The organism is Desertihabitans brevis, assembly GCF_003327535.1.
Taxonomy (GTDB): domain Bacteria; phylum Actinomycetota; class Actinomycetes; order Propionibacteriales; family Propionibacteriaceae; genus Desertihabitans; species Desertihabitans brevis.
Map to the genome: position 1 here is coordinate 114,299 of NZ_QOUI01000002.1, position 57,671 is coordinate 171,969.

The following is a 57,671-nucleotide window of genomic DNA, read 5'->3' on the forward strand; positions in this document are numbered from 1 at the left end:
TGCTGCTGCCCGACCTGCTGGCCTGCTGGCTGGGTGCCGAGCCGCGTGCGGAGCTGACCAACGCCTCCACCACCGGGCTGCTGACCCTGGACGCCGACCCGGTCTGGAACACCGCCCTGGCCGAGCGGCTCGGGCTGGACCCGGCCGTCCTGCCGCCGCTGGTGGCGCCGGGCACCGTCACCGGCACGCTGTCGGCCGCGTTGGCCGAGCGCACCGGGCTTCCGGCCGGCACCGACCTCGTCGCCGTCGGCTCCCACGACACCGCCTCGGCCGTGGTCGGGGTGCCGATGGAGCAGCCGGACGCCGCCTACGTCTCCTGCGGCACCTGGGGCCTGGTCGGACTCGAGCTGGACCGTCCGGTGGTCAGCGACGGGGCCCGCGAGGCCGGGTTCACCAACGAGCTGGGCGTGGACGGGCGGATCCGGTTCCTGCACAACGTGATGGGGCTGTGGGTGCTCTCCCAGACCGTCCGGGAGTGGGAGGCCGACGGCACGACGGTCGACCTGCCCGAGCTGCTCCGGGCCGCCGCCGGCACCGACGTGGCCGCCCTGTTCGACGTCGACGACCCGGTCTTCCTCGCCCCCGGCCCGATGACCCCGCGGATCACCCGCTGGCTCGCCGAGCACGACCGTCCGGTGCCGTCGGGGACGGCCGCCTGGGTGGCGACGGTCGTGGCCAGCCTGGCCCAGGCGATGGCCGACGCCGTCGCCACCGCGGGTCGGCTCGCCGGCCGCCGGGTCGGGGTGGTGCACCTGGTCGGTGGCGGGGCGCTCAACGACCTGCTGGCCCGCGGCATCGCCGACCGCTCCGGGCTGCCGGTGCTGGCCGGCCCGGTGGAGGCCACCGCCCTGGGCAACGTGCTGGTGCAGGCCCGGGCCGCCGGGCTGGTGCCGGACACCCTGGAGGGGATGCGCGCGCTGGTCCGGCGCACGCATCCCCCACGTCGGGTCGAGCCGGGTCAGCGCCCCTCGTAGGCCGCCCGGCGGGTCTGGATGGCCCGCACCCGCTCGATGTCGAACTTCGGCCGGCGGTCGAAGTCGTAGACGCCGTTCTGCTCCTGGAAGGTGTCGGTCAGCTGCGTGTAGCAGTAGCCGAACATGTTGGCGTCGTCGAGCAGGGCGTCCACCAGCCCGGCGAAGCGGCTGTAGAACTCCTCGACGTCGGCGACGCGCTGGCCGTAGCCCCACGACTCGGTGCGGTTCTCCCCCGAGGCGGCCGCGGCCTCGGCGTTCCACCAGATGCCGCCGAACTCGCTGACGAAGTACGGCTGGCCGGCGTAGGCCTGGGAGATGGCGTCCCCGTCGTGCTCGTTGGTGTAGGCCTCGCCCCGGGCCAGCCCGCCCACCTGCTCGGCGAAGGCGGCCGGGTCCTGCTCGTAGTTGTGGCTGTCCCAGACGTCGGTCTCCAGCACCCGGTGGGAGTAGCCCGAGGCGTCCAGCACCGGACGGGACGGGTCAGCCAGCTTGGTCGCCAGGAACATCGCCCGGGTGACGTCGTCGAGCTGGGTGATCCGGTCGTGCAGCGGCTGCCAGGTCTCGTTCAGCGGACACCAGCCGATGATCGCCGGGTGGTTGTGGTCGCGCTCGAGCGCCTCCAGCCACTGGGTGACGAAGCTCGCGGTGGGCTGCTGGTGGTCCTCCCGGGGGCCGTGGCCGCCGGCGCCCCAGTCGGCGAACTCGCCCCAGACCAGGTAGCCCATCCGGTCGGCGTGGTGCAGGAAGCGCTCCTCGAACACCTTCTGGTGCAGCCGGGCGCCGTTGAAGCCGGCCTCCATCGAGAGCCGGATGTCGTCGACCAGGGCCTGGTCGCTGGGCGCGGTGAGCAGTCCGTCCGGCCACCAGCCCTGGTCGAGCACCAGCCGCTGGAAGACGTGCTCGCCGTTGATGAGGACCGCGTTCCCGTCCACGGCGACCGAGCGCAGGCCGGCGTAGCTGCGGACCCGGTCCAGCTCCTGGCCGTCGGCGCCGAGGAGGGTGAGCTCGAGGTCGTACAGGTGCGGGTCGGTGGTCGACCAGGGCCGACGGCGGTCCTCGGGCACCACCAGCTGCAGGGACGGCGCGAGGTCGAGGTCGGCGGCCACCTCGGCGCGGGCGACCTCGCCGTCGGCGTCGGACAGCACCGCCACCACCCGGGTGCCGGGGGTGTTGCGGGACAGCGGCAGCACCAGGTCGAAGCGGGAGGAGGCCAGCTGCGGGGTGATCCGCGGGCGGCGCAGGTGGGTGGCGCCGACCGGCTCCAGCCAGACCGTCTGCCAGATCCCGGTGACCCGGGTGTAGTGGCAGCTGCGGTTGTGGAAGGCGACCGACTGCTTGCCGCGGGCCTGCGGGCCGTCCTTGGGGTCGCGGGCGCGGACCACGAGGGTGATGCTGCGGCCGGCGACCTCGCCCAGCCGGGCGGTGATCGGGGTCTGGCCGCCGCGGTGGCGCACGACCTCGACGTCGTCGACCCACACGGTGGTGTCCTGGTCGACCGCGCCCAGGTGCAGCAGCACCTCCGAGCCGGCCCACTCCGCGGGCACGTCCACCACCCGGCGGTACCAGACGGCGGTGAGGAAGTCGGTGTTCCCGATCCCGGACAGCTCGGACTCCGGGGCGAACGGCACGGTGATCCGGTCGGTCAGCGGCCGGGTGCGCAGACCGCGCTCCAGACCGGAGTCGCCGGAGTCGACCTCGAACTCCCACTCGCCGTTCAGGCAGAGCCAGCGGTCGCGGACCATCTGCGGTCGGGGGTACTCGGGGCGGGGCAGCTCAGCACGGGTCTGGGCCTGGGTCATCGTCGATCCTCTCCGACATCGGCAGGACGCACCGGTGCGGCGCGGCCGCGGACCAAGTTACTGCGCTGAAATCGGCGCTGTAAAGCAGGCTAGGGTGGCCACCGTGAACGCGATCGCCAGCGGCGGGGAGCCGTCCCGGGCGACCCTCCAGGACGTCGCCGCGCGGGCCGGGGTGTCGGCCAAGACGGTGTCCAACGTGGTCAACGGGCACCCGCACGTGCGCCCGGAGACGCGGGAGCGGGTGCTGCAGGCGATGGGCGAGCTGCACTACCGGGTCAACCTGTCGGCCCGGCACCTCGCCCGCGGGCGCACGGGCATCGTGGCGCTGGCGGTGCCGTGGCTGTCCAACCCCTACTTCGCCGAGCTCGCCCACCACGTGATCCGCGCCGCCCGGCGGGAGGCCGAGCGCGGTGAGTCGGTCACCGTGCTCATCGACGAGACGCACTCCGACCTGGAGCGGGAGCGCCAGCTGGTGGCCGGGGTCGGTCCACAGCTGCTGGACGGCGTCATCATCAGCCCGCAGGGGCTGACCCGGGCCGACCTGGAGGCGCTGACCCCGATGGGTCCGCTGGTGCTGCTCGGCGAGCGGATCTTCGACGGCCCGGTCGACCACGTGGCCGCCGACAACGTGGCCGCCGCTCGGGAGCTCACCGCGCACCTGCTCGAACGGGGCCGGCGGCGGATCGCCCTCGTCGGCTTCGGCGACCAGCGGGCCGGCACCGCCCAGCTGCGCCGCGACGGCATCCGGCAGGCCGTGGAGGCCGCCGGGCTGACCCTCGACGCCACGCTGCAGCTGCCGGTGGAGGGTCTGGAGCGCGAGCACGGGATGCGGGCAGCCCGCCGGTTGATGGAGCGGCCCGACCCTCCCGACGCCGTCGTCTGCTTCAACGACGTGGTGGCGGTGGGGATGCTCAAGGCGCTCTCCCTCGACGGCGTCGGGGTCGGGCCCGGGGCCGCGGTGGCGGTGACCGGCTTCGACAACATCCCCGAGAGCGGCTACACCGTGCCGGCGCTGACCACCGTGGACTGGCGCACCGAGGAGCTGGCCGAGACCGCGCTGGAGGTGCTGCTGGACCGGATCCAGAGCCGGCGCACCCTGCGTCCGCGGGAGATCACCACCCCGCACCGGCTGGTGGTCCGCGACAGCAGCTGAGCGGCGCCGCACACCGACGGAGCGGTAGGTCAGGCCGCGGTGCCGCGGGCGGTGCGTCCGCGCCCGGCGCCGGCCTTCCCCCGCGTGGTGCTCTTCGCAGCGGCCCCCTTGCGCGCGGGCGCCTTCTGCGTGCTCGCGCGGCCCGTGGTGCCCTTGCCCTGCTGACCCGCCGACTTCGTGGCGGCTGTCTTCTTCGCAGGCGCCGGCTCGGCCGCCGGCTCCTCCACCAGCGCCTCGCGGACCGGCACCTCCCGGCCGGCGAGGATCTCCTTGAGGAACGACCCGGTGTGCGAGGCGGGGCAGGCCGCCACCTGCTCCGGCGTCCCCTCGACCACCACCTGGCCGCCGCGCGAGCCGCCCTCGGGGCCCATGTCGATCAGCCAGTCGGCGGTCTTGATGACGTCGAGGTTGTGCTCGATCACCACCACCGAGTTGCCACCGTCGACCAGCCGCCCCAGCACCCCGAGCAGGCGCCGGATGTCCTCGAAGTGCAGACCGGTGGTCGGCTCGTCGAGGACGTACAGCGTGCGCCCGGTGGACCGGCGCTGCAGCTCGCTGGCCAGCTTGACCCGCTGCGCCTCGCCGCCGGACAGCGTCGGCGCCGGCTGGCCCAGCCGGACGTAGCCCAGGCCGACGTCGACCAGGGTGCTCAGGTGGCGGGCGATCGACTGGATCGGGGCGAAGAACTCCAGCGCCTCCGAGATCGGCATGTCGAGTACCTCGGCGATGGTCTTGCCCTTGTAGTGCACCTCGAGCGTCTCACGGTTGTAGCGCGCCCCGTGGCACACCTCGCACGGCACGTAGACGTCGGGCAGGAAGTTCATCTCGATCTTGATGGTGCCGTCACCGGCGCAGTTCTCGCAGCGGCCGCCCTTGATGTTGAAGGAGAACCGGCCCTGCTGGTAGCCGCGGACCTTCGCCTCGGGGGTGTCGGCGAACAGCTTGCGGATGTTGTCGAACACGCCGGTGTAGGTGGCCGGGTTCGACCGCGGGGTGCGCCCGATCGGCGACTGGTCGACGTGGATCACCTTGTCGATGTGCTCGGCCCCGGTCAGCGCCCGGTGCCGGCCCGGGACCTCCTTGGCGTTGTAGATCCGCTTGGCCAGCGCGGTGTAGAGGATCGAGTTGACCAGGGTCGACTTGCCCGAGCCGGACACCCCGGTGACGGTGACCAGCTGGCCCAGCGGGAAGGAGACGGTGACGTCCTGCAGGTTGTTCTCCGTCGCCTGGTGCACGGTGATGGCGCGCCCGGTGCGGGGGCGGCGCTCGGCCGGCAGCGCGATCTCGCGGCGTCCGGACAGGTAGGCCCCGGTCAGCGACTCCTCGCTGGCGTAGAGCTCGTCCACGGTGCCCGAGACCACCACGTTGCCGCCGTGCTCCCCCGCGCCCGGGCCGATGTCGACCGCCCAGTCCGAGGCCCGGATGGTGTCCTCGTCGTGCTCGACCACGATCAGCGTGTTGCCGAGGTCGCGCAGCCGGATCAGCGTGTCGATCAGCCGCCGGTTGTCGCGCTGGTGCAGCCCGATGCTGGGCTCGTCGAGGACGTAGAGCACCCCGACCAGGCCGGAGCCGATCTGGGTGGCCAGCCGGATCCGCTGCGCCTCGCCGCCGGAGAGGCTGCCGGCGGGCCGGGACAGGCTGAGGTAGTCCAGCCCGACGTCGAGCAGGAAGCGCAGCCGCTCCTGGATCTCCTTGAGCACCCGCTCCGCGATCTGGCGCTCGCGGTCGGTGAGCTCGAGCGAGCCCAGGAAGGCCGAGGCCTCCTCGATGGACATGTCGCTGACCTCGGCGATGTTCTTGCCGCCGACGGTGACGGCCAGCGAGGCGGGCTTGAGCCGGGCGCCCTTGCAGCTGCTGCAGGGCACCTCGCGCATGTAGCCGGCGAACCGCTCCCGGGAGGAGTCGGTCTCGGCTTCGGCGTGCCGGCGCTTCACGTAGGGGATGACGCCCTCGTAGCTGGCGCTGTAGCGGCGCTCGCGGCCGTAGCGGTTGCGGTAGCTGACCAGCACCGGGTCGCCGACGCCGAGCAGCAGGATCTGCACGGCGCGCTTGGGCAGCTCGCGCCACGGGGTGCTGGTGTCGAAGCCCTCGGCGGCGGCCAGCGACTCGATCAGTCGCTGGAAGTAGTCGGCCACGTGGGCGCCCTGCCACGGGGCGATCGCGCCCTCGGCGATGCTCAGCTCGTCGTTGGGCACCACCAGCTCGGGGTCGACCTCCATCCGGGTGCCGATCCCGGAGCACTCCGGGCAGGCGCCCCAGGGCGCGTTGAAGGAGAACTGCCGCGGCTCCAGCTCGTCGATGGCGATGTCGTGCTCGTTCGGGCAGGCCATCTTCTCCGAGAAGCGGCGCTCGCGCTCCGGGTCGTCGGCGGACAGGTCGACGAAGTCGACCGAGACCACGCCCGAGGCCAGCCCGAGCGCCGTCTCCACCGAGTCGGTCAGCCGCTGCTTGGCGCTGGGCTTGACCGCCAGCCGGTCGACGATGACCTCGATCGTGTGCTTCTGCTGCTTGTTCAGCGTCGGCGGGTCGGTGAGCTGGTGCACCTGCCCGTCGACGCGGGCCCGGGAGAAGCCCTGGGTGGCGAGCTGGCGGAAGAGGTCGACGTACTCGCCCTTGCGGCCGCGGACCACCGGCGCCAGCACCTGGAAGCGGGTGCCCTCCGGCAGGGCCATCAGCCGGTCGACGATCTGCTGCGGGGACTGCCGGGCGATCGGCTCGCCGCAGACCGGGCAGTGCGGGCGCCCGGCACGGGCCCACAGCAGCCGCAGGTAGTCGTAGACCTCGGTGATGGTGCCCACCGTCGAGCGCGGGTTGCGCGAGGTGGACTTCTGGTCGATGGAGACCGCCGGGGAGAGCCCCTCGATGAAGTCGACGTCCGGCTTGTCCATCTGGCCGAGGAACTGCCGCGCGTAGGCCGACAGCGACTCGACGTAGCGGCGCTGGCCCTCGGCGAAGATGGTGTCGAAGGCCAGGCTGGACTTGCCGGACCCGGACAGGCCGGTGAACACGATCATGGCGTCGCGGGGCAGGTCGAGCGAGACGTTGCGGAGGTTGTGCTCGCGGGCACCCCGGACGACGAGGCGGTCACTGGCGACGAGACGGTCATTCACTCGAGCCACTCTATGTGCCCCCTCCGACAGTTCCTGCTGCCCTGGTCCGCACCCCTCCCTCACTAGGGTGCTGCCGTGAGCACCACGCGGACCAGCCCCGCCGACGTCCCCGAGCTCCGCCGGCTGCAGGTCGGGGCGACCCGCCGGCTGCTCGGTGAGACCGTGCGGCTGTCGGAGGAGGAGTGGCGCACCCCCACCGCCCTGCCCGGCTGGACCCGGGCGCACCTGGCCAGCCACCTGGCCCGGCACGCCGAGGCCCTGGCCGCGTTCGTCCGCGGCCACCTGGCCGGTCGGCCCGCGCCGCTCTACCCCTCCCGCGAGGCGCGCGACGGCGACATCGAGCGGGGCGCCGCCCGGTCGGGGCCGGAGCTGCAGAACGACCTCGACGCCTCCGCCGGTGCGCTGGAGGAGGCCTTCGACGAGGTGCCCGGCCCGGTCTGGCGGGCACGGGGCGAGCCACGGCCCGGGTTCGCCGTGGAGCTGGGGCTGCTGCCGGTGATGCGGCTCGCCGAGGTCGAGCTGCACCGGGTCGACCTCGGGCTCGGCGCCCGGGTGCGGGACCTGCCGCCGGAGGTCGCGCTGCCGCTGCTGGGCTACCTGGGTCTGCGTCAGGCCGGGCGCACGGACTACCCCGGGCTCCAGCTGGTGCCGCAGGAGGCACCCGACCGTGCACTGGTGCTCGGCGCCGGGGACGCGGCGCCGCAGCGGGTCACCGCCCCGGCGGCCGTGCTGGTCGGTCTGCTGACCCGGCGGGTGCCGGTCGACGAGGTGCCGGGAGCCGCCGGGCTCGAGCTGCCACCGCTCGGCTGAGCGCGACCCGCCCGTACGAGGACGGCCGCTGCGCCCCGTAGGCTGCCCGGCATGGCTGCGCGGAGCGAGTCGCTGGGGCACGGGGTCGAGCTGCACACCCTGGTCGTCGGCCCGATGGAGAACAACGCCTACCTGCTGACCACCGAGGACGACGCCGTCCTCGTGGACGCGGCCGCCGAGCCCGGGCGGCTGCTCGAGCTGGTGGCCGGACGTCGGGTCAGCACCATCATCACCACCCACCGTCACGCCGACCACATCGGCGCCCTGGCCGAGGTGGCGACCGCCACCGGCGCCCGGCTGGTCTGCGGTGCCGACGACCGGGACGCGGTCGCAGCGGCGACCGGGACCGACCCGTCCCCGCTGACCGAGGCCGACGAGGTGCCTCTCGGGCGGCACCGGCTGGGCGTCGTCGAGCTGGTGGGTCACACCCCCGGCTCGATCACCCTGGTGCTGGCGCTGCCCAGCCGCCCGGTGCACCTGCTCACCGGCGACAGCCTCTTCCCCGGCGGACCGGGGAAGACCTGGAGCCCGGAGGACTTCACCCGGCTGATGGACGACCTGGAGGCCAAGGTGTTCGCCCGCTTCGACGACGCCACCGTGGTGCACCCCGGACACGGCGAGCCCACCACGCTCGGCCGCGAGCGGCCCTCCCTCGGGGAGTGGCGCGCCCGCGGCTGGTGAGCCGGACCCGGCCGCCCGGCACGGGCCCGGCCGGGCTCAGCGCCGGGACGGGTCCTGCTCGTAGGACCCGCGGCCGGAGGTGTCGTCCCCGCGGTAGAGGTGGTCCGGCCCGGAGGCGTCCTCCGCGTCGCGGTGCGTGGCCGGCGGGTCGACCAGGTCGTGCCCGGTGAGGGCGGTGCCCTCGGCGTCGTCGGGCACCAGCTGCTCGTCGCGGGCCTTGTCCTCGTCGTAGCGGGACTTGATGAGGCTGAGCACCGTGGTCACCAGCAGGACGCCGATGATGACGACCAGCGACAGCCAGATCGGGATCTCGCCCTCGGCCGGCAGCGTCACCACCCAGTCGTGCATGGCCGTCATCGCCCCGCCCAGGACCGGCCAGTCGCCGTACTGCCCGGCCTCGTGCATGGCGTGCAGGACCAGCTTGACGCCGATGAAGGCGAGGATGACCGACAGGCCCAGCGACAGGTAGACCAGCCGCTTGAGCAGGCCGCCGATGAGGAAGTACAGCTGACGCAGACCCATCAGGGCGAACACGTTGGCCGTGAAGACCAGGAACGGCTCCTGGGTCAGCCCGTAGATCGCGGGGATGGAGTCGAGGGCGAACAGCAGGTCGGTGCTGCCGAGGGCCAGGATGACCAGGGCCATCGCGGTGAACACCCGCCGGCCGTCGACCCGGGCGGTCAACCTGGTGCCGTGGTACTCGTCGGTGAAGGGCAGGCGCCGACGGGCGAACCGCATCATCGCGTTCTCGGCGTCCTCGTCGTCGTCGTGGTTGCGGTAGTCGATGACGAGCTTGACCGCGGTGTAGACGAGGAACGCGCCGAAGAGGAAGAAGATCCAGGAGAACCGCTCGATGGCCACGGCGCCGACCGCGATGAAGATCGCGCGGAAGACCAGGGCCAGCACGATGCCCACCATCAGCGCGAACTGCTGCAGGTGCCGGGGCACCTTCAGCGCACCCATGATGATGATGAAGATGAAGAGGTTGTCGAGCGACAGGCTGTACTCGGTCAACCAGCCGGCGAAGAACTCACCGGCGTACTGCGGGCCGGAGAACCACCAGACGCCGAGACCGAAGAGGACGGCCAGCGCCACGTAGATGCTGACGAAGGTGCCGGCCTCCTTCATCGACGGCTCGTGCGGGCGACGACCGATGATGAGGATGTCGATGGCCAGCACGGCCACCAGGACGATCGCGGTGATCACCCAGGTGTAGAGGTGCACGTTCATGCAGCGATGACCTTCCGAGGGGAGGCGACGGCGGGGACCGGAGGTCTCTTCCACTGGTCGCGGCGACGAGCCAGCGGTGACGCCGGGCCCTCGCCGCAGCTCAGGTCCGTGATGACGACGCCACCAACGGGGAATACTCCCCTCCGCCGGCCCAATCTACCCCAGCCGAATCCCCGTCCGGCATCCAGACGTCGCCGCGTGACCGAGGCCACAGTCAGCGGCTGGCCTCGATCATCTGCCGCAGCTCCTTCTTCAGCTCGCTGATCTCGTCGCGGAGCCGGGCGGCCAGCTCGAACTGCAGGTCGGCCGCCGCCGAGTGCATCTGCGAGGTGAGGTCCTGGACCAGCTCGGCCAGCTCGGAGGCCGGCAGCGCGCTGACGTCGCGACCGTGCGCACCCACCTCGCCCAACGGCACGGGTGAGCGCTGCTGCTTGCGGCTGGCCCCGGCCCGCGACATCACCTCGGCGGTGTCGGCGTCCTCGCGGGCGAGCATGTCGGTGATGTCGGCGATCCGCTTGCGCAGCGGGGTCGGGTCGATCCCGTGCTCGCGGTTGTAGGCGATCTGCAGGTCGCGGCGGCGGTTGGTCTCGTCGATCGCGGCCTGCATCGAGGGGGTGATGGTGTCGGCGTACATGTGCACCTGCCCGGCGACGTTGCGCGCGGCGCGGCCGATGGTCTGGATCAGCGACCGGTCGCTGCGCAGGAACCCCTCCTTGTCGGCGTCCAGGATGCTCACCAGGGACACCTCGGGCAGGTCGAGGCCCTCGCGCAGCAGGTTGATGCCGACCAGCACGTCGTACTCGCCCATCCGCAGCTCGCGCAGCAGCTCGACCCGGCGCAGGGTGTCGACCTCGGAGTGCAGGTAGCGCGTGCGGACCCCGTTCTCGAGCAGGTAGTCGGTGAGGTCCTCGGCCATCTTCTTGGTGAGCGTGGTGACGAGCACCCGCTCGTCGCGCTCGGCGCGGGCCTTGATCTCGCCCATCAGGTCGTCGATCTGGCCCTTGGTCGGCTTGACCACCACCTCGGGGTCGACCAGCCCGGTCGGGCGGATCAGCTGCTCGACGAAGCCGTCGGAGCGGGCCAGCTCGTAGCTGCCCGGGGTCGCCGACAGGTAGACCGTCTGGCCGATCCGCTCGACGAACTCCTCGAACTTCAACGGGCGGTTGTCCATCGCGCTGGGCAGCCGGAAGCCGTGCTCGACCAGGGTGCGCTTGCGCGACATGTCGCCCTCGTACATGCCACCGATCTGGGGCACCGTCACGTGCGACTCGTCGATGACGAGGAGGAAGTCCTCGGGGAAGTAGTCGAGCAGGCAGTTCGGCGGGGAGCCGGGCTCGCGCCCGTCGATCGGCTGGGAGTAGTTCTCGATGCCGGAGCAGGTGCCGATCTGGCGCATCATCTCGATGTCGTAGCTGGTGCGCATCCGCAGCCGCTGGGCCTCCAACAGCTTCTGCTGCGACTCCAGCTCGGCCAGGCGCTGCTCCAGCTCGTGCTCGATCCGCTTGATCGCGGCCTCCAGCCGCTCCGGACCGGCGACGTAGTGGCTGGCCGGCATCAGGAAGACCTGCTCGTCCTCGCTGAGCACCTCCCCGGTCAGCGGGTGCATGGTGCTGAGCCGCTCGATCTCGTCGCCGAAGAACTCGACCCGGACCGCCATCTCCTCGTACTTGGGGAACACCTCCAGGGTGTCGCCGCGGACCCGGAAGGTGCCCCGGGTGCCCGCCAGGTCGTTGCGGGCGTACTGGATGTCGACCAGCCGGCGCAGCAGCAGGTCGCGGTCGACCTCCTCCCCCACCCGCAGCGTGATCATGCGGTTGAGGTACTCCTCGGCGCTGCCCAGGCCGTAGATCGCCGACACGGTGGCGACCACGATGACGTCGCGGCGGGTCAGCAGGGAGTTGGTGGCGGAGTGCCGAAGCCGCTCGACCTCCTCGTTGAGCGAGGAGTCCTTCTCGATGTAGGTGTCGGTCTGCGGGACGTAGGCCTCGGGCTGGTAGTAGTCGTAGTAGGAGACGAAGTACTCCACCGCGTTCTTCGGGAAGAAGTGGCGCAGCTCGTTGGCGAACTGCGCCGCCAGCGTCTTGTTGGGCTGCATGACCAGCACCGGACGCTGCAGCCGCTCGGCCAGCCAGGCCACCGTGGCGGTCTTGCCGGTGCCGGTCGCGCCGAGCAGCACGACATCCTGCTCCCCGGCCCTGATCCGCCGCTCGAGCTCGGCGATGGCCTTCGGCTGGTCACCGGACGGGTCGAACTCGCTCTCCACCCGGAACGGCGCCACCTGGCGCTGCAGCTCTTCGATCGGACGCATGCAGCGAGCCTACGACGCGCCTCCGACAGTTCCCTCCGCCGCGGATGCCGGGAACCTCGTCAGAGGTCCTCCACCATCGACAGCACCATGGCGGTGTAGTCCTGCCCGGTGGCGTCGGAGACCTCCTCGCCCGAGGCCAGCTGCCCCATCGCGATCACCCCGTCGTCGTTGACCGCCAGGATGGACAGCAGCACGAACTGCGACGTGCCACCACCGCTGGAGTCGGTCACCACGGCCACCCCGACCGCCGCTTCCTGGCCGGCGAGCTCGGTGGCCTCGGGCTGGGCCACCACCTCGACGTCGGAGTACACGTCGGCGAGGCCGTCGTAGTGGGCGGTCAGCACCTCGGTGGCGGAGTACCCCGAGAACCCGTCGAGGGAGTCGGCCAGCACCAGCTCGGAGTCGTTGCTCAGCTGGGCGTACGTGCCGGTGGCGTCGACGACCTCCCAGCCCTCGGCCACGGTGAGGCTGACACCGGTGTCGAACTCGAGCTGCTCGCCACCGCCGCCACCACCACCACCGCCGCCGCCCTGGTCGGTCGGCTCGTCGGTGGGCTCCTCGGTCGGCTGCTCGGTCGGCTCCTCGGTGGGCTCGGACGTCGGCTCGCCGCTGGGGGTCGGCGCGGGCGTCTCCACGCGGGTCGGCACGGGCTGCGGGGTGGGGTCGTCGCCGCCGGAGGTCAGCGCCCAGATGATCCCGCCGATGGCGCCCAGCAGCACGAGTGCCGCGACGGCGATGCCGATCAGCAGCGCCGGCGACTTGCGCGAGCCACCGCCGGGACCACCGGGCGCTCCGTAGCCGCCCTGTCCCGGGCCGCCGGGGCCGTACCCACCCTGTCCCGGGCCGCCGGGGCCGTAGCCGCCCTGTCCCGGACGACCGCCGTAGGGCTGCTGGCCGTACCCGGGCTGACCACCGTAGCCGGGCTGACCGACCGGGCCCTGGCCGCCGTAGCCGGGCTGGCCGACCGGGCCCTGACCGCCCGGCTGACCGCCGTAGCCCGGCTGGCCGCCATAGCCCGGCTGGCCCTGACCGCCGTAGCCCGGCTGGCCGCCATAGCCCGGCTGGCCCTGGCCGCCGTACCCGGGCTGTCCGCCGTGAGCTGGCTGACCCTGCGCGGGCGGCTGCTGACCGGGCTGCTGTCCCCAGGGACCCTGGCTCATCGCTCCTCCTCGCGGGCGGTCTCGGTGCTGACGGCGGTGGCGGTGCCCCCAGGTGCGGGGGTGCCGGCGGTCGGGTCCGCGGGCGGACCGTCGGACGGGGCCGGGGTGCCGCCGGGGCGGCCGTGCAGCCGGTGCTGCACCTTGATCGCGGCACCGCAGGCGTTGCAGAAGCCCGCGCCGGGCACCAGCGGCATCTCGCAGCGCCGGCAGAAGGCCAGCTCGCCGGTCTCGCCCACCACCTCGCGGGCCTCGGCCTCGAGGGCGGCCTCCATCAGGCCGTGGTGGAGCACGTTGCGCACCCGCAGGATCAGCACCGCGGCGATCAGCAGCCCCCACACCACGCTGAGGATGACGCCGAGGGTCGGGTCGGGGGTGAACCCGCAGAAGTAGATGCCGGCGCCGTAGAGCACGTTGGCGATGACCGCCTCGGCCACCCCGCGGGCGTAGCGCGGCGTGAACCCGTCGTAGCCCTTGCCCAGACCGGAGAACTCGGCCACCGCGATCCCGGTGGCGGTGCCCATGATGATCGGCTTGACGAAGCCCTCGAGGAAGATCAGCGACGCCCACAGCCCCGGCTCGTCGACCCCGCGACCGCCGCCGACCACGAGATCCCAGTGCTTGACCAGGGTGTCGAAGGCCGCGAACGCGACACCGGAGATGATCCCGAAGGTCAGCCCGTCCATCAGGTCGTCGAACTCACGACGGCGGGCCAGCAGCACCGGCCCGATCTGGCGCAGCAGCTCCCCGACCACCGGCACCAGCAGCGCGGCCAGCAGGAAGTCGGTGACCTCCGGGGCGCCGCTGGTCGACGTCTCCAGGCCCAGGTCGCCGACGGAGAAGGTGGCCCCGCGCAGCAGCGTCCAGATCAGCGTGAACACGAGCGCGAGCGCGCCGGTGAGGCCGAAGGCCAGGGCCACCACGGGCACCGGCTGGTCCTCCCACAGGTTCACGTCGTAGAGGTAGACGATGTAGACGACCGGGATGGCGAAGGCGGCGATCATCACCGCCAGCGGCAGGGCGCCGAAGATGGCGGTGCCCAGCGCCAGGGTCAGCGCGATCACCAGCGCCAGCCGGTAGGTCTGGGGGTGCTCGGTGACGCCGCGGGGCATGATCGTGGAGACCAGCGAGAACGAGGCCACCGGCTCGTCCGGCTTCACGGCGAAGGACTTGCGGCGGGTGACGTCGTTGCTGCGGACGTCGAGGCCGCAGTGGTGGCAGTAGAGAGCCACCTCGGGGAGATCGGTCTGGCAACGCGGGCAGGGCACGCGGCAACCTCCTAGGTCGGCAGCGGACACCTCGTCATCCGCTGGGCCCAGCGTGGCGCACCACGGGGCGACCGCGCCCGGTCACGACACGACCGCGAGATCTCATTTCGGTAACGGCCGCCGCTCCCGGGAGTCCCACCACTCCTCCACCTGCCGGCGCAGGGCATCCCGGTCGCCGTCGTTGCGCCAGACCACGTCGGCGGCCGCCAGCCGCTCCTCCCGGCTCGCCTGCGCGGCGATCCGGGCCCGGGCCGCCGTCTCGTCCGAGCCATCGCGCTCGCGCAGCCGGCGCAGCTGGGTGGTCGGGTCGACGTCGACCACGACCACCGTGTCGAACCGGTCCTGCTGGCCGGTCTCGACCAGCAGCGGGATGACCTGCACCACCACCGCCCCCTCCGGTGCGGCCCGCTCCCGCTCCGCGGCCAGCGCCCGCACCCGCGGGTGGATGATCGCCTCCAGGTCACGCCGGGCGCGCTCGTCGCCGAACACCAGCCGGCCGAGGGCGGGACGGTCCAGGGCGCCGTCGGCGGTGAGCACACCCGGGCCGAAGCGGTGCACCACCTCCGCCAGCCCGGGGGTGCCCGGCTCGACCACCTCGCGGGCCAGCAGGTCGGCGTCCACGATCACCGCGCCGAGGCTCGCCAGCACCTCGGCGGCGGCGCTCTTGCCCGAGGCGATGCCCCCGGTCAGCCCGATCCGCTCCCGTCCCGTCACGCCGCCATCGTGGCAGACCGGCCGGGGACGACCGCGGCCCCCGACCCACGAGGGGTCGGGGGCCGCGGTGCGATCCGTCGGCTACCGCCGGTCAGCTGCCGCCGCCGGTGAGCTTCTGACGCAGGGCCTGCAGGGCCTCGTCGGAGGCCAGCGAGCCACCCTGGTCGTCGGGCTGCTGGGCCGGGGCCGGCGCGGAGGAGTAGGAGGTCTGCGCGGCAGTGGCGGCCTGGGCGTCGGCGTTCTCGGCCTCCTCCACCTGGCGCTTGTGGGCCTCCCAGCGGGCGTGCGCCTCGGCGTACTGCTGCTCCCAGGCGATCCGCTGCTCGTCGTAGCCTTCCTTCCACTCCTGGGTCTCCGGGTCGAAGCCCTCGGGGTAGAGGTAGTTGCCCTGCTCGTCGTAGGACGCGGCCATGCCGTACAGCGTCGGGTCGAAGTCGTCGGCGTTCACGTCGACGTTCTCGTTGGCCTGCTTCAGCGACAGCGAGATACGGCGACGCTCGAGGTCGATGTCGATGATCTTCACCATCACCTCGTCGTTGACGCTGACCACCTGCTCGGGGATCTCGACGTGGCGCTCGGCCAGCTCCGAGACGTGCACCAGACCCTCGATGCCCTCCTCGACGCGGACGAACGCACCGAACGGCACCAGCTTGGTGACCTTGCCCGGCACGATCTGGCCGATCTGGTGCAGGCGGGCGAAGGCCTGCCACGGGTCCTCCTGGGTCGCCTTGAGCGACAGCGAGACGCGCTCGCGGTCCAGGTCGACGTCGAGCACCTCGACGGTGACCTCGTTGCCCACCTCGACGACCTCGCTCGGGTGGTCGATGTGCTTCCAGGACAGCTCGGAGACGTGCACCAGGCCGTCCACGCCGCCCAGGTCGACGAAGGCGCCGAAGTTGACGATGGAGGAGACCACACCCTTGCGGATCTGGCCCTTCTGCAGCTGGGTGAGGAAGTTCTGGCGGACCTCGGACTGGGTCTGCTCGAGCCAGGCGCGGCGGGACAGGACCACGTTGTTGCGGTTCTTGTCCAGCTCGATGATCTTGGCCTCGAGCTCCTGGCCCACGTAGGGCTGCAGGTCGCGCACGCGCCGCATCTCCACCAGCGAGGCGGGCAGGAAGCCGCGCAGGCCGATGTCGATGATCAGACCGCCCTTGACGACCTCGATCACGTGACCCGTGACGACGCCGTCCTCCTCCTTGATCTTCTCGATCGTGCCCCAGGCGCGCTCGTACTGAGCCCGCTTCTTGGACAGGATGAGACGACCCTCCTTGTCCTCCTTCTGCTGGACCAGGGCCTCGATCTCGTCACCGACGCTGACCACCTCGAAGGGGTCGACGTCGTGCTTGATGGAGAGCTCCTTGGAGGGGATCACCCCTTCGGTCTTGTAACCGATGTCGAGCAGGACCTCGTCACGGTCGACCTTGACGACGGTGCCGTTGACGATGTCGCCGTCGTTGAAGTACTTGATGGTGGCGTCGATGGCCGCCAGAAAAGCTTCGGGAGACCCGAGGTCGTCGATCGCGACCTGCGGGGTTGCCTCGAGGGAGGACGTCATGTAGTAGGGCTCCGATTGTGGACGTGCGTGTGGTGTCGGTGCTGCGCCCGGTTACCCCGGGGACCGACCAGCGAGAACGACCGACCCGATGAGCGGGGTGCGTCACCCCACTCGGTACGAGGGCACGCGAGACACAGCGCTGCGCAAGCCTACCCCGCGCCCGCCCCGACGGCAAAGGGCACGACCAGCCCACCGGACCGGGGCCGCCTCAGTGCGCGGCCTCGAACCAGGACCGGCCGAACCCGACAGAGACGTCGAGCGGGACCGACAGCTCCATCGCCTGCCCCATCTGGGTGCGGACCAGCTGCTCCAGGGCCTCGTGCTCCCCCGGCGCGGTCTCGAAGACGAGCTCGTCGTGCACCTGCAGCAGCATCCGGCTGCGCAGACCCTCGGCCTCCAGCGCGCGCTCCACGTTCAGCATGGCGACCTTGATGATGTCGGCGGCCGAGCCCTGGATCGGGGCGTTGAGCGCCATCCGCTCGGCCATCTCCCGGCGCTGCCGGTTCGAGCTCATCAGGTCGGGCAGGTAGCGCCGGCGCCCGAGCAAGGTGGAGGTGTACTCGGTGCGGCGGGCGTCGGCCACCAGGGAGCGCAGGTAGTCGCGGACGCCGCCGAAGCGCTCGAAGTACTCCTCCATCAGCCCCTTGGCCTCGGCGGTGTCGATGCCGAGCTGCTGGCTCAGGCCGTAGGCGCTCAGCCCGTAGGCCAGGCCGTAGTTCATCGCCTTGATCTTGGCCCGCCGGTCCGGCGTGACCTCCTCGGCCGAGACGCCGAAGACGCGGGAGGCGGTGACGGTGTGGAAGTCCTCCCCGCTGCGGAAGGCCTCGATCAGCCCCTCGTCGCCCGAGGCGTGGGCCATGATCCGCATCTCGATCTGGGAGTAGTCGGCCGTGAGCAGCGACTCATACCCCGGCCCCACCACGAAGGCGCGGCGGATCCGGCGTCCCTCGTCGGTGCGGATGGGGATGTTCTGCAGGTTGGGGTCGGTGCTGGACAGCCGTCCGGTGGCGGCGATGGTCTGGATGTAGGTGGTGTGGATGCGCCCGTCGTCGGCCACCGACTTCAGCAGCCCCTCCACCGTCTGACGCAACCGGATCGCGTCGCGGTGGGCCAGCAGGTGGGCCAGGAACGGGTGCTCGGTCTTGACGAAGAGCTGCTGCAGGGCGTCGGCGTCGGTGGTGTAGCCGGTGCGGGTGCGCCGGGTCTTGGGCATCCCCAGCTCGTCGAAGAGCACCACCTGCAGCTGCTTGGGCGAGCCGAGGTTGATCTCCTTGCCGAGCACGTCGTAGGCCGACTGCTGGGCGCTCTGCACCGCCGCGTCGAACTCCGACTCCAGACCCTCCAGGTAGTCGACGTCGACCGCGATGCCGGTGCGCTCCATCTCGGCCAGGGTGCGCAGCAGCGGCAGCTCGACCTCGCGCAGCAGCGGGGTGGAGTCGCGCGTGCCGAGCTCGGCGTCCAGCACCTCGGCCAGGTCGATCACCGCCCGCGCCCGCACCATCGAGGCGTTCACCGCGGCGCCGACGCCGGAGTCGTCGTCGCCGGCCTCCTCGGGGGAGGAGAAGTCGAGGGTGTCCTGGGCGGAGTCGTCCTCGACGTCGATCCGCAGCTCGCGCTTGAGGTGGCGGATGCACAGGTCGGCCAGGTCGTAGCTGCGCTGGTCGGGGCGCAGCAGGTAGGCCGCGACCTGCGTGTCGGACTCCAGCCCGCCCAGCTCCCAGCCGCGCGACCACAGCGCCAGCAGCGGCCCCTTGGCGTCGTGCAGGGTCTTCTTCTGCTCGGCGTCGGCCAGCCAGCCGGCCAGCGCCTGCTCGTCCTCGGGCCCGAGCTCGGCGACGTCGACCCAGGCGGCCGAGCCGTCCACCGAGGCGATCGCCAGCCCGCTGACGTCACCACGCCCGGCACCCCAGTGCCCGATGACGTCCAGACCGGTCCGCTTGCCGCGGGCGTGCGCGTCCAGCCAGCCCTGCAGGGCGCCGGGGGCGAGCACCTCCCCGGCCACCTCGAACCCGCCCTCGGGCTGGGTCTCCTCCTGCGGCAGGGTCTCCAGCAGCCGGTCGCGCAGCACCCGGAACTCCAGGCTGTCGAAGAGCGTGTGGGTCGCCTCGCGGTCCCAGGTGCGCCGCTGCAGCTGCTCCAGCGTCACCGGCAGCGGCAGGTCGCGGACCAGCGCGTTGACCTGCCGGTTGATCCGGACGCTGTCGACCCGCTCGCGCAGCGCCTCACCGGCCTTGCCCTTGATCTCGTGCGCCCGGTCGAGGACGTTCTCCAGGCCGTCGTACAGCTCGAGCCACTTGGCCGCGGTCTTCGGCCCCACCCCGGGCACGCCGGGCAGGTTGTCGCTGCTCTCCCCCACCAGGGCGGCGAGCTCGGGGTAGCGGGCGGGGGTGACGAAGTACTTCTCCTCCACCGCCGCCGGCGTCATCCGGGCCAGGTCGGAGACGCCGCGGCGGGGGTAGAGCAGCGTGACCCGGTCGGTGACGAGCTGGAAGGCGTCGCGGTCGCCGGAGCAGATGAGGACGTCCATGCCCGCCTCGCCGGCCTGGGTGGCCAGGGTCGCGATGATGTCGTCGGCCTCCCACCCCTCCATCTCGATGTGGACGATGTTGAGGGCGTCCAGCACCTCCTTGACCAGCCCGACCTGGCCGGAGAACTCGGCCGGGGAGCTGCTGCGGTTGGCCTTGTAGTCGGCGTACACCTCGGTGCGGAAGGTGGTGCGGGAGACGTCGAAGGCGACCGCGACGTGGGTGGGCTGCTCGTCGCGGAGCACGTTGATGAGCATCGAGGTGAACCCGAAGACGCCGTTCGTGTGCTGGCCCGTCCGGGTGGAGAAGTTCTCCACCGGGAGGGCGAAGAAGGCCCGGTAGGCCACCGAGTGCCCGTCGATCAGCAGCAGGCGCGGACGCTCCTGGGCGGGGACGACGGCATCGGTGCTTGGCTTCGACGTGACCACGTCGCGACTCTAGTGCGTGGGCCTGACAGAGTGCGGGCCATGACTGAGCTGCCCGACTGGGTCCGCCCGCTGCACAGCGCCCTCGACGACAAGCTCGGGCTCGAGCTGCTCGAGGTGGCGCCCGAGCGCGCGGTGGGACGGGTGCCGGTGGAGGGCAACACCCAGCCGCTGGGGCTGTGGCACGGCGGCGCGTCCGCGGTGCTGGCCGAGACCCTGGGCTCGATGGCCGCCCTCGCCCACGCCCGCACCCTGGACCGGGTGGCAGTCGGGGTCGACCTCAACGTCACCCACCACCGGGCGGTCCGCTCGGGCTGGGTGACCGGCACCGCGACCGCGCTCCGGCTGGGCTCGACCACCGCGATGTACGAGGTGGCGCTGGCCGACGACGCCGGCCAGCGGATCGGCAGCGCCCGGCTCACCTGCGCCGTCGTGGCCCCCCGCTGACGGGAGTCGGCTCAGTCCTCGCCGAGGTAGGTGCGGCGCACCCGGTCGTCGGAGAGCAGGTTGGCGCCGGTGTCGTCGAAGGCGATCGAGCCGACCTCGAGGACGTAGCCGTGGTCGGCCAGGGCGAGCGCGGCCGAGGCGTTCTGCTCCACCAGCAGGATGGTGACGCCCTCGGCCTTGAGCTCGGCGATGGTGCTCATGATCCGCTTCATCATCAACGGGCTGAGGCCCATCGACGGCTCGTCCAGCATCAGCATCCGCGGCCGGCTCATCAGCGCCCGGCCGATGGCCAGCATCTGCTGCTCACCGCCGGAGAAGGTGCCGGCCGGCTGGTGGCGCCGCTCGTGCAGGATCGGGAACAGCTCGTACACCCGGGCCAGGTCGGCCCCGGCGCCGCGGTCGCGGCGGGCGAAGGCGCCGAGCATGAGGTTGTCGACGACGGTCAGCCGCGGGAAGATCCGCCGTCCCTCCGGGGAGTGCGCCAACCCCCGCTGGACGATCTTGTGCGCCGGCAGCCGGTCGATCCGCTCACCGTCGAACCAGATCTCCCCCGCGTCGGGGGCGTGCAGCCCGGAGACGGTGCGCAGGGTGGTGGTCTTGCCGGCACCGTTGGTGCCCAGCAGCGAGACCACCTGGCCCTGCTCGACGGCGAAGCTGATCCGCTTGACCGCGCGGACCCGTCCGTAGGAGACCACCAGGTCCTTGACCTCAAGCACGGGGTGCTCCGTCCTCCGGCCCGGCGCCGGTCTGCTCGTCGGGACCGTCGGCGGACGTCCCGATGTAGGCCTCGATCACCCGCGGGTCGGACTGCACCTGCTCGGGCGTCCCCTCCACCAGCACGCTGCCCTGGACGAGGCAGAGCACCCGGTCGCAGAGGTTGAAGATGAAGCGCATGTCGTGCTCGATCACCACGACCGCCAGCCCGGTCTCGCGGATCCGCTGGATCAGCACCTCGGCCTGCCGGGTCTCCTGCGGGTTCATCCCGGCGGTGGGCTCGTCCAGCAGCAGCAGCTGCGGGTCGGTGGCCAGCGCGCGGGCCACCTCGAGCCGGCGCTGGTCGCCGTAGGGCAGGTTGCGGGCCAGCGAGTCGGCGACGTCGGGCATCCCGACGAACTCCAGCAGCTCCTGGGCCCGGGCCCGGGTCTCGGCCTCCTCGCGGCGGAACTTCGGCCCGCGCAGGATGGAGGTCAGCGGGCCGGCCGAGGTGCGGCAGTAGCGGCCCACCATGACGTTCTCCAGCGCGGTCATGTTCTGGAACAGCCGGATGTTCTGGAAGGTGCGCGCCATCCCGGCCCTGACCACGGCCCGGGGGCGCGGTCGCAGCGGACGTCCGGCGAACGAGACCACCCCGCTGGTCGGTTTGTAGAGCCCGGTGAGGCAGTTGAAGAAGGTCGTCTTGCCGGCCCCGTTGGGACCGATCAGCCCGACGATCTCCCCCGCCCGCACGGTGAGGTCCACCTCGTCGACGGCCACCAGCCCGCCGAAGCGCATGGTCACCCCGCGCGCCTCCAGCAGCACCTCCCCGGCCTCGGGGGTGTCGAACGTCGCCTGTTCCTCGAGCGTGGTCATCGGTCCTCCTCGCCGCTCGGCGTCGGCACCCGACGGGCGTCCCGTGCGGCGCCGCTGACCGCCTCACACACCTTCGCCGGGCCCCACCCACGCTGCACCAGGTGTGCCGGTGCACGAAGGTGTGTGAGGTGGCAGGGGGTTCGCATCGCCGTGGTCATCGTGCGCCCTCCGGTTCGGCCCGGCCGGCGCCGGGTGGGGCCTCGCCGGTGTGCGCGGCGAGCTCCTCGTCGTCCTCGTGGAACTCCAGCTGGCGGCGCCGGCTGGCGATCAGGCCCTCGGGTCGGAACCGCATCATCACCACCAGCAGCAGACCGAACGCCAGCAGGCGGTACTCGTCGAAGAAGCGCAGCTTCTCCGGCATCAGCCGCAGCAGGGTGGCCCCGACCAGGACGCCGAGGATGGTGCCCATGCCACCCAGCACCACCGCGGCCAGCAGGAACGCCGACTCGAGGAACACGTACTGGTCCGGGGTGACCGAGATGTCGTGGTGGGCCTTGACCGAGCCGGCCACGCCGGCCAGGAAGGCGCCGCCGGCGAAGGCGAAGAGCTTCAGCCCGAAGACGTTGACCCCCATCGCCTCGGCGGCCTTCTCGTCCTCGCGGATGGCCACCCAGCCCCGGCCGATCCGGCTGCGGTTGAGGTTGGCGAACACCACGATGACCAGCCCGACGAGCACCAGCAGCAGGAAGTAGTAGTTGGCGAACCGCGGGATCTCCACCCCGAGCATGACGTGCGGCTCCCCGAAGTCGAACCCGAAGAGGTTGAGGTCGGGGATGTTGGGGATCCCGTTGGAGCCGTTGGTGAGGTCGGGGCCGTCGTTGCCGTCGAGGTTGATCATCACCAGCCGGAAGATCTCGCCGAAGGCCAGCGTGACGATGGCCAGGTAGTCGCCCGACACCCGCAGCGTCGGCGAGCCGATGATGAGGCCGAAGATGGAGGCCACCACCCCGCTGATGAGCACGGTGACGATGAACGGCGGGTTCCACCCGACGGCACTGAACGCCGATCCCGACAGGATGGCGGCGACGAAGGCGCCGGCACCGAGGAAGGCGATGTAGCCGAGGTCGAGCAGACCGGCCAGACCGACCACGATGTTCAGCCCGAGCGCGGTGGCGGCGAAGATCAGCACCTGGGTGGCGATCGACATGTTGGCGTTCGAGCCGTCCTGGGTGAACGGGAAGGCGAAGGCCACCAGGAAGGCCGCCATCACCAGCACGGGCCGGAACCGGGCCGTCTGGCTGGAGAACCAGCCGCCGAGCCCGATCCTCAGCACCAGGGTCACCGCAGCACCGACGAAGACCAGCAGGGCGATGAACACCCCGGGGTCGTCCTCGTCGAGGGCGTGGGCGATGAGCAGCAGGCTGCCGAGCATCACGGCGGCGATGACGAGGATGACCAGCCAGGCCGGGCTGTGCACCCGGCCCAGGGTGGCCGTCCGCTCCGGGACCAGCAGCCGCGTCCCGGCGAAGGCCAGCAGGGCGCCGGCCAGGGCGATCCAGCCGCCGTACTCGACGTTGACCAGCCCGCCGAGCTCCAGCGCCACCGCGACCACCACGACGGCCTGGAAGACCAGTGCACCGGTGGCGACGGCCGAGGCCCCGGTGTGCCAGGCGAACCAGCGACGACGAGCCGCCGGCAGCCGCGGCACCAGGAAGCGGGCCGCCAGCAGGCAGACCAGCAGCGCCGCCCCCAGGGCCAGGCCGAGGAACTGGGTCGGGGAGGGGCCGCCGAGGTAGGTCATGTCGTCCATGGCCTCGTCGCCGTAGGCCCACGGCAGGTACGGCGCCCCGACCAGGACGACGGCGCCGACCAGGGCGACCAGCCAGCCGGTGCCGCCGTGGCGGCGTCGGCGCTCGTCGGTGACGATCTGCGGCAGCCTCATGCCCGGTCCACCACCCTCGCGCCGAGCAGACCCTGCGGACGGAAGACCAGGACGAGGATGAGCAGGGCGAACGCCCACACGTCCTTCCAGGCCGAGCCGCCGAAGGTGCCGGGGATGTAGGCGGTGGCCATCACCTCGACCAGCCCGAGGACCAGCCCGCCGACCACGGCGCCGTTGATGTTGCCGATACCGCCGAGGACGGCCGCGGTGAACGCCTTGAGCCCGGCCAGGAAGCCCATCCGGAACTCGATGTTGGTGTACTGCAGGCCGTGGGCGATGCCGGCCACCGCGGCCAGCGAGGCACCGACGGCGAAGGCGACCATGATGATCCGGTCGACGTCGATACCCATCAGCCGGGCGGTGTCGGGGTCCTGGGCGGTGGCCTGCATGGCCCGCCCCACCCGGGTCCGGTTGACGAAGAGGTAGAGCCCGATCCAGCAGAGCACCAGCGCCACCACGGTGAAGATCGCCGCGTACTGCAGGGTGACGCCGCCGATCACGAAGGACCCGCCGCTGACGCCCTCGATCGCGGGGAAGACCGGGGCCGCCTTGGCGTCGGGGAACTCGAAGGGGATGTCGTCGCCGAAGACGAGGCGCTGCAGCCCGTTCGGGATCGGCCCGTAGAAGAGCCGGACGAACTCCTGCAGGAAGACGGAGATGCCGATGGCGGTGATCAGCGGGGCCAGCCGCGGGGCCCGGCGCAGCGGGCGGTAGGCGAAGCGCTCCATCAGCAGCGCGGTGAGCACCGACACCCCGACGGCGCCGACCAGCATCACCGGCAGCATCCACCAGGCGGTGATCTCGGCGCGGCCGAGGATGATCCAGGTGCCGAGCGCGCCGAAGGCGCCGACCATGAAGATCTCGCCGTGGGCGAAGTTGATGAGCTGGATGATGCCGTAGACCACGGTGTAGCCGACGGCGATGAGGGCGAACAGGGACCCGAGGGTCAGCCCGTTGACGAGCTGTTGGAAGAAGTAGGCAGGATCCATCCGTCACTCCTGGCCGGACGACGGGGACGGACCGCGGCGTCCGTCCCCGTCGTGTGGTTGACGTGTGGAGTGGGTCAGTCCTCGAACTCGTCGGTCTGGTCGGCCACCCAGGCCCCGCCCTCGACCTTGTAGGCGGTGAGGATCCGGGTGGTGTTGTCGCCGAACTCGTCGAAGGCGACCGGACCGGTGGCGCCCTCGAAGGACACGCTGGCCATGGCCTCGACGGTGGCCTCGCGGGCGTCCTCGGCGGTCTCGGCCTCGGGCAGGGAGACCTTGAGCGCCTCGATCACGGCCTGGGCCGCGTCGTAGGAGTAGGCGCCGTAGGCCTCGTACGGGTCGGGGAAGCCCGCGGCCTCGTAGTCGGTGACGAACTGCTGGGCCGAGGGCAGGTCCTCGACCGGGGCGCCGACGGAGGTGGCGAGGTCGCCCTCGGACTGCTCACCGGCCAGCTCGATGTACTCCGGGCTGTACATGCCGTCACCGCCCATCAGCGGGATGTCGAGGCCGGCGGCCTTCATCTGCTGCGACAGCGGGCCGGACTGCGGGTACTCCCCGCCGTAGTAGAGCGCCTCGGGGTCGCCGCTGCCGACCGAGGTGATGACGGCGGAGAAGTTGTCGTCCTCGGGGTTGATGGTCTCGGCGGCGACGATCTCCCCGCCCAGCTCCTCGAACTCGGCGCTGAACGCCTCGACCAGGCCCTGGCCGTAGGCCTTCTTGTCGTGAACCGTCGCGATCCGGGTGATGCCGGCGGTCTCGTAGAGGTAGCGCGCCGCGAACGGGCCCTGGATCGAGTCGGTGGTGCAGGTGCGGAAGTAGGTCGGGTAGGTGCGCTCGGGCGCGGTGTCGAAGTTCGCACCACGGGTGAGCGAGGGGTTGGTGTTGGCCGGGGAGACCTGCAGGATGCCGGCGGCGTCGAAGACCGGCTGGACGGCCTGGCCGACCGAGGAGTTCAGCGGGCCGACCATCGCGACGACGTCGGCGTCGGAGGACAGCGAGGTGGCGGCGTTGCGGCCGACGTCCGGGGTGGCCTGATCGTCCTCTGGCTGCACCTCCAGCGTCCAGCCGGGGATCGCGCCGGACTCGTTGGCCTGCTGCACGGCCAGCTCGACCGAGTGCTGGATGCCCAGGCCCAGGGGGGCCAGGTCGCCCGACAGCGGCGCCACCACACCGATGACCGCGGTCTTGGTCTCACCGCCACCGCCGCCGGCGCCGCCCTCGGCGCCACCTCCGCCCTCCTCGGCGCGCGTGCCGCACGCGGTCAACGCCATCGCCGCCGCCAGCAGGGTGGCCCCTGCGACGAGAATGCGGTTCTTCGCCACGATTCCTCCTGGTGTGAACGACCGCGCGGAGCCACTCCCCCGCGAGTCGAGCCGAACACTACGCCCGGGCGAACCCGCCGGGAATCGCCCGACTCGTGCTCGTTGCCACTTCGTTATCCACCTGTCGGAGGAATGTTCCCGCCGTAACGCGCCCGTCACGCGAGCATCTGCGGCGGGCCGGGTCCGGCACGCGTCCGGGGGACGACGACGCGCCCCGGCCGGGATGGGCCGGGGCGCGTCGGGGACTCGTCAGCGGGTGGGGCGCTTGATGGTGGAGGCCTTGTTGTTCTTGGCGTGCTCGATGACGCCCTCGGCCACCTCGCGCATCGACTTGCGCAGGTCCATCGCGGTCTTCTGGATCCAGCGGAACGCCTCGGGCTCGCTCAGACCCAGACCGGTCTGCAGCAGCGCCTTGGCCTGGTCGACCGCCTTGCGGGAGGCGAGCCGGTCCGACAGGTCGGCCACCTCGGCCTCGATCGCGCGGATCTCGGCGAACCGGCCGATGGCGATCTCGATCGCCGGCACCACGTCGGAGGCCTCGAACGGCTTGACCACGTAGGCCATCGCCCCGGCCTCGCGGGCCCGCTCGACCAGCTCGCGCTGGCTGAACGCGGTCAGCATCACCACCGGCGCGATCCGCTCCTCGGCGATCGTCTGGGCGGCGGTGATGCCGTCCATCTTCGGCATCTGCACGTCCATCACCACCAGGTCCGGACGCAGCTCCTGGGCCATCTGCACCGCGGCCTCGCCGTCGGCGGCCTCGCCCACCACCTGGTAGCCCTCGTCGGTGAGCAGCTCGACGAGGTCGAGGCGGATCAGCGCCTCGTCCTCGGCCACCAGGACCCGGGGCTTGCTGCCGGTGGACGCGCTGCTCTCGGTCGCCTCTGCCTCTGTCACTCGCTCTGCCTCTGCCGCTCGGTGGGTCGTTCGGGTGGACGCTGGTCCGGGGGCCACCGTACCGCGTCGGGGAAGGGTCGGCGTGCCGCTGCGGCACGATCCACGGCGCCGTCGCGCGTCCGGACGCCCCGCATGCACTACGGTGGACGACGCCCCGCCCCGATAGCCCAATCGGCAGAGGCGATGGTCTCAAAAACCATTCAGTGTGGGTTCGAGTCCCACTCGGGGCACTCCCCGCCGGGCCCCTGCGCATGAGGAGTCTCACACCGCCGGGGACGGCGGAGGGCCCGGCGCCGGTGACGCCGGACCCTCCTGCGATCCGCTGGGCCGCCCGCGGGGGCGCGGCCCGGGGCTCACTTCAGCGGCCCGCCGATCCGGCGGACGCGGACCATGTTCGTGGTGCCAGAGGCCCCCATCGGGGTGCCGGCCACGATCACGACGCGCTCCCCCTCCACGGCGAGGCCGAGGCGCTCCAGCTCGGCCTCCACCATGAGGATCATCTCGTCGGTGTTGCCGACGGTGTCGACCTTGTAGGCGTCGACACCCCAGGACAGGGTCAGCGTCTGCAGGGTCTGCTGCTCGGGGGTGAAGGCGACCACGGGGATCGGCGAGCGCAGCCGCGACAGCCGGCGCGCGGAGTCCCCGCTCTGGGTGCAGGCCACCAGGTACTTGGCCCCGATCCGCTCCGCCACCTCGGCCGCGGCCTTGGCGATGACGCCCCCGGTGGTGTGCGGGTCCCAGTTGATGGCGCTGATCTTCTCCAGCCCGTGGCTCTCGGTGTTGTCGACGATCCGGGCCATCGTCTGCACGGTGACGATCGGGTACTGCCCGACGCTGGTCTCACCCGACAGCATCACCGCGTCGGCGCCGTCGAGCACCGCGTTCGCGACGTCGCTCGCCTCGGCCCGGGTGGGTCGCGGGGCGGAGATCATCGACTCCAGCATCTGGGTGGCCACGATCACCGGCTTGGCCCACCGGCGGGCGGCGTCGACGATCCGCTTCTGGACCAGCGGCACCTCCTCCAGCGGGAGCTCCACGCCGAGGTCGCCGCGGGCGACCATGAAGGCGTCGAAGGCGTCGATGATCTCGTTGAGGTTCTCCACCGCCTGCGGCTTCTCGATCTTGGCGATCACCGGGACGGTGCGTCCCTCCTCGGCCATGATCTGGCGGACGGCCTCGGCGTCGGCGGCGGTGCGCACGAACGACAGCGCCACCATGTCGAAACCGCTGCGCAGCGCCCAGCGCAGGTCCTCCACGTCCTTCTCGCTCATCGCCGGCACGCTGACCGCCACGCCGGGCAGGTTGATCCCCTTGTTGTTGGAGACCGGGCCGCCGACCACCACGCTGGTGACCACCTCGGTGTCGGTGACCTCCTCGGCGCGCAGCGTCAGCCGGCCGTCGTCGACCAGGATGGTGTCGCCCGGGCTGACGTCGCCGGGCAGACCCTTGTAGGTGGTCGAGCAGCGCTCGACATCGCCCTCGACGTCGTCGGTGGTGATGGTGAAGCGGGCGCCGTGGGCGAGGTTCTCCTTGCCCTCGGCGAACCGCCCGAGCCGGATCTTCGGGCCCTGCAGGTCGGCCAGCAGGCCGACGGTGCGCCCGACCTCGGCGGCGGCCGCCCGCAGGTTGGTGAGCCGCTCCTCGTGCTCGCTGTGGTCGCCGTGGCTCATGTTGAACCGGGCGACGTCCATGCCGGCCTCGACCAGCTCCTTCATCCGCTCGGGGGAGGCCACTGCCGGCCCGAGCGTGCACACGATCTTCGCTCTACGCACGTTCCCCGACCCTACTCATCCCCGCTCCTGCCAGCACATCGGAGGCGGTGCCCGGTCCACCCACCGGGACCCGACCAGACCAGTGGGCAGGGACGTCTCAGACCAGTGCGACGCTGGCCCGCTCAGCCCGCGGCGACGATGTCGAGGGCGGCCTGCAGGTCGTCGGGGTAGGACGAGGTGAAGGTCACCGGTTCGCCGGTCCCGGGGTGCACGAACCCCAGCCGGACGGCGTGCAGCCACTGCCGCTCCAGCCCCAGCCGGCGGGCGAGCACCGGGTCGCTGCCGTAGACCGGGTCGCCCACGCAGGGGTGGCGGATGGCCTGCAGGTGCACCCGGATCTGGTGGGTGCGCCCGGTCTCCAGGTGCACCTCGAGCAGGGTGGTGCCGACGAAGGCCTCCAGCGTGCGGTAGTGGGTGACCGAGTGCCGGCCGCCGTCCACGACCGCCATCTTCCAGTCGTTGCCGGGGTGCCGCCCGATCGGGGCGTCGATGGTGCCGTCGAACGGGTCGGGATGGCCCTGCACCAGGGTGTGGTAGACCTTCTCGACCGTCCGGTCGCGGAAGGCCCGCTTGAGCAGGGTGTAGGCGTGCTCGCTCTTGGCCACCACCATCAGCCCGGAGGTGCCGACGTCGAGCCGCTGCACGATCCCCTGCCGCTCCGGTGCGCCGGACGTCGAGATCCGGAACCCGGCCCCGGCCAGGTGCTCCACCACCGACGGGCCGTCCCAGCCCTGGGTGGGGTGGGCCGCCACCCCGACCGGCTTGTCGACCACCACGAGGTCGGCGTCGTCGTGGACGATCCGCACGCCCTCGACCACACTGGGGGTCACCTCGACCCCGTGCCGCTCCTCGGGCAGGTCGACCTCGAGCATCGCCCCGGCGCTCACCGGGTCGGACTTGGCCACCGGACGGCCGTCGAGCAGCACCCGGCCGGCACCGATCAGCTCGGCCAGCTGGCTACGGGAGAGCCCGAGCATCCGGGCGGCGGCGGCGTCGACCCGGTCCCCGTCCAGGCCGTCGGGGACGAGCAGCACCCGGTTCACCACCGCGACCACCGTCCCGACCGGGTCGCCGGCGCGCTCACGAGACCCGCTCGCCGCGCAGGCTGGCCTGGCCGAACAGCGACACCCAGGCGATGGTCACCGCGGCGAAGGTGACGCAGACGTCGGCGACGTTGAAGATCGCCGGGAAGTAGGGCAGCTCGAGGAAGTCGACCACGTGCCCGTGCAGCGGGGCCGGCGGACGGACCAGCCGGTCGGTGAGGTTGCCGCAGACGCCGGCGCCGAGCAGCCCGAAGCCGAGCGCCCAGCCACGGTGCCGGACCCGCCACAGCAGCACCAGCAGCACGACCAGCACCGTGGCCGAGAGCAGGGTGAAGACGATGGTGACGCCCTCCCCCATCCCGAAGGCGGCGCCGGAGTTGAAGATCAGCCGCAGGGTCAGCAGCCCGCCGAGCAGCCGCACCGGGTCGCCCTCGGCCAGATGGCTGAGCGCGAGGTGCTTGGTGAGCTGGTCCAGGCCGTAGCCGACCACCAGGACGCCGAGGATGATGGCGCGGGCCACCGCCGGCCGGACCCGTCCCCGGACGGGTTCGGGTGCAGCGAGGGTGCTGGTGTCCTCGGGGATCAGCGACGCTCCTCACGCTGCTTGCAGGTCACGCACAGGGTGGCGCGCGGGAACACCTGCAGCCGGCCCTTGCCGATCGGCTGGCCGCAGTTCTCGCAGGCGCCGTAGTGGCCGTCGCGGATGCTGCGCAGCGCCACCAGGCCCTGCTCCAGCATCTCCCGCGCGCTGTGGGCCAGGGTCATCTCCTGGTCGCGCTCGAAGTTGTTGGCGCCGACGTCGGCCGGGTCGCGTCCCGCGCCGTCGGTGCCGTCGCGCATGTCGGCGAGCTCGTGCTCGGCCAGCTCGACCGCCGCCTCCTGCTTGGCGATGTCGGCCAGCAGCTCCTCGATCAGCTCGTGGACCTCCTCGCTGGTCCACGGCTCCTCGCCGTCGCGGAAGGGCAGCGCGGCCGGGTCCACCGACGTCCGCCAGGACAGGTCCTTCGCCGCCCCTGCGGCGCCACGCTTGGCCGAGCTCATCGTGCCTCCTCCTGCCTCCCGGACGCCCGTGCGCCGGAGGACGCGGTGGACAGTACACGACCCGCGCACGTCCTGGCGGTCACGGACACGGCGCCGTCGGGCCGGCCGCTCCTCCGGGGGCGGGGACGGCACAGGGCCCCACCGGGAGGTGGGGCCCTGCCAGGTGTGCTCGGCGACCGGTCGGCGGGCTCAGCCGTTGTCGCGGATCAGCGCATCCAGCCGCGGGGTCGCGGTGCCCTGGGCGTGCCCGCGACGGCCGGCCGGGGTCGGGCCCTCGCCCTCGCCCTCGCTCTCGTCGTCGAGCAGCACCGGGCGCTGCTTGGGCTGCACGTCGAGGTTCTGCACCCGCTGCAGCTGCTCCTGGAGCAGGTTGGTGAAGGTGCCGCGGTACTCGGCCTCGAAGTCGCGCAGCTCGCGGACCGAGGCGCGCAGCGTGTCGCGCTCGGACTCCAGCTCGGTGAACAGCTGGGTGCGGCGCTCCTCCACCTGGCGGTTGAGGTCGTCGGCCTTGGCGGTGGCCTCGTTGCGGACGCGCTCGGCGTTGACCCGCGCCTCCGACTCCACCCGCTCGGCCTTGGTGCGGGCATCGGTGGTGATCTCGTGGGCCTCGCGCTTGGCGCCCTCGACGGTCTTCTTCGCCTCGTCGCGCGCGTCCTCGACGGTCTTCTTGGCCTCGGCCTGCGCCTCGGTGACCAGGCTCTCGGCCTGCTCGGTGGCGAGCTGGACCAGACGCACCACGGCCGGGCTGGCCTCGGCGCCAGTGGTCACGACGATCTTCTCGGTGCCGTTGCCGGCCACCGCGGTGACCTGCTCGGGCTTCTCCGCGGCGGGCTGCGGTGCGGCGGGCTGCGGCGCGGGCGCGGCCGGCTCGGGCTGCTTCTCCTTGGCCGGGGCCGGCTGGCGCAGGGTGTCCTCGCCGCTCTCGGCCGGGGAGGGAGCGCTCTGCGATGCCTTGAGCGTCTCGATCTGACGCTTGAGCATCTGGTTCTCCTCGACCAGCTGGGCGAAGGAGGCCTCCACGCGGTCGACGAAGAGGTCGACGTCCGTCACCTCATAGCCCGCACGCCGGGCCATGTGGAACTTGGTGTTACGGACTTCCTCCAGCGTCAGGGTCATCTCTCACCTCTCGTCGATCGGGCGCGACTCCCGCCGACGATACCCAAGCCACCCGAGCCACGCACCCTCAACTGTGGAGCCGGGGTCGAGGCTCTCCGGCCGGCGTCGGGGCACCGGGTGCCGGGCGGCGGTCGGGAACCGTGCGGGCTCAGCGCAGGAAGAGCGCGGCGTTGACCTGCACGAGGACGAGCACGAGCAGCCACAGCACCATGAAGGAGAGGTCGACCGCGACCTGGCCCACCCGCAGCGGCGGGATGAACCGACGCAGGAAGCGCAGCGGCGGGTCGGTGACGGTGTAGACGGCCTCGGCCACCACCAGCACCGGTCCCTTGGGCGACCACTGGGGGCTGAACATCGGCACCCAGCTGAGCACCAGACGGGCGAGCAGGATGATCCAGTAGAGCCCGAGCAGCACGCTGATGACGGTTCCGATCAGGTACAACACGACGCGTGCGGCCTCTCTCCCGGACGAGGCCCGGGGTCAGTCGTCAGCTCTGGTTGTAGAACCCGCCGACGATGCGCTCCTTGTCCTCCGCGGTCACGTTGACGTTCTGCGGGGAGATCAGGAACACCTTGCTGGTGACACGTTCGATGGTGCCACGCAGGCCAAAGATCAGACCAGCCGCGAAGTCGACCAGGCGCTTGGCGTCGACGTCCTCCATCTCGGTGAGGTTCATGATCACCGGCACCCCGTCGCGGAAGTGCTCACCGATGGTGCGCGCCTCGTTGTAGGTGCGGGGGTGGACCGTGATGATCCGGGTCATCTCAGCCTCGCGGGGAGCAGGGGTGGGTGCCGGCGCAGTCGCCGCCGGGGTGGCCGTGACGGCCGGGACGGTCTCGGCGCGGCTCGGCAGCCGGGTGGACAGGTCGGTGACCTTCGCCGACCCGGTCTCCGGGGTCTTCTCGGCCCGGGCGGCGGCCTCCCGTGCGCTGGGGACGTCGGCGGTGAGCTCGTCGTCGGCCCACTCCTCCTCGGCGTAGCGGTCGTTCGAGACCAGCCCCAGCCACTCGGCTGCTCCCCTGAGTCGCCCTGCCATCGTCGTGCCTCCGTCCCGCGCGTCGTCGTGCACCGTGTGCGCGTCCCACACTAGTGCCCGGGAGCACCCAGACGGCGCGGCGGACGCGCCGACACGCGGCAGTTCTGCCGGCGCTACGGCGCGGTCAGGCGAACCAGACCAGGGCGGCCTGCCGGCCGCTCTGCGCGCCGTCGCGGCGGTGGCTGTGCAGCTCCTCGTCGGTGCGGGTGCAGCGCCCGAGCGAGTGCACCGTCACCCCCTGCTGCTCCAGCTGGTCCCGGGCGGCGGCACCGAGGTCGAGGGAGGGGGTGCCCCAGCTGGTGGTGGCCCGGATCCGCGGGTGCTGGCGGGCGGCGGCGTCCTGCATCTCGGTCGGCACCTCGTAGCAGGCGCCGCAGACGTGCGGCCCGATGGTGGCGCTGATCCGTCCCGCGCCCGCGCGGCGCATCGCGTCCACGGTGTTGGTCAGCACGCCGGCCAGCAGGCCGACCCGTCCGGCGTGCGCGGCCCCGACCACGCCGGCGGCGGGGTCGGTCAGCACGACCGGGAGGCAGTCGGCGACCCGGATCGCGAGCGCCACCCCGGTGCCGATGGCGTCGGTGGCCACCATGGCGTCGGCGACCGGGAGCCGGCTCTGGCCGGGCAGCGAGCTGCCCAGGTGGCCGTGCTCGCCCCAGCCGGCGACCAGCTCCGGGGTCACCTGGACCACGTCGGGGGTGTGCACCTGACCCAGCGCGACGACGGTGTGCACGTCGAGCGCCGAGCGGACCCGGTCGAAGTTCTCCCGGACCCCGTCGGGGTCGAGGTTGCTGCGGCCGAGGTTGAGGCTGCCCATGGTGCCCTGCGTCACCCCGCCCGAGCGGTCGGTGAAGGCGACGCCGACGCCGTCGCGCACCTCGGTGGCGGCGAACACCTACTTGAGGAAGTCGGGGACGTCCAGGTCGTCCTCGCCGGCCGGAGGGTAGGACGGCCGGGGGGCCGGCCGGGCCGGCTGGCTGGGCTGGCCCGAGGACTGCTGGCCCGGCGCGGGCTGGGTGCGGTTCGGGGCGGGCTGGCCGGCGGGGGCCTGCCCGGTGCCGGCGGGAGCTGCGGGCTGGCCGGCCGGGGCGGCGGTACCGGGGCGGCCGGCCGGCGGCTGCGTGGTGGGCCGGACGTCGGCGCCGCGGCTCACCCCGGGCTGCCGGCGCGGCGGGCCGCCGTTCTCGAAGCCGGCGGCGATGACGGTCACCTTGACCTCGTCGCCCAGGGCGTCGTCGATCACGGTGCCGAAGATGATGTTGGCCTCCTCGTGCGCCGCGGCCTCGATGAGGTTGGCCGCCGCGGAGACCTCGAACAGGCCGAGGTCGGAGCCGCCGGCGATGGAGAGCAGCACCCCGTGCGCCCCGTCGATGCTGGCCTCCAGCAGCGGGGAGGAGACGGCCGCCTCGGCCGCCACCCGGGCCCGGTCCTCACCGCGAGCCTGCCCGATGCCCATCAGCGCCGAGCCCGCGTTCGACATCACCGACTTCACGTCGGCGAAGTCGAGGTTGATCAGGCCGGGGGTGGTGATGAGGTCGGTGATGCCCGAGACGCCCTGCATCAGCACCTGGTCGGCCTGCTTGAAGGCGTCGAGGATGGCGACCTGGTGGTCGGTCATCTGCAGCAGCTTGTCGTTGGGGATGACGATGAGGGTGTCGACCTCCTCGCGCAGCCGGGCGATCCCCTCCTCGGCCTGCTTGGAGCGCTTGCGGCCCTCGAAGCCGAAGGGGCGGGTCACCACGCCGATGGTCAGCGCCCCCAGCGCGCGGGAGATCCGGGCCACCACCGGCGCGGCCCCGGTGCCGGTGCCACCGCCCTCGCCGGCGGTGACGAAGACCATGTCGGCGCCCTTGAGGGTGTTCTCCAGCTCCTCGGCGTTGTCCTCGGCCGCCTGCCGTCCCTTGTCGGGATCGGCGCCGGCGCCCAGACCCCGGGTGAGGTCGCGCCCGATGTCGACCTTCACGTCGGCGTCGCTCATCAGCATCGCCTGCGCGTCGGTGTTGACCGCGATGAACTCCACGCCCCGCAACCCGGCCTCGATCATCCGGTTGACGGCGTTCACTCCGCCGCCGCCGACACCCACGACCTTGATGATCGCGAGGTAGTTCTGCGATGGGTTCGTCATCAGGCGTCCGCCTCTTTCTGCAGTGTCTGTCCCGGGAGGGGTCCGACCGGGCGCGGGCCGGGTGCGGCGTCCGGTCAGGCTATGAGAGCCCTCGGAGCCGCGTCCAACAATGCCGCACGACGCGCCGACAGTCTCAAGGTGAGGTTCAGGGTGAGGCGCTCGGGCCTCAGCGGACGGTCGGGTGGGAGGGCACGGAGACGTTGTAGACCTCCCCCTCCTGGCGCAGCAGCACGGTGGCGACCTCGGCCTTGAGCGGGGAGTCCTCCGCGCTGCCCCAGTCGAGCCGGCGGTCGTCGGTGAGCCGCAGGGTGAGGGTGTCGGCGGAGCTGGCGCTGACCGACCGCACCTGCTCGAGCAGCTCCGGCGGGCAGGCGCGGACGACGGTGGCCAGGTCGACCAGCAGCCGCTCCCGCTGCTCCGGTGCGACCTCCTCCCCCAGCACGGCCGGCACGACGCCGTCGGGCACCTCCGCCACGGTGGTGAAGGCGACGCCGGCCCGGTCGACCAGCGCCCAGCGGCCGTCCCGCGCGGTGGCCAGCACCGGGGTGCGCTCGGTCACCGCCAGCACGACGGTGTCGGGCACCCGACGGTGCACCTCGACCGACTCCACCGGGGCGAGCGCGGCCACCCGGGCGGCGATCGCCTCGGTGTCCAGCCGCACCAGCGGACGCCCCGACGGCACCGCGGCCGCCTCCCGGACGCCCTCGGGGGTGAGCACGGCGGTCCCCTCCACCCGCACCGAGCGCACCGCCAGCACCGAGGACCAGCCGACGAGGTAGCCGAGCCCGCCCAGCACGGCCAGCACCAGCACCAGCACGAGGACGGTCCTCAGGCGACGGCGGCGTCCCTGCCGGCGTCGGGCCTGCAGGGCCGGTCGGGCGTCGGAGACCGGGGGGCGGCGTGCCATCAGCGGACGCCGTCCGGTCCGGCCAGGGCGCGGACCAGCTCGGGGCCGACCGCGGTGACGTCGCCGGCGCCGACGGTCATCACCAGGTCGCCCGGACGCACCAGCTCCCGCAGCCGGGACACCACCTCCTCCCGGCGGCGCACCCAGTGCACGTGCTCGGCACCCAGCCGGACGGCGCAGGCGTCGGCCACCAGCCCGGAGTCCACCCCGGGCAGCGGCTCCTCCCGCGCCGGGTAGACGTCCATCAGCACGACCTCGTCGGCCAGCGCGAGCGCGGCGCCGAAGTCGTCGGCGAAGTCACGCGTGCGGCTGAACAGGTGCGGCTGGAAGCAGACCACCAGCCGGCGCCCGGCGGCGGCGCGGCCGGCCGCGAGCGCGGCCCGCACCTTGGCGGGGTGGTGGGCGTAGTCGTCGACCACCCGGACGCCGCCGACGTCGGCGACCAGCTGGAAGCGGCGGGCCGTCCCGCCGAAGTCGGCCAGCCCGGCCAGCGCGGTCTCGTGGTCGACCCCGAGCAGCCGGCACACGGCATAGGCGGCGGCCGCGTCGAGGGCCAGGTGGTGACCCGGGCCCGGCACCCGGAGGAGCCCGGTCTCGCTCCCCCGCCAGGTCAGCCGGGCCGTCGTCTCGGTGGGGTGCACGGTGACCTCCTCGAGCACCAGGTCGCTCAGCGGGGACTCGCCGTAGAGCACCTGCTCCGGCCCCTCGTCGCCCAGCTCGGCGAGCCGCTCGGCGAGCACCTGGCAGCCGGGGTCGTCGGCGCAGAGCACGGCGGCCCCCACCCCGGGACGTCCGGCGAAGCGGGCGAAGCCGTCGGCGTAGGCGGCCGGGGTGCCCCAGTTGTCGAGGTGGTCGGGCTCGACGTTGGTCACCACCACCACCTCGGCCGGGTACTGCAGGAAGGAGCCGTCGCTCTCGTCGGCCTCCACCACCACCGGCCCGGTCCCCAGGCCCGCGCTGGTCCCCCACCGCTGCAGCGGCGCGCCGACCACGAAGGTGGGGTCCGCCCCGGCGCTGACCAGGGTGCTGGCCACCATCGCCGAGGTGGTGGTCTTGCCGGCGGTGCCGGCCACCGCCACCCCGCGGGGGGCGGGCACCGAGGACCGCGGCAGCATCAGCGCCGCCAGGGCCGCGCTGCGGTGCCAGACCCGCAGACCGCGGCGGTGCGCCTCGACCAGCTCGGGGTTGTCCGGCCCGACGGCCGTGGAGACCACCACCGTGCGGGCCGACCCGAGCTGCTCGGCGGCGTGCCCGACGAAGGTGCGCACCCCGCGGGCGGCCAGCGAGGCGAGGACCGGTGAGTCGGCACGGTCGCTGCCGCTGACCTCGAGGCCGAGCTCGGCGTACAGCGCGGCGATGCCGCTCATCCCGGAGCCGCCGACGGCGATGAAGTGCACCGGCGCCAGCTGGTCGGGCGCGACCAGCTGGACGGGTTCGACCAGCCCCATCAGCGGCCTCCCGCCGAGCCGGCGGCGGCCAGCACGTGCTCGGCGAGCCGTTCGGCGGCATCGGCCGGCACCAGGTCGCGGCCGGCCGCCGACATCGCCGAGAGCCGTCCGGGGTCGGTGAGCAGCGCGGTCGCCACCTCGGCCAGCCGGTCCGGCGACAGCTCGGCGTCGGGCACCACCACGGCACCGCCGGCCGCCACCAGCGGGTCGGCGTTGCGCTCCTGCTCGCCGTTGCCGTGCGGCAGCGGCACGAACACCCCGGGCAGGCCGACCATCGCGGTCTCCACCACGGTGCCGGCGCCGGAGCGGCCGACCATCAGGTCGGCGGCGGCGTAGGCCTGCTCCATCGCCTCGACGTAGGCCACCGGCCGGTAGCGGGCGCCGCCGGGGTGGTCGGCGGGCTGGATGTCGGGGGTCATGTTGGCCCGGCCCAGCACGTGCAGCACCGAGACACCGGCGGCGAGCAGGCGCTCCCGCGCCCCGGCCAGCGCGGTGTTGATGCTGCGCGCCCCCTGCGAGCCGCCGCTGACCAGCAGCACCGGGCCGTCGGCGGGCAGGTCGAAGGCCGCCCGGGCACCGGCCCGCGCGGCGGCGCGGTCCAGCCGGGAGATCTGGCGGCGCACCGGCAGACCGAGGTAGCGGGCACCGGCCAGCGGGGTGCCGGGGAAGGAGGTGAAGACGTCACGGGTGAACCGGCTGGCCACCCGGTTCGCCAACCCCGGCACGGCGTTCTGCTCGTGGATGACGATCGGGGTGCGCAGCCGCCGCGCCGCCAGGTAGACCGGCATGGCGACGTACCCGCCGAACCCGACGACGACGTCGGCCCGCCGCTGGCGCAGCACGGTGGCGGCCCGGCCGACGGCGCCGGCCAGACGGTGCGGCACCCTGAGCAGGTCGGGGGTGGGGCGGCGGGGCAGCGGCACCGGCGGCACCAGGTCGAGCTCCAGCCCGGCGGCCGGGACGACGGTGGTCTCCAGCCCGCGCTCGGTGCCGACCGCGCTGACCGTCCCCTGCGGGTCGAGCTCGACGAGGGCCTGGGCGGTCGCGATCAGCGGCGAGGTGTGGCCGGCCGATCCACCGCCGGCGAGTACCACGTGGGCCATCGGTTCCTCTCCTCGTGCGGCCGGCACCCGGCCGGTCTGCGTCGTCCTCGTGCGCCCGGCGGCCCGTGGACGGGGCGTCCGGACGTGCGGCCCGCGGTCGGGCCGGCGCCCAGCCTGCCCGATCCGGGCCACCGGCTGGAACCGGCGAGCGCCGGTGACCGGGTCAGCGTCGTCGTCGGGTGCCCGGTGCCGGGCGGCGCCGGTCCCGGCCGGTGGCGGCGGGCGGCTTCGACGGGGTCGCGGCAGGGCTGGTGCGGCCGGTGGACGTCTGGGGCACGACGGCGGTCATCCGCGGCCGCGGCGAGCTGCTCCGGCGCTTGAGCAGCCGCCGGGCCTGGGGCTCCTCCCGGGCGCAGGCCAGCAGCAGCCCGAGCGCGGCCAGGTTGACCAGCATCGCCGCACCGCCGTAGGAGACGAAGGGCAGCGGCACGCCCATCACCGGTGCCAGGCGCAGCACCACGGCGAGGTTGATCAGCGCCTGGCCCATGAACCAGGCGGTGATCCCGGCCGCCAGCATCCGGCAGAAGGTGGTGTCGGAGCGCAGCGCGATCCGCAGCCCGGCGTAGCCCAGGACGAGGAACAGGGTGAGCACGGTGAGGGTGCCGACCAGCCCGAGCTCCTCGCCGATGATGGCGAAGACGAAGTCGGTGTGGGCCTCGACCAGACCGCCGAACTTCTGCCGGGACGCGCCGAGCCCGACCCCCCACCAGCCGCCGGAGGCGAGCGCCCACACCCCGAGGGTGGGTTGCATGCCGATGCCGTCGGTGTCCTCGACGGGGTTGAGGAAGAGAAGGAACCGGTTGACCCGGTTCTCGCTGGTGAGCACCAGCGCGGCCGCACCGCCGGCGGCCAGCAGCCCCAGCAGCGCCAGCAGCCGCAGCGGGGTGCCGACCATCCACAGCACGGCGAGGATGATCACCCCCATCACCACCGCGGTGCCCAGGTCGCGCCCGACCAGGGTCAGCCCGACGAGCACGCCCACCATCGGCACGTAGGGCACCAGCAGGTGGCGGGGCTGCTCGAGCAGCTTCTCCTTGCGGTCCAGCACGTCGGCGCCCCAGAGCACGATGGAGAGCTTGGCCAGCTCCGAGGGCTGGATGTTGAAGAAGTCCAGACCGGGGATGGCGACCCAGTTGGTGTTGCCGCCCGCGCTCACCGCCAGCGGGGTGAAGAGGAGCAGCAGCAGACCGACCGAGACGAACCAGCTCACCCAGGCCAGCACCCGCAGGTGGCGCGGCGGGCGGTAGGCCAGGAACCACAGCGCACCCAGCCCGGCGACCAGGAAGACGATCTGGCGCTTGACGTAGTAGTACGGGTCGTCGTACTCCACCTGGCCGACCACGCTCGAGGCCGACAGCACCATCATGGTGCCGAGCGCGAGCAGCAGGCCGGCCGAGACCACCACCAGCCAGAAGCTGGCGAGCGGGTGGGCCAGGGCCTGGCGGAGGCTGCTCGAGACGCCGGGAGAGGCGTCCGGGGAGGTCGGTTCGGCGGAGCGGTCGGACGACGACGGGGAAGAGAGGATCGTCACGTCACTCCCCTGGGGGTCCCGGCGGGGCGAGGGAACGGGCGGCGGCGGCGAAGGCGTCACCGCGGGCGCCGTAGCCGGGCCACATGTCGAGGCTGGCGCACCCGGGGGCGAGCAGGACGACGTCGCCGGGGCGGGCCAGACCGGCCGCCGCTCGCACCACGTCCTCCATGACCCCAGTGTGGGTGCCCGGCACCTCGATCACCGGCACATCGGGAGCGTGTCGGCGCAGCGCCCCGGCGACCACCGCGCGGTCGACGCCGAGCAGCACGGCCCCGCGCAGACGTCCGGCGTGACGGGTGACCAGGTCGTCGAAGGTGGTGCCCTTGGCCTGCCCGCCGGCCACCCAGACCACGGACTCGAACGCGGCCAGGCTGGCCCCGGCGGCGTGCGGGTTGGTGGCCTTGGAGTCGTCGACCCAGCGGACGCCGTCGCGCTCGACCACGGTCTGGATCCGGTGCTCGCCCGGGGTGAGGGTGCGCAGCCCCTCGGCGACCGCGGCGGCCGGGACGCCGAAGGAGCGCGCCAGCGCAGCCGCGGCCAGCGCGTTGGCGACGTTGTGCGGGGCGAACGGGGTGACGTCGGACAGCTTGGCCAGCTCCAGGGCGGAGTCGCGCCGCTGCGCGACGAAGGCACGGTCGACGATGAGGTCGTCGACCACCCCGATCATCGAGGGGGCGGGGGTGCCGAGGGTGAACCCGATCGCCCGGGCGCCCTCGGTGACGTCGGCCTCCTCCACCATCTGCTCGGTGGCCCGGTCGGCGACGTTGTAGACGCAGGAGTGGGTGACCCGCTCGTAGATCAGCGCCTTGTCGCGGCGGTAGGCCGTCATCGCGCGGTGCCGCGCGTCCGGGCTGCTCGCGCGGTCCCGCGCGTCCTGGCTGCTCGCGCGGTCCCGCGCGTCCTGGCTGCTCGGGTCGGGGGCGTCGGCGTACCACTCGAGGTGGTCGGGCTGCAGGTTGAGCACGGCCGCGGAGTGCATCTGCAGGCTGTGCGACCAGTGCAGCTGGAAGCTGGACAGCTCCACGGCCAGCACGTCGTAGGGCTCGGGGTCGAGGACGGCCTCCATCAGCGGGCGTCCGACGTTGCCGAAGGCGCCGGTGCGCAGACCGGCCGCACGCAGCATCGACTCCAGCATCTGCACCGTGGTGGTCTTGCCGTTGGTGCCGGTGACCGCCAGCCAGGGCACGCGCTTCGCCGGCCCGCTGAGCCGCCAGGCCAGCTCCACCTCCCCCCACACCGGGACGCCGGCGTCGGCGGCCTGGCGCAGCAGCGGCGTGCTGGGCCGCCATCCGGGGGAGGTCACCACCAGGTCGACCTCGCCGGGCAGCCGGTCGGTGCTGCCGGCGCCGAGCCGGACCCGGGCGCCCAGGGTCTCCAGCAGGGTGGCCCGCTCGGCGTTGGTGGCCGAGTCGGACTCGTCGACCACCTGCACGTCGGCGCCGAGCTCGAGCAACCCGTCAGCGGCGGCGAACCCCGAGGTGCCCAACCCGGCCACCAGGACCCGGGCCTGCGGCCAGGGCGAGGCGCCGTCCGCGGACGCGATCCAGTCCCTCACAGCCCCGCCACCCACTCGGCGTAGAAGAGCCCGAGCCCACCGGCCACGCACAGCCCGCAGACGATCCAGAACCGGATGACGATGGTGATCTCGGCCCAGCCGATCAGCTCGAAGTGGTGCTGCAGCGGCGCCATCTTGAACAGCCGCTTGCCCTTGCTGAGCTTGAACCAGCCGACCTGCAGGATCACCGACAGGGTGATGACGACGAACAGCCCGCCGAGCACCACCAGCAGCAGCTCGGTGCGGGTGAGGATGGCCATCCCGGCCAGCGCCCCGCCGAGGGACAGCGAGCCGGAGTCGCCCATGAAGATCTTGGCCGGGGAGGCGTTCCACCACAGGAACCCGAAGCAGGCCCCGGCCAGGGAGAGGGCGACCACGGCCAGGTCGTAGGGGTCGCGCACCTCGTAGCAGCGCGAGCTGGCGGTGGTGACCGAGGCGCAGGCCTGGTTGTACTGCCAGATGTTGATGATGGCGTAGGCGGCGAAGACCATCGCGCTGGCGCCGGTGGCCAGCCCGTCCAGGCCGTCGGTGAGGTTGACCGCGTTGCTGGCGCCGGCGATGAGCAGCATGAACCAGACCACCGCCACCGGCAGCACCAGGTAGAGCGGGTCGAGGTCGCGCAAGAAGGAGACGTACTGCGAGGCCGGGGTGAGCCCGCGCTCGTCGGGGAAGCTGAGCGCCGCGATGCCGAAGGTGGCCCCGACCAGCGCCTGGCCGATGAGCTTGGCCTTGCTGTTGAGCCCGAGCGAGCGCTGCCGGGAGATCTTGATCCAGTCGTCGAGGAAGCCGACCACGCCGAGCCCGACGAACAGGTACAGCAGCAGCCCGGCCGAGATGCTCATCGGCGTCCAGGTGAGCAGGTGCGAGAGCAGGTAGGCCAGCACCACCGAGGCCATGATGACCAGGCCGCCCATGGTCGGCGTGCCGCGCTTGGTGTGGTGGGCGGTGGGGCCGTCGTCGCGGATGAACTGCCCGTAACCCCGGCGGACGAGGACGCCGATGGCCAGGCGGGTGCCGAGCAGGGTGCCCAGCATGGCCAGCCCGCCGGCCAGCAGGATGGTCACCACGAGGTGGCCTCCGAAGGCCCTGGGACGTCCCGCCGGGCGGTCGTGCGGTCGCTCCGCTCCGACACCGTCACTCCTTCTCCCTCCGCTGCGTCTGCGTCCCCCGGACCAGCTCCTCGGCCGCCGTCTGCAGCTGCAGCGAGCGCGAGGCCTTCACCAGCACCACGTCCCCGGCGGCCAGCCGGGGCTCCAGCAGACCGGCGACCTGGCCGGGTGCCTGCAGCACCGTAGCGGGAACGTCGACCTCGGGCCGCCTCCCACGCCCGGACGGACCGGCGAACCCGGCCAGCACCTCGGCGGCCTGGTCGCCGAGCACGACCAGCTCGTCCACCCCGGCCGCGCGGGCGTCGGCACCGAGGCGGATGTGCTCCTCGGTGGTCGACTCCCCCAGCTCGAGCATGTCGCCCAGGACGGCCACCAGCCGCGCCCCGGGACGGCTGCGGCGCTGCTCGGCGACCAGCTCCGAGGCCACCGCGAGGGCGGCCCGCATCGACTCGGGGTTGGCGTTGTAGGAGTCGTTGAGCACCACCACCCCGTCGTCGCGGGTGGCGACCTCCATCCGCCAGCGGGAGCGGGAGGACGCGGTGCTGAGCGCGGCGCCGATCGCGGGCAGCGCGAGTCCGGCGCAACGGGCGGCGGTGGCGGCAGCCAGCGCGTTGGCCACCTGGTGGCGTCCGACGCCGACCAGGGCGACCTCGCAGGCGTCCTCGCCCTCGGCGTCGGCGCAGTGCAGGGTGAAGCGGTAGCGGCCGGCCTCGGCGGCGCGGACGTCGGTGGCCCAGACCGCCCGGTCGGCCGGTTGCGGCGGACGGGCGTCGAGGGCGAACAGCGCGACCCGGCCGCGGGTGCGCTCGCGCATCGCCAGCACCCGCTCGTCGTCGGCGTTGAGCACCGCCCACCCGTCGGGGTCGAGGGAGGCGACGATCTCGCCCTTGGCCCGGGCGACGGCGTCCCGGCCGCCGAACTCGCCGAGGTGGGCGGTACCGACGTTGAGCGCGATGGCGACGTCGGGCGGGGTGAGGGTGCACAGGTAGGCGATGTGGCCGACGCCGCGGGCGCCCATCTCGCTGACCAGGAACCGGGTGCCCGGCCCGACCCGGGTGGCGGTCAGCGGCACCCCGATCTCGTTGTTGTGGTTGCCCTCCGGGGCCACGCACTCCCCGGCGGGTTCGAGCACCTGGGCGAGCAGGTCCTTGGTGGAGGTCTTGCCCGAGGAGCCGGTGACGGCCAGCACGGTCAGCCCGGGGACGGCGTCCACGCAGGCCCGGCCGAGGCGCCCCAGCGCGGCGACGGCGTCGTCGACCACCACGGTGGGCAGCTCGGTGGGCCGCTGGCCGAGCACCGCGGCGGCCCCGTTGGCCGCGGCCGCGGCGGCGTAGTCGTGGCCGTCGACCTGCTCACCGCGCAGCGCGACGAAGAGGGCGCCGGCACCGGCCCGGCGGGAGTCGATCACCACGTCGGGCCCGACCGTCGCCGTGCCCGGGCCGTGCACCGTGCCGCCCACCTGGTGCGCGAGCTCAGCGAGCGTGCGTGGCTGCACCGCGTCCTCCTCCCGTGCCGTGCGTGGCCGCCGAGCCGTGCACCGCGTGCACCAGCTCGGTCAGCACGGCCGCGTCGTCGAAGGGGGTGATCACGCCGGCCACCTCCTGACCGGTCTCGTGGCCCTTGCCCAGCACCGCGACCAGGTCGTCGGGGCCGGCCAGCTCCAGGGCCAGCCGCAGCGCGTCTCGACGGGCGCCGCCGTCGAGCACCTCGGTACCCGGCCCGGCCTCCGCCCGCGCGCCGGCCAGCACCTCGGCCCGGATGGCGGCCGGGTCCTCGCTGCGCGGGTTGTCGTCGGTGACGACGACCACGTCGGCGTACCGGGCGCCCGCCGCGCCCATCGGGCGGCGCTTCTCGGGGTCGCGGTCGCCGCCGCATCCGAAGGCGGTGACCAGCCGCCCGTGGCCGCCGGCCAGCCCGGCCCGCAGCGCCCGCAGGGTCGCCTCGACCGCCTGCGGGGTGTGGGCGAAGTCGACCACCACCACCGGGGAGCCCGGAGGCAGCTCGAGCCGCTGCATCCGGCCGGGGACCACCGCGCGGGCCAGCCCGCCGGCCGCCCGGGCCAGGTCGGGGACGGGGACCCGTCCGGACGCCCCCAGCTGGTCGACCATCGCCAGCGCCAGCACGGCGTTGGAGACGTTGTGCTCCCCGGGCAGGGACAGCTCGACGGGCACCCGGCCGCCGGGGCCGAGCAGGTCGAAGACCGTCCCGCCGGGGGTGGCGCGGACGTCCTCGGCGCGGTAGTCGCCGCCGGGTCCGGTGGTGACCACCGGCAGCCTCGTCCGCCGGCAGCGCTCTGCGAGCCGCGCCCCGGCGGGGCTGTCCAGGCAGATGACCGCCCGTCGGGTGTGCTCGGCGGTGAACAGGGTGGCCTTGGCCTCGAAGTAGGCCTCGAGGTCGGGGTGGAAGTCGAGGTGGTCGCGGCCGAGGTTGGTGAAGCCGGCGACGTCGTAGACGACCGGCTCGGTGCGGCCGAGCACCAGGGCGTGGGAGGAGACCTCCATCGCCACCGCCTCGGCGCCGCGGCCGGCGACCGCGGCGAGCAGGGCCTGCAGGTCAGGCGCCTCCGGCGTGGTGACGGTGGTCCGCTCGCCGGTGAGCACCTCCCCACCGACCCGGAAGCCCAGGGTCCCCACGGTCGCGGTGGGGATGCCCGCGGCCGTCAGCGCCGCCTCGACCAGCATGGTGGTGGTGGTCTTGCCGTTGGTGCCCGTCACCCCCAGCATGGCCAGCCGCTCGGCGGGGTGGCGGTACAGCACGGCGGCCAGCCGGGCGGTGGCGGCGCGGGCGTCCTCGACCACCACGAGGCCGGTTCCGTCGGGCAGGTCGCCGAGGAGCTCGGTGCCGGCGCGGTCGGTGAGCACCGCCACCGCGCCGCCCTCGACGGCGTCGCCGGCGAACCGGGCGCCGTGGGTGCGCTGGCCGGGCAGCGCGGCGTACAGGTCGCCGGGGCGGACCTGGCGGGAGTCCAGCGTCAGCCCGGTCACCGGACGGTCCGCGCCGCGCTGCAGCCCGGTCTCCCCCGCGGTGCGCACCAGCTGCTCCAGTGCCGTCGCGGGCGCGGGCGGGCGGAGCGGGTTCAGAGCGGTCGGCACGGCAGCGACGTTACTGGCCCGGGCCGAGATCGCCGCCCCGGCGCGGCCCTCACCACGTCAGCTGGCCCTGGTAGGGCTCGCTGTCGGACGGCTGGATGCCGTAGCGCTGCAGGGCGAGCTGGGTGATGTCCTTGTAGGCCGGGCCGGCGATGGTGACGCCGTAGCGTCCCTTCTTCGGCTTGTCGATCTGGACGAAGGTGACGATCTGGGGGTCCTCGGCCGGCGCGACGCCCATGTAGCCCGAGGTGTAGCCGCGGTAGCAGCCGCAGCTGGGGTCGATCCGCTCCGCCGTCGCCGTCTTGCCGCCGGTGCGGTAGCCCTCGATGGCGACGCTGCTGCCGGTGCCGCCGTCGCTCGTCACCGCCTCCAGCATCAGCGCCAGCTGCTCGGAGGCCTCCTGCGAGATCACCCGGCGGGGCTCACCGTGCTCCACCGGCACCGGGTTGCCGTCCTTGTCGGTGGCCGAGGCGATGATCGTGGGCGGGTTGTAGACCCCGTCGTTGAGCAGCCCGGCCACGGCGGCGGTGAACTGGATCGGCGTCATCGACAGGCCCTGGCCGAAGGAGATCTGGTCCATCGTGTACTGCTCCATGTCCGGCCCGGGCAGGTAGCCGGCCGCCTCCCCCGGCAGCTCGATCCCGGTGGGGGCGCCGAGGCCGAAGCTGCGGTAGTAGTCGATGAGCTGCTGCGGGCTCATGTCCCGGGTGAAGGCGACCGTGCCGGTGTTGGACGACTTGGCCAGCACGCCGGTCGCGGTCAGCCGCATCCCCGCCAGCCGGTCGTCGGAGTCGGTGATGTAGCCGTCGCCCGAGGAGACCCGCTGGGGCAGGGTGACCTTGGTGTCGGGGGTGATCAGCCCCTGGTCGAGCAGGGCGCCGAAGGTCAGCACCTTCTGCACGCTGCCGGGCTCCAGGGCGTGGGTGACGGCCCGGTTGCCGAGGTCCTCGGGATCGGCCGCACCGGGGTCGGAGGCGTCGAAGCTCGGGTAGTTGGCCATCGCCAGCACCTCGCCGGTACGCACGTTCATCACCACCGCGGTGCCCGACTCGGCACGCGAGGAGTCCACCTGCTGGGCCAGCCGGCGCTCGGCGGCCCACTGCAGCTCGGAGTCGATGGTCAGCTGGTAGGAGGTGCCGTCCACGGCGGGGGTGAGCTCCTGGGTGCCGAGCGGGATCTTGTTGCCGAACTTGTCGCGCTCGTACACCTCCTCCCCCGGCACCCCGGACAGCTCGCGGTTCATCGAGTGCTCGAACCCGGCCGCCCCCTCGTTCGCGGCGTTGACGAAGCCGACGACGTTGGCGGCGACGGTGCCACCGGGGTAGCTGCGGATCGGGTTGCTCTCCCGGAAGACGCCGTACAGGCCGAGATCGCTGAGCTCGACGGCCAGCCGCTGGTAGGTGGCCGAGGGCACCTTCTTCTTCAGGTAGACGAAGCGGGTGTCGCTCTGGGTGAGGTTCGGCAGGTAGTCCGCGACGGTGCCGCCGAGGTGGCGGACGAGGACCTCGGCGATGCTGCGGGCCACCTCGGTGCCGCAGGGCCCGGTCTCGTCGGGCTCGCACGGGGGGTTGGTGTGGGACGGGTCGGCGGTGACGTTGACCGCCGGCTCGCTGCGGGCCAGCACCAGCCCGTTGCGGTCGGTGATGGTGCCGCGGGCGGCGTGCAGGGTCATCGAGTACTGCATCTTCTCCGCCGCCGACTGGGCGTAGGCGGCGGAGTCGAGCGCCTGCAGCTGGAACAGCCGTCCGGCGCACAGCGAGACCAGCACGGCCATCCCGACCAGCACCACCCGGATCCGCAGCGCGCTCTGCCCCAGCCGCAGGCGCATCGGCTCGCGGGGCGGGCGGGGAGGGCGGGGGGCGCGGGCGGGCCTGGGCTCGCGCGGGGTGCGGGGTGCCCGGGTGGACGCCGAGGTGGTGCGGGCGGAGGCCGGCGGGCGCGTGGACGTCGTGCCGCGCCCGGAGGCCGACCCGCGGGTGGAGGACGCGCCGCGCGAGGAGGAGGTGCCGCGGGTGGACCCGGTGCCGGCGGCGCGGTCGGTGGAGCTCGGACGCGCCTCACCGCCGGAACGGCGCGACCCGGTGCCCGTCGAGGGACGGGGGCGGCGGCTGGGGTGCGGACGTCGACCGGGCTGCGGACGGCGGGGCTCAGTCATCGGCGTCCTCCTGCTCCTGCTCGCGCTCGGTCTGGGCCTGCTGCTCCTTCTTCCGCTGCGCCTGCTGCTCGGCGGCCTGCTCCGCACGCTGCTGCTCGGCACGCTGCTGGGCGGCGGCCTGCTCGGCGGCCAGCCGGGACTGCGACTTCGTCACCAGGCTCTCCATCTCGTCGCCCTCGACCTCCTGCGGGTCACCGGTCACCTCGCCGGTCTCCAGGTCGATGAAGGCCGGGTAGGGGTTGGGCCGCATGCCCAGGTCGGAGGCGCGGGTGGCCAGCGTCGCCGGCGACCGCGCCTCGTCGAGCTGGGTCTTCAGCTCGGCCTCGGTGTAGCTGAGCGAGGTCAGCTGCTGCTGCAGCGTCCGCACCTCCACCGCGTTGGTCTGCACGGTGGTGTTGAGCACCAGCAGACCGGCCATGCCCAGGCCGAGGGTGGCGGCCAGCACCAGCAGGAACGGGACGCGGGAGAGCCGGGCCCGCACCGGAGCGGGGACCGGCGACAGGTGCGGTCGCCGCTGCGGACCCGGGTCGGGTCGGCGCGGCCCGACGTTCAGCAGTGCGCTCACGCGGCCTCCTTGATGCGTTCGGCGGCCCGCAACCGGACCGAGCTGGATCGGGGGTTCTCCTGGATCTCCTGGGCGTCGGCCTTCTCCGCCCCACGGGTGAGCAGGCGGAGCTCGGCTCGCATCGACTCGGGCACCACCGGCAGGTGCGGCGGTGCGGTGTCGGTGCTGGCGGCAGCGAGCACCCGCTTGACCATCCGGTCCTCCAGCGAGTGGTAGGCCAGCACCGCGATCCGCCCGCCGACGGCGAGCGCGTCGACCGCGGCCGGCAGCACCCGCTCCAGCGCCGCGAGCTCCCGGTTGACCTCGATCCGCAGCGCCTGGAAGGTGCGCTTGGCCGGGTGCCCGCCGGTGCGGCGGGCGGCGGCCGGGATGGCGCGGGTGAGGGTCTCCACCAGTCGTGCGGAGGTCGTGAACGGTGCCACCTCGCGCTCGGCGACGATGGCGCGGGCGATCCGGTCGGCGAAGCGCTCCTCGCCGTAGGTGCGCAGCACCCGGGCCAGCTCACCGGCCGGGTAGGTGTTGACCACGGTGGCCGCGGTGAGCGGCTGACGGCCGTCCATCCGCATGTCGAGGGGGGCGTCGACGGCGTAGGCGAAACCGCGCTCGGTGGAGTCGATCTGCAGCGAGGAGAGCCCGAGGTCGAGCAGGACCGCCTGCACCCGCGGCTGCCCGCACCGGTCGAGCACCTCGGGCAGCTCGTCGTAGACGGCCTCCACCAGCGTGACGCGGTCGGCGACCGGGGCCAGCCGGCGCTCGGCCCGGGCCAGCGCCTCCGGGTCGCGGTCCAGCCCGATGACGCGGCTGCCCGGGCAGGCGGTGAGCAGGGCGAGGGTGTGGCCGGCCAGTCCCAGGGTGCCGTCGACGAAGACCGCACCCTCGGTGCCGAGCACCGGGGTCAGCAGCTCCAGCACCCGGCGCTGCATCACCGGGACGTGGGTCCGGTCCTCCGGTCCCGGCCCGTTGCTGCTGCTCACCTCGACCCTGCCTCCTCGACCCCGCTCCGGACGTCGGGCTCACGCCGTGCACCGGGGTTTCAGCCCGAGGGCGGTGGGAAAGCGCCGCCTGGCACCGGGGAAGGTGCGCCAGCCGGCGTCCGCTCCTCGGGCTGAAACCGCGTCACACGGTGTGGGCCCCTGCATCGGTGAGGACGTGGACCCGGTCAGAGACCGGGGACCACCTCCTCGTTCATGTCGGCGAAGGCCGACTCCTGCTCAGCGGAGTACTCCTGCCAGGTCTGGACGTCCCAGACCTCGACCCGATTGATCGCACCGATCACGACCACGTCCTTCTCCAGGCCTGCGTAGCTGCGCAGGTGGGGAGGGATGGTGATCCTGCCCTGCTTGTCCGGCGTCTCGTCCGAGGCCCCGGCCGCCAGCATGCGCTGGTAGTCGCGGACCTGCTTGACGCTGGTCGGTGCGGAAGCAATCTCCGACGTCATCCGGACGAACGTGGCCATGGGGTAGATCGCCAGGGCGCGGTCCTGCGTCCTGGTGATGACCAGCCCCTCGGCCAGCTCCTCGCGGAACTTCGCCGGGAGGATCAGACGGCCCTTCTCGTCGAGCTTGGGGGTGTGCGTACCGAGGAACACCCGGATGCACCCCCTCGCCCCACCATCGCACCGTCTTGCTCCACTTTCCTCCACAGTACTCCACTTCACCCCACTCGGCCACGCCACGCCGGTCGGGCGCACCATTTCTCTCCCCCGCCGACGTCCTCCCGGGCGCCGCGGGGTCGCGGCTCGCGCCCGGACGGGGTCTAGGGAGGAGCACGTAGAGTGAGCGTCTGGGCCGGCAGGCGGCCCGCCACCCGCGCGAGCCCGGAGGAAGAGTTGAGCCTGGACCACGTCCGCCAGACGGCCCCCACCCAGACCCTCGACGACGTCATCGACGTCATCGGCCGCGTGCGCGCCGCGATCGAGACGGTCATCGAGGGCAAGCGCGACAGCATCGACCTGGCACTGGTGGTGCTGCTCGCCGAGGGTCACCTGCTGGTCGAGGACGTCCCCGGCGTCGGCAAGACGATGCTCGCCAAGGCGCTGGGCCGCTCGATCGACTGCTCGGTGCGACGGCTGCAGTTCACCCCCGACCTGCTGCCCTCCGACATCACCGGCGTCTCGGTGTTCAACCAGGAGCGGCGCGAGTTCGAGTTCAAGCCCGGCGGGATCTTCGCCAACATCGTGGTGGGTGACGAGATCAACCGCGCCTCCCCCAAGACCCAGTCCGCGCTGCTGGAGTCGATGGAGGAGCGCCAGGTCTCGGTGGACGGCACCACCTACCACCTGGACGTGCCGTTCATGGTCGTCGCCACCCAGAACCCGATCGAGATGGAGGGCACCTACCCGCTGCCCGAGGCCCAGCGCGACCGGTTCATGGCGCGGATCGAGATGGGCTACCCCACCGCCAGCGCCGAGCTGGAGATGCTGGAGCACCACGGCACCACCGACCCGCTGGCCGAGCTGCGCCCGGTCACCGACGCCGCGACCGTGACCGGCCTGATCCAGGCGGTCAAGGACGTCTACGTGGCGCCGGCGGTCAAGGAGTACGTGGTGGGCGTGGTGAACGCGACCCGCCACTCCCGCGACCTCCGCCTGGGCGCCTCCCCGCGCTCCTCGCTCAGCCTGCTCCGTGCTGCCCGCGCCCAGGCCGCGCTCGCCCGCCGCGACTACGTCACCCCCGACGACATCTCCTCGCTGGCCGTCCCCGTGCTCGCGCACCGGGTGCTGCCCTCGACCGAGGCGCAGCTGGCCCGCCGCAGCGCGGCGGAGATCATCACCGCGGCCGTGCACACCGTGGCCATCCCCGAACGGGCCTGACCCCGGGGAGCCCGTGATGAGGAATCCGTGGCGGCTGCTGACCTTCCGCGGCCGCGTCTTCGTGGTGGCCGGGACGGCCGTCGGTGCCCTGGCGGCGCTGATCGGGCAGCGCGACGTGGTCTGGATCGGCCTGCTGCTGGTGCTGCTGCCGTTCACCGCGGCGTTCCTGGTGGCGCGGACCCGGCTGCGGCTGTCCTGTGAGCGCACCGTGGTGCCCAGTCAGATGGCGATCGGTGAGTCCGCGGTGGGCCGGCTGGTGCTGGAGAAGACCGGACCGATCCCCTACGGCATCCTCCGCTTCGAGGACTACGTGCCCCGCCATCTCGGCGTGCGGCCCCGGTTCACCGTGCAGACCCTGGCCTCGCACTGGCGCCGCGAGTTCACCTACCCGCTGCTGGGCGCGGTCCGCGGCCGCTACAGCACCGGGCCGCTGATGGTCCGCAGCAGCGACCCGCTGGGGCTGGCCCAGCTCGACCGTTCCTTCCACGCCACCTCGGAGGTGATGGTGACCCCCCGGATCTTCCCGCTCGAGGAGATGCGCAACGCCGGCGGCGGTGGCGCCACCGGAGAGTCCCGCCCGCAGCGGCTGGGTGTGGTCGGCCAGGACGACGTGCTGGTGCGCGAGTACCGCCACGGCGACGACGTCCGCCGGGTGCACTGGCGCTCCACCGCCCGCCGCGGGGAGCTGATGGTGCGGCGCGAGGAGCAGGCCTTCGACCCGAGCGTCACGGTGATGCTCGACTCGCGGGCCAGCGCCCACGGCGGCCACGGCAAGGACTCCTCCTTCGAGTGGGCGGTCTCGGCCGCCGCCTCGGTCGCCATGCACTTCCTCACCGACGGCTTCGAGCTCAACCTGCTGGAGACCCGCGGCCCGCTGACCATGGTCGGCGACCTCAGCAGCAACCAGGTGACCACCCGGCACAACGTGGTGCACAAGCTGACCGACATCACCACCACCAGCGAGGCCACCCTGCGCCCGATGATCGACGCCGCGCTGGTGCACCAGGGCAGCCAGCTGGTGGTCGCGGTGCTGGGCCGGCTCACCCGCGGTGAGGTGGAGCAGCTCGAGCGCACCCGCCACAACCGGGCTGCCGGGCTGGCGCTGGTGGTGGATGCCGACAGCTTCGCCATCCGCTCCGAGCGGGCCGACGCCGAGGTGCGCGAGGAGCACGCCCGGGCCGTCGCGCTGCTGCGCGAGCACCGCTGGCGGGTGGTCACCGCCGACCGCACCCGCACGGTGACCGACACCTGGGGTGATCTGGAACGACTCGGGGAGCTGGTCTGATGCGTGCCACCGACCGCAGTGCCGTCGCCGTCTTCCTCGCGGTGACGCTGGCCAGCCTGACGCTGCTGCCGCTCACCCAGGACACCTCCTACATCCCGCTGGGTGTGGTGATCACGCTGGCGGTGACCCTCGTCGGCGCCGTGGTGCGCCGGATCGGCCTCGGCAACGGGGTGGTGCTGGGCGTCCAGGCGCTGGTGCTGCTCGCGTTCGTGGCGGGCATCGCCTGGTCGCTGGGCGGGACGGAGGGGAACCTGCTCGCCCAGGTGGGTGGGCTGTACTCCTCCGCGGCCGAGCACATGCGCACCCAGGCCGCGCCGATGATCCCGCACCCGGGCGTGAAGCTGCTGCTGGTCAGCGCGATCGGCGTGGTGGCCGTGCTCACCGACGTCCTGGTGGAGGGCATCGAGCGTCCGGCCTGGGCGATCGCCCCGCCGCTGACGTTGTACCTGGTGCCGGCGCTGGGGCTCAACGACGACCTGACCTGGTGGCCGTTCGTGCTGCTGGCGCTCGGCTACGCGGTGGTGCTGCTGAGCGAGGGGCTGACCGCGGCCACCCGGTGGCCGCGGGCGGTCGGGACACCGGACCACCCGCAGTCCGACCAGGGCCTGCACGTCGGCTACGCGGCCCGGGCCGCGGCGATGGTGGTGGTCCCGGTGCTGCTGGCGACCGTGCTCATCGGCGCCGTGCTCCCGCTGCCTGGCCAGCTGGGCTGGGGGGTCGGTGCCGGACGGGGCGCCCAGGGCCCGATCCAGATGACCGACCCCACCCTGGACCTCAAGCGCAACCTCACCCAGCCCGAGAACTACACGGTGCTCTCCTACCAGACCGACGCTCCCAGCGGGTCCTACCTGCGGATGGCCAGCCTGCCGGTGTTCAACGACGCGGGCTGGCAGAGCGCCGGGGTGTCGCTGCAGCCGGGGACCACGTTGCCTCCGCCGCCGGGGTTGACGGTCGAGCCGGCCCGCGAGCGGACCACCGAGATCCAGGTGGGCGACTTCCGCTCGGAGTACCTACCGCTCCCCTACGCCCCGCGCAGCGTCGGCGTGGAGGGTGAGTGGGCCTACGACCCGCAGTCGATGATGATGCTCGCCACCGGGCAGGACCGGGTGGAGGCGACCCGCAACCTCAGCTACCAGGTCACCAGCCTCGACATCGAGCCCGACGGCGAGCGGCTGTCCACGGCCGAGGCCGGCGCACCGGTGGACGCGAACCTCACCGCGGCGCTGCCGCCGGACCTGCCGCCGGAGATCATCGACGTGGCCCTGGAGCGGACCGCCGACGCGAGCACGCCGGCGCTCAAGGCCGCGGCACTGCAGGAGTGGCTGCGCTCCTCCGACTTCACCTACAGCACCGAGCAGGCCCAGGGCACCACCTACGAGCAGCTGACCGACTTCCTGGTCGAGGACCGCCGGGGCTACTGCGAGCAGTTCGCCGGTGCGATGGCGGTGATGGCCCGCGTGGTCGGCATCCCCAGCCGGGTGTCGGTGGGCTTCCTGCCGGGCGAGCGGATCGCCGGCGGGTTCGAGGTGCGGGTGCGCGACATGCACGCCTGGCCCGAGCTGTACTTCGAGGGCGAGGGCTGGGTGCGCTTCGAGCCGACCCCGGCCGTCGTCACCGGCAACGCCCCGCCGTGGACCATCGCCGGCACCAACCGGGGCGGCACCTCCACCGACGAGGGCGCCGACCCGTCCTCGGAGCCCGTGCCGAGCGCGGAGGAAAGCACCCCGCCGCCGCCCTCCCCGACCCCGAGCGACTCCGCGAGCGCCCCGGCCGCGCCGGGTGGCGGCTTCCCGTGGGGCCGGGTGGCCCTGGCCGGCGGCGTGCTGGCCGGCGTGCTGGCGCTGATGTCGCTGCCGGCCGTGCTCCGGCTGCGTCGCCGGCGGGCCCGGCTGGACCACAGCGGCGAGATCGTCGACCGGGTGGAACGGGCCTGGGCCGAGCTGCGCGACACCGCCCGCGACATCGGCCACCCCTGGCCGAGCGGGTCGCCGCGCAGCATCGGCGCCCAGGTCTCGCGCGGGCTGGACGCCGGCCCTGGCCGGGCGATGACGGCGATGTCGCAGCTGGTGGAGCGGGCTCGCTACGCCCGCAGCCTGGAGACCCACGCCAACGTCACCGGGCTGACCCGCGAGGTGCTGGACGGGATGACCGCCCCGCTGAGCTGGGACACCAAGCTGCTGGCCTGGATCTGGCCGCGCTCGCTGTTCACCGGGCTGAGCTGGCAGCTGCCGGAGCGGCTGAGGGTCTGGGAGCGGGTGCGCTGGCCGGAGAAGCTCACCCCGCCCTGGCGCCGCAGCTGACCTGACGTCCTCCGCTGGTTCGAGGTGATCCCGCGAGCCCAGCGGCGCGGGATCACCTCGAACGGCGGGGGGACGGCGGACGCCGGCCCAGGTGCGGAGGCTCACGGAAAGCACGAGACCCGCGGACAGGTCCGCGGGTCTCGTCAGTTCGGGAAGGAGGCGGGTCAGAAGCCCTCGTCCTGGCGTCGGCGCCAGCGCTCCTCCATCTTGTCCATGAAGCCGGCGCTCGGTCCGCCGGAACCGGGGGTGCGGCTGGGATCGGGACGGCGGCTGTCCTGCCCGGCGCCGTCGTCGCTGGGCCGCCAAGCCGTCACGGCCACCGCCACCGAGGCGAACATCAGCACGAACCCGATGACGCTGACCCACCACTGGGTCTGCAGACCGGCCAGCAGCAGCGCCACCCCGGCGAAGAACCCGACGCCGGCCAGCGCGGCTCGCCGCCGGTGCACCCCTCGGCGGTTCGTGCCGCGCAGGGTGTGGGCCAGCTTGGGGTCCTCGGCCGCGAGTGCGGCCTCCATCTGCTCGAGGAGCCGTCGCTCTTCCTCGGAGAGGGCCATCCGTCACCTCCGGACTGATCGGGGGTTGTCCCCTTTGACGGCCCGTCCCGGGCTCGCGTGACAAAGTCTAGGTCGCGCCGGGGTGCAAAGAAACTCCCGGGTCACGCCGGTTGCCGCGGATCCTCCCGGCGGTCGGCGGCGGGGCCGTGCCGCCGGCTCGTCGCCCCCTCCGCCACCTGCTCCGTGCGCCGCTGCGGACGTCCTGCCTCCTCCGGGGCGCGGGTCAGCACCGCCCGCTGCACGGCCGCCGGTCCGAACCGCCGGGTGGCGGCGTCGATGGCCGCCTCGGCCTCTCGCCAGCCGCGGTCCGGCTCGGTCAGCTCCGGTTGGCGGTAGGCCTCGGTCCGCTCGACCAGGCCCTCGACCCGGACGCCGACCCGCCGGATCCGCACCCCCTGCAGGCCGAGCCGGGCGTAGAGCGCCACCGCTTGGGCGTAGATCTCCTCGGTGACGTCGGTGGGCCCGGGCACGGTGCCCGAGCGGGTGAGCGTGGTGAAGTCAGCGAACCGCAGCGAGATGGTGACGGTCCGGCCCAGCACGCCGGCCCGCCGCAGCCGGGTCGCGGTGCGGTCGGCCATCCGCAGCAGCTCGCGCCGCACCTGCACCGGGTCGACGATGTCGGCGGCGAGGGTGTGCTCGCTGCCGATGCTGCGCTCGGGCGCCCGGCCGACCACCACCCGTTCGTCGCGACCCCAGGCCAGGCGGGCCAGGTGGCTGCCGGCGTGCGGACCGAAGGCCCGCCGCAGCGTCTCCTCCGGGGTGTGGGCCAGCTCGGCGACGGTGCGCAGCCCGAGCCGGTGCAGCTTCTGCGCCGTCGCCTCCCCCACACCCCACAGCCGCTCCACCGGCAGCGGGTGCAGGAACTCCACGACGCCGTCGGCCGGCACCTCGAGCAGGCCGTCGGGTTTGCAGGCCTGGGAGGCCAGCTTGGCCACGAACTTGTTGGGCCCGATCCCCACCGAGCAGGTGATCTGCTGCTCGTCGGCCACCGCGGCCCGCAGACCCTCCCCGATCGCGACGGCGCTGCCGAACATCCGCAGGCTGCCGGTGACGTCGAGGAACGCCTCGTCGATCGAGGCCGCCTCGACCACCGGGGTGAACCGGTCGAAGACCGCCATCACCGAGCGGGACACCGCGGAGTAGTCCTCCATCCGTGGCGGCAGCGAGACCAGCGTCGGGCAGAGCCGTCGCGCCGCCGCGACCGACATGCCCGAGCGGATGCCGTGGGCGCGGGCCTCGTAGCTGGCCGAGAGCACCACCCCGCGGGTGGCCCCACCGACGATCATCGGCCGGCCCACCAGGTCGGGACGCTGACGCAGCTCGACCGAGGCGTAGAAGGCGTCCATGTCGACGTGCATGACGACCCGGCTCACGACCACACCTCCGGCCGGCGGGACGGGATCAGCCGGGGGTGGCGAGGAAGTGCACCCAGGGGGCCACCGAGGCGAAGGCGGGATCCTCGCTGACCTCGCGCTCGAGCGCGAGCAGCTCGCGGTAGCGGTCCGGGCCCTCCAGGTGCCGTTCGGGCACGTGCTCGGAGATGGCACCGATCCCGTGCACCGCGCGGACGTCCCAGCCGGCCTCCTCCAGCAGCCGCTGCACCCGCGTCCGGTCCAGCATCCGGGCGTCGGCCCAGGTGCGGCGGGCGTGGGCGAAGTCGCCGGAGACCGCCTGGCTGACCACCACCGGGTGCCGCTGGGCGACCAGCAGGCTGAGCGCGCCCTGCTCGTGCAGCACCCCGGCGATGTCGGCCAGGCCCTGCCGGGGGTCGGGCAGGTACTCCAGCACCCGGTGGCAGACCACGACATCGGTCGAGGACGGCCCGAGCAGGCTGGACAGGTCGCCGGTGTCGCCCTGCAGGGCCGTGATGTAGTCGGTGAGGTCGGCCTCGGCGGCACGCCGCTGCAGCGCGGCCAGCGCGTCCGGACTCGGGTCGACCACCGTCACCGTGTGCCCCTGGGCGGCCAGCCCGACCGCCAGCCCACCGGTGCCGCCGCCGATGTCGACGACGCTGGCGCTCCGGCCCCCGACCCGGCTCTGCCACTCCGCGAGCTGGCTCTCGAGCAGGTCGGTGAGGAAGGTCTGCGCGACCGACCGGGAACGGCGGTGCTCCGACATCTGCCCTCCTCGACGACGTGCCGGCCGGCGCCCGGCCATGGCACCGCCAGCCTAGTGGCGGCCGGCGCCACCCGCCGCAGCGGATCGAATCGAACACACGTTCATGGTAGGCCCTGGTGCCGACGGGATTCCCGCAGCCGGCCTCGGTAGGGTCGCCGGGATGGAGGAGCTGCGCACCCTGGCCCGGCACA

Annotated in this window: 48 protein-coding genes and 1 tRNA gene (2 of these 49 running past the window's edge); 10 read left to right on the forward strand and 39 right to left on the reverse strand. The window is 73.0% G+C overall.

The features are described 5' to 3' along the window. Nucleotides 1-974, forward strand: partial view of a rhamnulokinase gene (locus tag DT076_RS03890; protein WP_233493621.1) — the 3' portion only. Its footprint begins 493 nt before the window's first position; 974 of the gene's 1,467 nt are visible here — the last part of the coding sequence; the start codon falls outside the window, past its left edge; the stop codon is at nucleotides 972-974. Here the strand turns inward: DT076_RS03890 and DT076_RS03895 are convergent. Then, nucleotides 959-2,773 (reverse strand): glycoside hydrolase family 2 protein, encoded by a 1,815-nt coding sequence (locus DT076_RS03895; RefSeq protein ID WP_114125352.1) that lies wholly within the window; start codon nucleotides 2,771-2,773, stop codon nucleotides 959-961. The two genes, DT076_RS03890 and DT076_RS03895, sit on opposite strands and share 16 nt — an antisense overlap. A gap of 94 nt (nucleotides 2,774-2,867) precedes the next feature. On the opposite strand from DT076_RS03895, the gene DT076_RS03900 reads away from it, so the two are divergent. After that, nucleotides 2,868-3,926, forward strand: coding sequence for a LacI family DNA-binding transcriptional regulator (locus DT076_RS03900; protein WP_199538946.1), 1,059 nt, complete (start codon nucleotides 2,868-2,870; stop codon nucleotides 3,924-3,926). A gap of 29 nt (nucleotides 3,927-3,955) precedes the next feature. Here the strand turns inward: DT076_RS03900 and uvrA are convergent, their stop codons facing one another. Continuing rightward, complete coding sequence (gene uvrA, locus DT076_RS03905; protein WP_114125353.1) at nucleotides 3,956-7,036, reverse strand: excinuclease ABC subunit UvrA; 3,081 nt, start codon at nucleotides 7,034-7,036, stop codon at nucleotides 3,956-3,958. A gap of 75 nt (nucleotides 7,037-7,111) precedes the next feature. Between uvrA and DT076_RS03910 the strand changes: the two genes are divergently transcribed. Then, nucleotides 7,112-7,846 (forward strand): maleylpyruvate isomerase family mycothiol-dependent enzyme, encoded by a 735-nt coding sequence (locus tag DT076_RS03910; protein WP_114125354.1) that lies wholly within the window; start codon nucleotides 7,112-7,114, stop codon nucleotides 7,844-7,846. 51 nt (nucleotides 7,847-7,897) lie between these two features. Continuing rightward, entirely contained in the window at nucleotides 7,898-8,527 is a 630-nt protein-coding gene (locus DT076_RS03915) for an MBL fold metallo-hydrolase (RefSeq protein WP_114125355.1), read from the forward strand. Between the two features lie 36 nt (nucleotides 8,528-8,563). Here DT076_RS03915 and DT076_RS03920 read toward each other — a convergent pair whose 3' ends face one another. The 7 genes from DT076_RS03920 to polA form a co-directional block, all read right to left on the reverse strand. Next, on the reverse strand, nucleotides 8,564-9,757 hold the full coding sequence (locus tag DT076_RS03920) for a TerC family protein (RefSeq protein ID WP_114125356.1): 1,194 nt from the start codon (nucleotides 9,755-9,757) through the stop codon (nucleotides 8,564-8,566). 214 nt (nucleotides 9,758-9,971) lie between these two features. Then, a complete protein-coding gene (gene uvrB, locus DT076_RS03925) occupies nucleotides 9,972-12,065 on the reverse strand; it encodes an excinuclease ABC subunit UvrB (RefSeq protein ID WP_114125357.1) in 2,094 nt (697 codons plus the stop codon). A 59-nt stretch (nucleotides 12,066-12,124) separates the two neighbouring features. Continuing rightward, complete coding sequence (locus DT076_RS19555) at nucleotides 12,125-13,225, reverse strand: hypothetical protein (protein WP_199538947.1); 1,101 nt, start codon at nucleotides 13,223-13,225, stop codon at nucleotides 12,125-12,127. Next, entirely contained in the window at nucleotides 13,222-14,490 is a 1,269-nt protein-coding gene (locus tag DT076_RS03935; protein WP_114125358.1) for a PrsW family glutamic-type intramembrane protease, read from the reverse strand. Before DT076_RS03935 ends, DT076_RS19555 begins: the two co-directional genes overlap by 4 nt. A 102-nt stretch (nucleotides 14,491-14,592) precedes the next feature. Continuing rightward, entirely contained in the window at nucleotides 14,593-15,204 is a 612-nt protein-coding gene (coaE, locus tag DT076_RS03940; RefSeq protein WP_114125359.1) for a dephospho-CoA kinase, read from the reverse strand. Nucleotides 15,205-15,295: 91 nt separating this feature from the next. Continuing rightward, complete coding sequence (rpsA, locus tag DT076_RS03945) at nucleotides 15,296-16,762, reverse strand: 30S ribosomal protein S1 (RefSeq protein ID WP_114125360.1); 1,467 nt, start codon at nucleotides 16,760-16,762, stop codon at nucleotides 15,296-15,298. Between the two features lie 208 nt (nucleotides 16,763-16,970). Further along, the gene (polA, locus tag DT076_RS03950; RefSeq protein WP_114125361.1) at nucleotides 16,971-19,715 is read right to left on the reverse strand and encodes a DNA polymerase I; all 2,745 of its coding nucleotides are present in this window, start codon (nucleotides 19,713-19,715) and stop codon (nucleotides 16,971-16,973) included. A gap of 39 nt (nucleotides 19,716-19,754) precedes the next feature. Here polA and DT076_RS03955 point away from each other — a divergent pair, with 39 nt between their 5' ends. Beyond that, nucleotides 19,755-20,159, forward strand: a complete 405-nt coding sequence (locus DT076_RS03955; RefSeq protein ID WP_114125362.1) for a PaaI family thioesterase — start codon at nucleotides 19,755-19,757, stop codon at nucleotides 20,157-20,159. Between the two features lie 11 nt (nucleotides 20,160-20,170). Here the strand turns inward: DT076_RS03955 and DT076_RS03960 are convergent, their stop codons facing one another. The 6 genes from DT076_RS03960 to DT076_RS03985 form a co-directional block, all read right to left on the reverse strand. Continuing rightward, nucleotides 20,171-20,875 (reverse strand): ABC transporter ATP-binding protein, encoded by a 705-nt coding sequence (locus tag DT076_RS03960; RefSeq protein WP_114125363.1) that lies wholly within the window; start codon nucleotides 20,873-20,875, stop codon nucleotides 20,171-20,173. Further along, a complete protein-coding gene (locus DT076_RS03965) occupies nucleotides 20,868-21,728 on the reverse strand; it encodes an ABC transporter ATP-binding protein (protein WP_114125364.1) in 861 nt (286 codons plus the stop codon). Before DT076_RS03965 ends, DT076_RS03960 begins: the two co-directional genes overlap by 8 nt. 154 nt (nucleotides 21,729-21,882) lie before the next feature. Further along, a complete protein-coding gene (locus DT076_RS03970; RefSeq protein ID WP_114125365.1) occupies nucleotides 21,883-23,610 on the reverse strand; it encodes a branched-chain amino acid ABC transporter permease in 1,728 nt (575 codons plus the stop codon). After that, a complete protein-coding gene (locus DT076_RS03975; RefSeq protein ID WP_114125366.1) occupies nucleotides 23,607-24,599 on the reverse strand; it encodes a branched-chain amino acid ABC transporter permease in 993 nt (330 codons plus the stop codon). The genes DT076_RS03970 and DT076_RS03975 overlap by 4 nt, the downstream gene beginning before the upstream one ends. Nucleotides 24,600-24,673: 74 nt before the next feature. Beyond that, nucleotides 24,674-25,918, reverse strand: coding sequence for a branched-chain amino acid ABC transporter substrate-binding protein (locus DT076_RS03980; RefSeq protein WP_199538948.1), 1,245 nt, complete (start codon nucleotides 25,916-25,918; stop codon nucleotides 24,674-24,676). Nucleotides 25,919-26,167: 249 nt separating this feature from the next. Beyond that, the gene (locus DT076_RS03985) at nucleotides 26,168-26,815 is read right to left on the reverse strand and encodes an ANTAR domain-containing response regulator (protein WP_114125367.1); all 648 of its coding nucleotides are present in this window, start codon (nucleotides 26,813-26,815) and stop codon (nucleotides 26,168-26,170) included. 156 nt (nucleotides 26,816-26,971) lie between these two features. On the opposite strand from DT076_RS03985, the gene DT076_RS03990 reads away from it, so the two are divergent. Next, nucleotides 26,972-27,045, forward strand: a tRNA-Leu gene (locus DT076_RS03990). A 123-nt stretch (nucleotides 27,046-27,168) separates the two neighbouring features. On the opposite strand, the gene pyk is transcribed toward DT076_RS03990, so the two are convergent. From pyk to mraZ, 21 genes are all read right to left on the reverse strand, one after another. Beyond that, nucleotides 27,169-28,587: a pyruvate kinase gene (gene pyk, locus DT076_RS03995; protein WP_114125368.1), complete on the reverse strand. Its 1,419-nt coding sequence runs from the start codon at nucleotides 28,585-28,587 to the stop codon at nucleotides 27,169-27,171. Between the two features lie 122 nt (nucleotides 28,588-28,709). Beyond that, nucleotides 28,710-29,630 carry an RluA family pseudouridine synthase gene (locus DT076_RS04000; protein WP_114125636.1) on the reverse strand — a complete coding sequence of 307 codons (921 nt, stop codon included), beginning with the start codon at nucleotides 29,628-29,630 and terminating at the stop codon, nucleotides 28,710-28,712. Nucleotides 29,631-29,667: 37 nt separating this feature from the next. Next, nucleotides 29,668-30,150, reverse strand: a complete 483-nt coding sequence (gene lspA, locus DT076_RS04005; protein ID WP_114125369.1) for a signal peptidase II — start codon at nucleotides 30,148-30,150, stop codon at nucleotides 29,668-29,670. 62 nt (nucleotides 30,151-30,212) lie between these two features. Beyond that, nucleotides 30,213-30,671, reverse strand: coding sequence for a TraR/DksA family transcriptional regulator (locus tag DT076_RS04010; RefSeq protein ID WP_114125370.1), 459 nt, complete (start codon nucleotides 30,669-30,671; stop codon nucleotides 30,213-30,215). 189 nt (nucleotides 30,672-30,860) lie between these two features. After that, entirely contained in the window at nucleotides 30,861-31,787 is a 927-nt protein-coding gene (locus DT076_RS04015; RefSeq protein WP_114125371.1) for a DivIVA domain-containing protein, read from the reverse strand. 148 nt (nucleotides 31,788-31,935) lie between these two features. Beyond that, on the reverse strand, nucleotides 31,936-32,232 hold the full coding sequence (locus DT076_RS04020; protein WP_233493622.1) for a YggT family protein: 297 nt from the start codon (nucleotides 32,230-32,232) through the stop codon (nucleotides 31,936-31,938). Nucleotides 32,233-32,275: 43 nt separating this feature from the next. Next, complete coding sequence (locus DT076_RS04025) at nucleotides 32,276-32,824, reverse strand: cell division protein SepF (protein ID WP_114125638.1); 549 nt, start codon at nucleotides 32,822-32,824, stop codon at nucleotides 32,276-32,278. Between the two features lie 124 nt (nucleotides 32,825-32,948). Then, nucleotides 32,949-33,716 (reverse strand): polyphenol oxidase family protein, encoded by a 768-nt coding sequence (locus DT076_RS04030; protein ID WP_233493623.1) that lies wholly within the window; start codon nucleotides 33,714-33,716, stop codon nucleotides 32,949-32,951. Next, nucleotides 33,717-34,946, reverse strand: coding sequence for a cell division protein FtsZ (ftsZ, locus tag DT076_RS04035; RefSeq protein WP_114125372.1), 1,230 nt, complete (start codon nucleotides 34,944-34,946; stop codon nucleotides 33,717-33,719). A gap of 166 nt (nucleotides 34,947-35,112) precedes the next feature. Continuing rightward, nucleotides 35,113-35,853 carry a cell division protein FtsQ/DivIB gene (locus DT076_RS04040; RefSeq protein WP_114125373.1) on the reverse strand — a complete coding sequence of 247 codons (741 nt, stop codon included), beginning with the start codon at nucleotides 35,851-35,853 and terminating at the stop codon, nucleotides 35,113-35,115. Continuing rightward, entirely contained in the window at nucleotides 35,853-37,301 is a 1,449-nt protein-coding gene (gene murC, locus DT076_RS04045) for a UDP-N-acetylmuramate--L-alanine ligase (RefSeq protein WP_114125374.1), read from the reverse strand. The genes DT076_RS04040 and murC overlap by 1 nt, the downstream gene beginning before the upstream one ends. Then, the gene (murG, locus tag DT076_RS04050) at nucleotides 37,301-38,404 is read right to left on the reverse strand and encodes an undecaprenyldiphospho-muramoylpentapeptide beta-N-acetylglucosaminyltransferase (protein WP_114125375.1); all 1,104 of its coding nucleotides are present in this window, start codon (nucleotides 38,402-38,404) and stop codon (nucleotides 37,301-37,303) included. Before murG ends, murC begins: the two co-directional genes overlap by 1 nt. Nucleotides 38,405-38,567: 163 nt before the next feature. After that, a complete protein-coding gene (ftsW, locus tag DT076_RS04055) occupies nucleotides 38,568-39,935 on the reverse strand; it encodes a putative lipid II flippase FtsW (RefSeq protein ID WP_199538949.1) in 1,368 nt (455 codons plus the stop codon). A gap of 1 nt (nucleotide 39,936) precedes the next feature. Further along, the gene (locus DT076_RS04060; RefSeq protein ID WP_407642702.1) at nucleotides 39,937-41,505 is read right to left on the reverse strand and encodes a Mur ligase family protein; all 1,569 of its coding nucleotides are present in this window, start codon (nucleotides 41,503-41,505) and stop codon (nucleotides 39,937-39,939) included. Continuing rightward, nucleotides 41,487-42,557 carry a phospho-N-acetylmuramoyl-pentapeptide-transferase gene (mraY, locus tag DT076_RS04065; protein WP_114125377.1) on the reverse strand — a complete coding sequence of 357 codons (1,071 nt, stop codon included), beginning with the start codon at nucleotides 42,555-42,557 and terminating at the stop codon, nucleotides 41,487-41,489. Before mraY ends, DT076_RS04060 begins: the two co-directional genes overlap by 19 nt. Before the next feature lie 67 nt (nucleotides 42,558-42,624). After that, nucleotides 42,625-44,058, reverse strand: a complete 1,434-nt coding sequence (locus DT076_RS04070; protein ID WP_325048355.1) for a UDP-N-acetylmuramoyl-tripeptide--D-alanyl-D-alanine ligase — start codon at nucleotides 44,056-44,058, stop codon at nucleotides 42,625-42,627. A 13-nt stretch (nucleotides 44,059-44,071) separates the two neighbouring features. Continuing rightward, nucleotides 44,072-45,691 carry a UDP-N-acetylmuramoyl-L-alanyl-D-glutamate--2,6-diaminopimelate ligase gene (locus DT076_RS04075; RefSeq protein ID WP_233493624.1) on the reverse strand — a complete coding sequence of 540 codons (1,620 nt, stop codon included), beginning with the start codon at nucleotides 45,689-45,691 and terminating at the stop codon, nucleotides 44,072-44,074. A 49-nt stretch (nucleotides 45,692-45,740) separates the two neighbouring features. Continuing rightward, nucleotides 45,741-47,843, reverse strand: coding sequence for a peptidoglycan D,D-transpeptidase FtsI family protein (locus DT076_RS04080; RefSeq protein ID WP_114125379.1), 2,103 nt, complete (start codon nucleotides 47,841-47,843; stop codon nucleotides 45,741-45,743). Further along, the gene (locus DT076_RS04085) at nucleotides 47,836-48,408 is read right to left on the reverse strand and encodes a hypothetical protein (protein ID WP_114125380.1); all 573 of its coding nucleotides are present in this window, start codon (nucleotides 48,406-48,408) and stop codon (nucleotides 47,836-47,838) included. Before DT076_RS04085 ends, DT076_RS04080 begins: the two co-directional genes overlap by 8 nt. Beyond that, nucleotides 48,405-49,382, reverse strand: coding sequence for a 16S rRNA (cytosine(1402)-N(4))-methyltransferase RsmH (gene rsmH, locus DT076_RS04090; RefSeq protein ID WP_114125381.1), 978 nt, complete (start codon nucleotides 49,380-49,382; stop codon nucleotides 48,405-48,407). Before rsmH ends, DT076_RS04085 begins: the two co-directional genes overlap by 4 nt. Before the next feature lie 185 nt (nucleotides 49,383-49,567). Then, complete coding sequence (mraZ, locus tag DT076_RS04095; protein ID WP_114125382.1) at nucleotides 49,568-49,996, reverse strand: division/cell wall cluster transcriptional repressor MraZ; 429 nt, start codon at nucleotides 49,994-49,996, stop codon at nucleotides 49,568-49,570. A 240-nt stretch (nucleotides 49,997-50,236) separates the two neighbouring features. Here mraZ and DT076_RS04100 point away from each other — a divergent pair, with 240 nt between their 5' ends. The 3 genes from DT076_RS04100 to DT076_RS04110 are packed head-to-tail and all read left to right on the forward strand — an operon-like array spanning nucleotide 50,237 to nucleotide 54,805. Beyond that, entirely contained in the window at nucleotides 50,237-51,220 is a 984-nt protein-coding gene (locus DT076_RS04100; RefSeq protein WP_114125383.1) for an AAA family ATPase, read from the forward strand. 16 nt (nucleotides 51,221-51,236) lie between these two features. Continuing rightward, a complete protein-coding gene (locus DT076_RS04105; RefSeq protein ID WP_158548036.1) occupies nucleotides 51,237-52,505 on the forward strand; it encodes a DUF58 domain-containing protein in 1,269 nt (422 codons plus the stop codon). Continuing rightward, nucleotides 52,505-54,805: a transglutaminase family protein gene (locus DT076_RS04110; RefSeq protein ID WP_114125385.1), complete on the forward strand. Its 2,301-nt coding sequence runs from the start codon at nucleotides 52,505-52,507 to the stop codon at nucleotides 54,803-54,805. The genes DT076_RS04105 and DT076_RS04110 overlap by 1 nt, the downstream gene beginning before the upstream one ends. 164 nt (nucleotides 54,806-54,969) lie before the next feature. On the opposite strand, the gene DT076_RS04115 is transcribed toward DT076_RS04110, so the two are convergent. The 3 genes from DT076_RS04115 to DT076_RS04125 form a co-directional block, all read right to left on the reverse strand. Beyond that, nucleotides 54,970-55,362 (reverse strand): DUF3040 domain-containing protein, encoded by a 393-nt coding sequence (locus tag DT076_RS04115; protein WP_114125386.1) that lies wholly within the window; start codon nucleotides 55,360-55,362, stop codon nucleotides 54,970-54,972. Nucleotides 55,363-55,463: 101 nt separating this feature from the next. Next, entirely contained in the window at nucleotides 55,464-56,735 is a 1,272-nt protein-coding gene (gene dinB, locus DT076_RS04120) for a DNA polymerase IV (RefSeq protein WP_233493625.1), read from the reverse strand. A gap of 28 nt (nucleotides 56,736-56,763) precedes the next feature. Beyond that, nucleotides 56,764-57,480: a methyltransferase gene (locus tag DT076_RS04125; RefSeq protein WP_157973791.1), complete on the reverse strand. Its 717-nt coding sequence runs from the start codon at nucleotides 57,478-57,480 to the stop codon at nucleotides 56,764-56,766. Between the two features lie 160 nt (nucleotides 57,481-57,640). On the opposite strand from DT076_RS04125, the gene DT076_RS04130 reads away from it, so the two are divergent. Beyond that, on the forward strand, nucleotides 57,641-57,671 hold the 5' end (the start) of the coding sequence (locus DT076_RS04130; RefSeq protein ID WP_114125388.1) for a polyamine aminopropyltransferase. It continues 662 nt past the right edge of the window; the window shows 31 of its 693 coding nt (coding positions 1-31); its start codon is at nucleotides 57,641-57,643; its stop codon lies beyond the right edge, outside the window.

Coding starts and splice junctions, on each gene's coding strand:
- DT076_RS03915 (WP_114125355.1), top strand. CDS start 7,898: ATGGCTGCGCGGAGCGAGTCGCTGGGGCACGGGGTCGAGCTGCACACC.
- DT076_RS03965 (WP_114125364.1), bottom strand. CDS start 21,728: ATGACCACGCTCGAGGAACAGGCGACGTTCGACACCCCCGAGGCCGGG.
- DT076_RS03975 (WP_114125366.1), bottom strand. CDS start 24,599: ATGGATCCTGCCTACTTCTTCCAACAGCTCGTCAACGGGCTGACCCTC.
- DT076_RS04010 (WP_114125370.1), bottom strand. CDS start 30,671: ATGAGCTCGGCCAAGCGTGGCGCCGCAGGGGCGGCGAAGGACCTGTCC.
- DT076_RS03895 (WP_114125352.1), bottom strand. CDS start 2,773: ATGACCCAGGCCCAGACCCGTGCTGAGCTGCCCCGCCCCGAGTACCCC.
- ftsZ (WP_114125372.1), bottom strand. CDS start 34,946: ATGACGAACCCATCGCAGAACTACCTCGCGATCATCAAGGTCGTGGGT.
- DT076_RS03955 (WP_114125362.1), top strand. CDS start 19,755: ATGACTGAGCTGCCCGACTGGGTCCGCCCGCTGCACAGCGCCCTCGAC.
- DT076_RS04105 (WP_158548036.1), top strand. CDS start 51,237: ATGAGGAATCCGTGGCGGCTGCTGACCTTCCGCGGCCGCGTCTTCGTG.
- DT076_RS04015 (WP_114125371.1), bottom strand. CDS start 31,787: ATGACCCTGACGCTGGAGGAAGTCCGTAACACCAAGTTCCACATGGCC.
- murC (WP_114125374.1), bottom strand. CDS start 37,301: ATGGGGCTGGTCGAACCCGTCCAGCTGGTCGCGCCCGACCAGCTGGCG.
- uvrB (WP_114125357.1), bottom strand. CDS start 12,065: ATGCGTCCGATCGAAGAGCTGCAGCGCCAGGTGGCGCCGTTCCGGGTG.
- murG (WP_114125375.1), bottom strand. CDS start 38,404: ATGGCCCACGTGGTACTCGCCGGCGGTGGATCGGCCGGCCACACCTCG.
- DT076_RS03970 (WP_114125365.1), bottom strand. CDS start 23,610: ATGAGGCTGCCGCAGATCGTCACCGACGAGCGCCGACGCCGCCACGGC.
- DT076_RS03920 (WP_114125356.1), bottom strand. CDS start 9,757: ATGAACGTGCACCTCTACACCTGGGTGATCACCGCGATCGTCCTGGTG.
- DT076_RS04125 (WP_157973791.1), bottom strand. CDS start 57,480: ATGTCGGAGCACCGCCGTTCCCGGTCGGTCGCGCAGACCTTCCTCACC.
- DT076_RS04080 (WP_114125379.1), bottom strand. CDS start 47,843: ATGACTGAGCCCCGCCGTCCGCAGCCCGGTCGACGTCCGCACCCCAGC.
- DT076_RS04025 (WP_114125638.1), bottom strand. CDS start 32,824: ATGGCAGGGCGACTCAGGGGAGCAGCCGAGTGGCTGGGGCTGGTCTCG.
- DT076_RS19555 (WP_199538947.1), bottom strand. CDS start 13,225: ATGAGCCAGGGTCCCTGGGGACAGCAGCCCGGTCAGCAGCCGCCCGCG.
- DT076_RS04115 (WP_114125386.1), bottom strand. CDS start 55,362: ATGGCCCTCTCCGAGGAAGAGCGACGGCTCCTCGAGCAGATGGAGGCC.
- DT076_RS04040 (WP_114125373.1), bottom strand. CDS start 35,853: ATGGCACGCCGCCCCCCGGTCTCCGACGCCCGACCGGCCCTGCAGGCC.
- DT076_RS04110 (WP_114125385.1), top strand. CDS start 52,505: ATGCGTGCCACCGACCGCAGTGCCGTCGCCGTCTTCCTCGCGGTGACG.
- rpsA (WP_114125360.1), bottom strand. CDS start 16,762: ATGACGTCCTCCCTCGAGGCAACCCCGCAGGTCGCGATCGACGACCTC.